Here is a 57,058-nt window from a genome sequence, read left to right on the forward strand (position 1 = left end):
CAGCAGGTTCCCGCGGCGCAGGGCGGCGAGGACGATGTCGCCCTCCGGGTTCCGGGACCGGTCGAGGAACATCTCGCCGGGCGCGGGGCCCCAGTGCTCCTCGACCCGCTCGCGCAGCTCGGCCGGGAGTTCGGCGTACCAGCGCTTGTAGTCGGCGGCCGGGATGCGGACCGGGTTCTTCGCCAGCTGCTCCTCGGTGAGCCAGTCCTGGTCGTGGCCGCCGGCCTCGATGAGGGCGTGGATCAGCTCGTCGCCGTCGCCGGAGACCAGGCCGGGGAGGTCGGCCTCGGGCCCGAAGTCGTACCCCTCCTCGATCAGCCGGCGCAGCAGGGCGACGGCGGAGGCGGGGGTGGCGAGGCCGACGGCGTTGCCGATGCGGGAGTGCTTGGTCGGGTACGCGGAGAGGACCAGCGCCAGCCGCTTCTCCGGGTTCGGGATGTGCCGGAGGCGGGCGTGGCGGACGGCGATGCCGGCGACGCGGGCGGCGCGCTCGGCGTCGGCGACGTACGCGGGCAGGCCGTCGGCGTCGATCTCCTTGAAGGAGAACGGGACGGTGATGAGCCGGCCGTCGAACTCGGGGACGGCGACCTGGCTGGCCGCGTCCAGCGGCGACAGGCCCTCGTCGTTCTCCTCCCAGTTCGCCCGCGAGCCGGTCAGGCACAGCGCCTGGAGGACGGGCACGTCGAGCGCGGCGAGCGCGCCCGCGTCCCAGGCCTCCTCGTCGCCGCCGGCCTGCGCGGCGGCCGGCTTGGTGCCGCCGGCGGCGAGGACGGTGGTGACGATCGCGTCGGCCCCGCGGAGCTCGGCGAGCAGCTCCTCCTCGGGGGCCCGCAGCGAGGCCACGTACAGCGGGAGCGCGCGGGCCCCGGCGTCCTCGATCGCGTCGCAGAGGGCGCCGACGAAGGCGGTGTTCCCGCTCATGTGGTGGGCGCGGTAGTAGAGCACGGCGACCGTCGGGCCCTCGGTGACGCGGGCGGTGCGCTCCAGCGGGCCCCAGGTGGGGGCGGCGGCCGGGGCCTCGAAGCCGTGACCGGTGAGGAGGACGGTGTCGGAGAGGAAGCGGGCCAGCTGCTCCAGGTTGGCGGGGCCGCCGTGCGCGAGGTAGGCGTGCGCCTCGGTGGCGACGCCGACCGGCACCGTGGAGGCGGCCATCAGCTGGGCGTCGGGGGCCTGTTCGCCGCTGAGGACGACGACCGGCTTCCCGGTGGCGAGGATCGCGTCGAGCCCCTCCTCCCAGGAGCGGACGCCGCCGAGGAGGCGGACGACGACGAGCTCGGCGCCGTCGAGGAGGCCCGGGAGGTCGCCGAGCGGCAGGCGGGAGGGGTTGGCGAAGCGGTACTCCACCGGCCCTCCGGCCGCGCGGGCGCTGAGCAGGTCGGTGTCGGAGTGCGACAGCAGCAGGAGCATGGCGAGGCTCAGGCCTTCCTCGGGGTTGTCCGCGCCCCGGGTGGTCGTGGGTCGGCGGGGAGTTCCTGACTCACCCGTACCGACGGCCGGTACGGGCTCACAGTGGCGGGACCGCGCCGGATTCTCACCGGGCTTCCTCCCCGGGGCCCTGGGACCCCATGCCGATCTGCATAGTAAGGCGTGGCGTCGGCGGGCCGGAGGGGACCGGAGAGTCGGCCGGATCACACTCGGTGGCCGTCCGGTTCCCCGTGGGTATGCTCGCCGCCATGCCGCCGACCCCGCCCCCCTCGCCCGAACCGGGCGAAGCGCCGACGAGGGACCGTGACGACGCGTGCCCGGGGGCGCTCCGGCTGCACGCCGCCGCCGACGGGCTCCTCGCCCGACTCCGTCTGCCCGCCGGGCGATTGACGTCACGTCAGGTCATGGTCCTGGCCGACGCGGCGGAGTCGCTGGGCGACGGCAGCCTCTCCGTCACCTCGCGCGGCAACGCCGAGCTGCGCGGCCTGCGCGACGGCTGCGGCGCCGGTCTCGCCGCGCTCCTCGCCGACGCGGGCCTGCTGCCCTCCCCCACCCACGAGCGGGTCCGCAACATCGTGGCCTCCCCGGCCGCCGGACTCGACGGACTCGGCCACGGCGACGTGCAGTTGTGGGCCCGCGCCCTGGACGCCGCGCTCTGCGCGGAGCCCCGCGCGGCGGCCCTCTCCGGCCGCTTCCTCTTCGCCCTCGACGACGGCCGCGGCGACGTCGCGGGGCTCGGCGGCGATGTGACCTTGATCGCAGCACCGGACGGCGCCGCGTTCCTGACGGCGGGCACGGAGACCTTCCGCCTGCCGGCGCCCGCGCCCAAAGCGGCCGGCGCCGCCGCGGCCGGTACCGAACCGGCCACCGGTCCCGCGCCCGGTGCCGGAACGGCCACCGGCGCCACCGCCGACGCCGGCGCCCCCGCCGAAACCGCCGCCCGCGCCGCCCTGACCTGCGCCCTCGCCTTCCTGGACGCCGCCGAGGCCGCCGGGACCGGGGCCTGGCGGCCGCGCGAGCTCCCGGCCGGACAGCTCCCGGAGTGGGCCGGCGCCCTGGCCCGCGCGGCGATCACCGCGGAGCCCGTACCCTCCTTCTCTCCTCCCCCGGCGGCGCTCCCGCCCGCACCCGGTCCGCTCGGCGACCACGCCCTGCACGTCCTCGCCCCCCTCGGCCGGCTGACCGCCGGGCAGCTGCGGGCGCTCGGCGCGGGCGCGGACGAGGTGCGGCTCACCCCGTGGCGCGGGGTCGTCGTGGCGGGCCCGTCCCCGGACCTGCTCCCCGCCCTCGCCGCGCACGGCCTGGTCACCGGCCCGGCCGACCCCCGCACCGGCGTCACCGCCTGCACCGGCACGTCCGGCTGCGCCAAGTCCCTCGCCGACGTGCGGGCGGACGCGGCGCGCGCGCCCGGCGGGCCGCTGCCCGTGCACTACTCCGGCTGCGCGCGCCGCTGCGGGCATCCGCACGGCACCCGGATCGAGGTCACCGCCCTCGGCCCCGACACCTATCTGCTGGACGGCGTCCCCGTCCCCCGTACCGCCCTGGCCGAAGCCGTCGCGGCGGCCCGTACGACACCGATGGAGAGCTGAGGATGTACGAGTACGAGAAGGACGGCGCCGAGATCTACCGCCGCTCCTTCGCCACGATCCGCGCCGAGGCCGACCTCGGCGGGCTGCCCGACGACCTCGCCACGGTCGTCGTCCGCATGATCCACGCCTGCGGCATGACGGACCTCGTCCGGGACGTCGCGTACTCCCCCGGGGTCGTCGCGAGCGCCCGCGCCGCGCTCCGGGCGGGCGCCCCCATCCTCTGCGACGCGCAGATGGTCGCCTCCGGCGTCACCCGCAAGCGGCTGCCCGCCGACAACGAGGTGCTGTGCGCGCTCTCCGACCCGGCCGTGCCCGCGCTCGCCGCCGAGCTCGGCACCACCCGCTCGGCCGCCGCCCTCGAACTGTGGCGGGACCGCCTCGAAGGCTCCGTCGTCGCCATCGGCAACGCCCCCACCGCGCTCTTCCACCTCCTGGAGATGATCGCGAACGGCGCGCCGAAGCCGGCCGCCGTCCTCGGCATCCCCGTCGGCTTCATCGGCGCCGCCGAGTCCAAGGACGCCCTCGCCGCCAACGAGCTCGGCCTCGACCACCTGGTGGTCCGCGGCCGGCGCGGCGGCAGCGCCATCACCGCCGCCGCCCTCAACGCCCTCGCGCACGAACCGGAGATCCAGCAGTGACCGTTGTGAAGGGCAAGCTGTACGGGGTCGGCCTCGGCCCCGGCGACCCGGAGCTGCTCACCCTCGCCGCCGTGAAGGCGATCGCCGAGGCCGATGTCATCGCCTACCACTCGGCCCGCCACGGCCGCTCGATAGCCCGCTCCATCGCCGCCGGCCACCTGCGCGAGGACCACATCGAGGAGCGGCTCATGTACCCGCTCACCGTGGAGACCACCGACCACCCCGGCGGCTACCGGGGCGCGCTCGACGACTTCTACGAGGAGGCCGCGGACCGGCTCGCCGCCCACCTCGACGCGGGCCGCACGGTCGCCGTCCTCGCCGAGGGCGACCCGCTGTTCTACGGCTCCTACCAGCACATGCACAAGCGGCTCGCGGACCGGTACGACACCACCGTCATCCCCGGCGTCACCTCCGTCAGCGCCGCCGCCGCCCGGCTCGGCGAGCCGCTGTGCGAGGCCGAGGAGGTCCTCACGATCATCCCCGGCACCCTGCCGGAGGACGAGCTGGCGGCCCGCCTCGCGGGCACCGACTCCGCGGTCGTCATGAAGCTCGGCCGCACCTTCCCCACCGTGCGCCGCGCCCTGGAGCGGGCCGGCCGCCTGGAGGACGCGCGCTACGTGGAGCGGGCGTTCATGGCGGGCGAGCGGACGGAGCCGCTGGCGGACGTGGACCCGTCGACGGTCCCGTACTTCTCGGTCGCCGTGCTGCCCTCCCGCATCGACCGGGAGAACCCCGTCCGGGAGACGGGCGAGGTCACGGTCGTCGGCACCGGTCCGGCCGGCGCCCCCTGGCTGACCCCCGAGTCGCGCGGCGCGCTCGTCAACGCCGACGTGCTCGTCGGCTACACCACCTACCTGGACCGGGTGCCGGTCCTGCGCCCCGGCCAGATCCGGCACGGCTCCGACAACAAGGTCGAGTCGGAGCGCGCCGAGTTCGCCCTCGACCTGGCCCGCCGCGGCCACCGGGTCGCGGTCGTCTCCGGCGGCGACCCCGGTGTCTTCGCCATGGCGACGGCCGTCCTGGAGGTCGCCTGCGAGCCGGCCTACGCGGACGTGCCCGTCCGGGTCCTCCCCGGCGTGACCGCCGCCAACGCCGCCGCCGCGGCGGCCGGCGCCCCCCTGGGCCACGACTACGCCACGATCTCCCTCTCCGACCGACTCAAGCCGTGGGACGTCATCGCGGCCCGCCTCCGCGCCGCCGCCGAGGCCGACCTGGTCCTGGCCCTCTACAACCCCGGCTCCAGGTCCCGCACCCACCAGGTGGCCGCCGCCCGCGACCTCCTCCTGGAACTCCGCTCCCCCGACACCCCCGTCGTCGTCGCCCGCGACGTCGGCGGCCCGGAGCAGTCCGTCCGCGTCCTCACCCTGAAGACCCTGGACCCGTCCGAGGTCGACATGCGCACCCTGCTCCTGATCGGCTCCTCGCAGACCCGCGCGGCCGAACGCGGCGACGGCCGCACGATCGCGTGGACCCCGAGGCGGTACGGCTGACGGACGGTTCGGCTGACGGACGGTACGGCTGACGGGAGGCGCCGCTACTCGCGGGTGAAGGTGCCGAGTCCTTCGCGGTCGAGGTACTCGACGGTGAAGGACTTCCCGTCCCCGGCGAAGGCGACGCCGGTGCGGCCGACGGCGTTCTCGCCGCGCGTCTCGAAGCTGAAGACGTCGCCGTCGTAGTGGGCGAGGCGGTACTCCTGCGGCTCCGGGCCGAGGCGGAGGGTCAGGGTGCCGTCGTCGGCGGCCACGACCTCGGCCCGCCCGTAGTAGTCGCTGCGGTACGTGCCCGTGTACATGTCGGCGTCCTTCGCGGGGGCCGCGCTCGCGGGCGGGTCGGCGAAGTCGGTGTCCGACCGGCCCTCCTCCGCCTGCTGCTGGTAGACCGCGTCGACCAGCGGGATCCAGTCCCGGCTGACCTTTCCGGTCTCCGCGAGGTCGAAGAAGTCGAGGGCGACGGCGTCGGCGACGCCGACCGGGGAGCCGTTGGTGAGGACGACGATGCCGAGCTCCTCGCCGGGCAGCATCGTCACGTTGGTGTGCGCGCCCTGGGCGAAGGCGCCGGTGTGGGAGAGGCGCAGCCGGCCGGCGTCGTCGTAACTCACGTTCCAGCCCAGGCCGTAGAAGCCGGTGCGGGCGGCGGGGGCGCGGGGCGGGGAGGAGACGGCCTCCGGCCAGTGGGTGCGCTCCAGGGCCTCGGCGTCGATGATCCGCTTGCCGTCGAGCTCGCCGTTCGCGAGCTGGAGGCGGAGCCAGACGGACATGTCGCGGGCGGTGGAGCTGACGCCGCCGGCCGGGGACTGGGCGTCGGGGTCGCGGACGAACTCCGGCTTCCACTCGCCGCCCGTCTTCACGTGGCCCCAGGCCCGGTCGGCCGCCTTCTCGAAGTCCTCGAAGCGGGAGCTGGTCGCGTCCATGCCGGCCGGCTCGTAGAGGACGTTCTCGGCGAGCTCCTCCCACGACACCTCCTTCTCGGTGGCGACGGCCTGCGCGGCCGCCGTCAGACCGAAGTTGGTGTAGGCGTAGCTCGCGCGGAACGGCGTCAGCGGCTCGTACCGCAGGTGGGACAGGATGTACTCGCGGTCGTAGCCGAGGTCTTCGAGCAGGTCGCCGGCGTGGTCGGGCAGGCCGCTGCGGTGCGCGAACAGGTCGGCGACGGTGACGTGTCCGGTCACCCAGGGGTCCTTCAGCGCGAACCGCGGCAGGTGCGGGTCGACCGGCTGCGACCAGCCGTCGACGCCGACGGCGCCGGAGACGACGGTCGAGGCGATCGGCTTGGAGACGGACGCCAGCTGGAAGACGGTGTCGGCGTCGACGGCGGCGCTCTCGCCCGCCTTCCGCACCCCGTAGCCCTTCAGGTGCAGCACCTTCCCGTCGTGGACGACGGCGACGGCGACGCCCGGCACGCCGGTGCGTTCCATCGCGGACTCGACCACCCCGTCGAGGCGGTCGACGGCCCGCCGGACGTCCGCCTCGTCCAGTTCGGGAGGAGGCTGCGCCGGGGGAGGGGTGGGCGCTGGGGTCGGCGTGGGGGACGGGGCGAGCCCGGTGACGCCGAGCAGCGTCACGAGCCCCGTCGCGACAAGCCAGCGAACGGTAGCCACCCCTCCATTGAACGCCGGGCGGGCATGTCTGTCGCGGCGACCGGGCGCCGGGCCGGGGCGTCCGTCGCGCGCCGGGCGGACGTCAGCCCTGACCCCGCACCCACTCCGCCGCCCGCTCCGGGTCCGCCGCCGTCGGTACGCCCTCCGGGACCGGCGGCCGGCGGACGACGACGACCGGGACGCCCGCCTCGCGGGCGGCGGTGAGCTTGGGGGCGGTGGCGGCGCCGCCGGAGTCCTTCGTGACGAGCACGTCGATCCGGTGACGGGCCATCAACTCCCTTTCCCCGTCCAGGGTGAACGGCCCCCGGTCGAGCAGGACCTCGGTCCGTGCGGGCATCGGCGCGTCGGGCGCGTCCACGGACCGCACGAGGAACCACTCGGGGCGGTCGGCGAAGGCGGCGAGCCCCATCCGGCCGGTGGTCAGGAACACCCTCCGGAAGCCGTCGAGAGCGCGGGCCGCCTCCTCCAGGGACGCCACGTCGTGCCAGTCGTCGCCGTCCCCCGGGACCCACCCGGGGCGGCGCAGCGCCAGCAGGGGAACATGGGCGGTGGCGGCCGCCCGGGCCGCGTTGAAGCTGATCCGCTCGGCGAAGGGATGGGTGGCGTCGATGACCGCGTCCACGGCGTGCTCCCGCACCCATTCCGCCAGCCCCTCGGCGCCGCCGAAGCCGCCGATCCGCACCTCGCCGGCCGGCAGCCGGGGCGCCGCGACCCGCCCGGCGAGGGAGCTGGTCACCCGCGTCCCCCGGCCGTCCAGCAGCCCGGCCAGGACGCGGGCCTCGGTCGTCCCTCCGAGAATGAGTACGTGCATAGGAGCCTCTTCGTGAGTACCGGCGGCGGGCGCGAGGCCCAACTCAAGCACACCGGTCTGCGGCCCGGCTGGACGACCGGCGCGTGCGCGACGGCCGCGACGACCGCCGCGTACACGGCGCTGCTCACCGGCGACTTCCCGGACCCGGTGACGATCACCCTGCCGAAGGGCCAGACGCCGTCCTTCGCGCTCACGGCGGAGTCGCTGACGGCGGACGCGGCGATGGCGGCGGTGGTGAAGGACGCGGGCGACGACCCGGACGTCACGCACGGCGCGGTGGTCCGCTCGACGGTACGGCTCCTGCCGCCGGGCTCCGGCGTCGTCTTCCGGGCGGGCGAGGGCGTCGGCACGGTCACCCTGCCGGGCCTGCCGCTGGAGGTCGGCGAACCGGCGATCAACCCGGTGCCGCGCCGGCTGATGCGGGAGCACGTGGCGGAGGTGGCGGCGGCGCACGGCGCCCCCGGGGACGTCGAGATCACGATCTCGATCGACGACGGCGCCGAGATCGCCCGCTCCACCTGGAACCCGCGCATCGGCATCCTCGGCGGCCTGTCGGTCCTCGGCACCACCGGCGTCGTCGTCCCGTACTCGTGCTCGGCCTGGATCGACTCCATCCGCCGGGGCGTCGACGTGGCCCGCGCGGGCGGCCTCACGCACGTCGCCGGCTGTACGGGCTCCACCTCGGAGCGCACGGTGACGGAGCTGTACGACCTGCCGGAGATCGCCCTCCTCGACATGGGCGACTTCGCCGGCGCCGTCCTGAAGTACGTCCGCCGGCACCCCGTCGACCGCCTCACGGTCTGCGGCGGCTTCGCGAAGCTTTCCAAGCTGGCCGCCGGCCATCTGGACCTCCACTCGGCCCGCTCCCAGGTCGACAAGGGCTTCCTGGCGGACCTGGCCCGCGCGGCCGGCGCGTCCGAGGCCCTGGCGGCGGAGGTCGCCGACGCCAACACGGGCCTGGCCGCCCTCCGCCTCTGCGAGGCGGCCGGCGTCCCCCTCGGCGACCGCGTCGCCGCCCGCGCCCGCGACGAGGCCCTCGCGGTCCTCCGCGGCGCCCCGGTCGCCGTCGACGTGATCTGCATCGACCGCGCGGGCGCCGTGGTGGGCCGCTCGGAGGTGGCGGGGCCGGGCACGCGGTAGCCGGGCCGGGCACGCCGAGGATCCGGGGACGGCTGCCGACGGCTCGTCCCGCCGGGTCAGAGGGGGTCGTCGTCCTCCGGGGCCGTGCCTTCGAGGAGGCGTTCGCCGATGTCGTCGGCCCAGCGCTGGGCCCAGCCGCGGAGTTCCCGGATCCGCTCCTCGTCGAGGCCGTGGGCGGCGAACTCCTCGTCGTCGATCCACTCCGCCCCGGCCAGCTTCGCCTGGAGTTCTTCGAGGTCGAAGCCGTCGCGAGCGTGCTGCCTGCCGAGTTCCTCCAGTTCCTCGGGGCTCCAGCCGCGTTCGGCCGCGGCGTGGACGTCGATCAGGTCGCGGGCCATGCCCCGGTCGGCGAGCGCGCGCACCTTGGTGCCGACGACGTCGCGCAGGGAGAGGAGGAGGCCGAACTCGCGGCGTTCGGGCGGGCCGCACAGCACTTCCTTGAGGACGTCCACCTCGCACGCCTCGCCGGTGCCGGCGTCGGTGACGATCAGGCGGGCGGAGAGCGGGTCGGTCTCCACCGTCCGCACCCGCCACCCCCGCGCCTCCAGTTCGGACCGCAGGTGGGCGACGATCTCCGCCATCGGCCGGGGGTTCTCGGTGGCGACGTCGAGGTCCTGGCTCAGCCGGTCCACCAGCCCGTGCGCCTGGACGGCGTAGCCGCCGGTCAGGACGAGCGGGTACTCGGTGCCCGCGCGCAGGACGTCGTCGAGGAGGCGGCGGTGGAGCCCGGTGAGTTTCATCCGGAGGGGGTCAGCTCGCGGAAGGCGCTCTCCCAGATGACGCGCAGGTCCTTGCTGACGAGGGTGCGCAGGACGGGCCACATCTCGACGAGCAGGTCGCGGTTGAGGTGGCGGACGAGGTCGTCGTGGCCGCCTTCGGCGAGGACGGTGCGGTAGCAGCTCATCCGCAGCCGGGGCCGGTCGAGGTCGTACTCGGTCAGCCCCGACCACGCCAGGTGCAGGGGGAGCCGGACCCGTCCCCCGCCGGGGCCCCGGAGGGCGGACAGGTCGGTGGGGAGCCGCCGTGCGTACCGTTCGCGCCGTACCTCGGAGACGGTCGCCGTCTCGTGTGCCATGCCGCCGATTATCCCCCTCCCCGGGCGTCCCGGGGGAAACTTCCGCCGCGCGGACCGGATGCGGCGCGGGGTGCCCGCCCCTACGCTGGCCACGACGCAACCCCGCGAGAGAGGGAGTCCGATGGCGAAGCGCGGCAACAAGAAGCGGGCCCGCAAGAAGAAGAAGGCGAACCACGGCAAGCGGCCCAACGCCTGAGCCGTGGCGGTGACGGAGGCCGGGCCGGTACGGGTCCGGCCTCCGGGTGTGTCAGCGGGTGTGTCAGCAGGTGTGGCGGTCGCGGGCCGGGTCGTAGAGGTGGCTGTCGCGGAACTCCGAGGCGGCGAGCGTGCGGCCGACGAGGATGACGGCCGTCTTGGTGATGCCGGCCTCCTTCACCTGGCCCGCGATGGACTCCAGGGTGCCGCGCAGGACGAGCTCGTCGGGGCGGCTGGCCATGGCGACGACGGCGGCCGGGCAGTCGGCGCCGTAGTGGGGGATCAGCTCGGAGACGATCCGGTCGGCGTAGCGGGCGCCGAGGTGGAGGACGAGCAGGGCGCCGCTGCGGCCGAGGGTGGCGAGGTCCTCGCCCTCCGGCATGGGGGTGGCCTGCTGGGCGATGCGGGTGAGGATGACCGTCTGGCCGACCGTGGGGACGGTCAGCTCCCGCTTGAGGGCGGCCGCGGCGGCGGCGAAGGCCGGGACGCCGGGCACGACCTCGTAGGGGATGCCGGCCGCGTCGAGCCGGCGCATCTGCTCGGCCATGGCGGAGAAGACGGACGGGTCGCCGGAGTGCAGCCGGGCCACGTCCTGGCCGGCCTCGTGGGCGGCGGTGATCTCGGCGACGATCTCGTCGAGGTGCATCTTCGCCGTGTCGACGAGCTTCGCGCCGGGCGGGCACTCGGCGAGCAGTTCGGCGGGGACGAGGGAGCCGGCGTAGAGGCAGACCCCGCAGGCCGCGAGGGTGCGGGCGCCGCGCACGGTGATGAGGTCGGCGGCGCCGGGGCCCGCGCCGATGAAGTAGACGGTCATGCCTCTGGAGAACCCTTCGTTACGGACCATTGCGTGACGGGCATCGCGGTGCGCCAGCCGGTGAAACCGCCGACGGGCACGGCGGCGGAGACCGCGAGCCGGACGAGTTCGCCGCCGTGGCGGCGGTGGCGGTCGGCGAGCAGCGCCTCGGATTCGAGCGTCACGGTGTTGGCGACGAGCCGGCCGCCGGCGGGGAGCGCGTCCCAGCAGGCGTCGAGCAGGCCGGGGACGGTGAGCCCGCCGCCGATGAAGACGGCGTGCGGGGCGGGCAGGCCGGCGAGCGCGGCGGGCGCCGGGCCGGTGACCACGCGGAGGGCGGGTACGCCGAGGGCGGCGGCGTTGCGGGTGATGCGGGCGGCCCGTTCGGGCGCGCGCTCGACGGCGATCGCCCGGCAGTCGCGGTGGGTCCGCATCCACTCGATGCCGATGGAGCCGGAGCCGCCGCCGACGTCCCAGAGGAGTTCGCCGGGGGCGGGCGCGAGCGCGGCGAGCGTGGCGGCGCGGACGTACCGCTTGGTGAGCTGCCCGTCGTGCTCGTACGCCTCGTCGGGCAGGCCGGGGGCGGCGCCGAGGCGCAGGGTGCCGGGGTCGCGGACGCAGTCGAGGGCGAGGACGTGGAGGGCGCCGGTGCGGGCGTGCGGCCAGTCGGCGGCGGTGGCGTCGAGGAGCCGTTCGGCGGGGCCGCCGAGCTGTTCGAGGACACGGATCCGGGTGCCGCCCCAGCCGGCCTCGCGGAGCAGCGCCGCGACCCGTGCCGGGGTCTCGGGGCCCTCGCCGAGGAGGAGGAGCCGGCGCCCGGGGTGGAGCGCGGCGCGTAGGGCGTCGAGGGGCCGCGCGACGAGCGAGAGCGTCTCGACGGCCTCCAGCGGCCAGCCGAGCCGGGCGCAGGCGTAGGAGACGGAGGACGGGTGGGGGTGGATGTCGAGGTCCCGGTCGCCGGCGGTCTCGGCGAGGGTGCGGGCGATGCCGTGGAAGGAGGGGTCGCCGCTGGCGAGGACGGCGATGGCGCGGCCCTCGTGGGCGGCGAGCAGTCCGGGGACGGCGGGGCGGAGCGGGGAGGGCCAGGGGATCCGCTCGCCGGGGCAGTCGGCGGCGGGGAGGAGGTCGAGCTGGCGGGGCCCGCCGATGAGCACCTCGGCGGCGCGCAGGGGGCGGCGGGAGCTCTCGGGGAGTCCGTCCCAGCCGTCCGCGCCGATTCCGACGACCGATATCGCACCGTTCACGTCGGCGACTCTACGGGAGGGGTGCGGGCGGGCGGCACGTGGCGGCCCTCACGTACCCCCGTGCCCCCGGGCGGGGGCGGGCCTCACTTCTGGGCGTTCTGCCCCACGTAGAAGAGGAGCCAGACGAAGCCGGCGAAGGCGTGGGTGGCGAAGACGTAGACGAAGACGCGGAGCATCACGCCCCGCTCCTTCCAGCTCTCGTCGTCGCGCGTCTTCTCGGTCATGCCGTCCAGGGTACGGGCCGTGGAATAGGACGGAGGGTGGCACCGTTGGACGAGATGATTTAAGCTTCAACTACTAATTCGGAACGCGAGAGGTGACCACGATGCAGTTCGGGATCTTCACCGTCGGCGACGTGACGACCGACCCCACCACCGGCCGCACCCCCACCGAGCACGAGCGCATCAAGAACACGGTCGCCATCGCGCTCAAGGCCGAGGAGGTCGGGCTCGACGTCTTCGCGACCGGCGAGCACCACAACCCGCCGTTCGTCCCGTCCTCCCCCACCACCCTCCTCGGGCACATCGCGGCCCGCACGGAGAACCTGATCCTCTCCACGTCCACGACGCTCATCACCACCAACGACCCGGTGAAGATCGCCGAGGACTACGCGACCCTCCAGCACCTCGCCGACGGCCGCGTGGACCTGATGATGGGCCGCGGCAACACCGGCCCGGTCTACCCGTGGTTCGGGCAGGACATCCGCCAGGGCATCCCGCTCGCCATCGAGAACTACGCGCTCCTCCACAAGCTGTGGAGGGAGGACGTGGTCGACTGGGAGGGCAAGTTCCGCAGCGCGCTCCAGGGCTTCACGTCCACCCCGCGCCCGCTCGACGGCGTCCCGCCGTTCGTCTGGCACGGCTCCATCCGCTCCCCGGAGATCGCCGAGCAGGCGGCGTACTACGGCGACGGCTTCTTCGCCAACCACATCTTCTGGCCCAAGCAGCACACCGAGAAGATGGTCCGCCTCTACCGGCAGCGGTACGCGCACTACGGCCACGGCACCGAGGAGCAGGCGATCGTCGGCCTCGGCGGCCAGGTCTTCATGCGGAAGAACTCGCAGGACGCGGTACGGGAGTTCCGCCCGTACTTCGACAACGCGCCGGTCTACGGCCACGGACCCTCCCTGGAGGAGTTCAGCAGCCAGACCCCGCTGACCGTCGGCTCCCCGCAGGAGGTCGTCGAGCGCACCCTCTCCTTCCGCGAGTACGTCGGCGACTACCAGCGCCAGCTCTTCCTCGTCGACCACGCCGGACTGCCGCTGAAGACGGTCCTGGAACAGCTCGACATCCTCGGCGAGGAGGTCGTCCCCGTCCTCCGCAAGGAGTTCGCGAACCTCCGCCCGGCCGGCGTCCCGGCCACCGCCCCGCTCCACCCCGCCGTCCTCGCCGCCCAGGAGGTCTGACGCCATGCAGACGCTGAAGCTCGTCGCCGTCTCCGCCGGCCTGAGCAGCCCCTCCTCCACCCGGCTCCTCGCCGACCGCCTCGTCCAGGCCGCCCGCTACCGGCTCGCCGAGCAGGAGTACGCCGTCGAGGCCGAGGTGATCGAACTCCGCGACCTGGCGCTGGACATCGCGAAGAACCTCGTGACGGGCTTCCCGTCGGAGGCGCTCCGGGAAGCCCTCTCCAAGGTGACCGGCGCGGACGGCGTCATCGCGGTCACCCCCGTCTTCACCGCCTCCTACAGCGGCCTGTTCAAGTCCTTCTTCGACCTGCTCGACCCGGCGGCCCTCACCGGTACGCCGGTCCTCCTCGGCGCGACCGGCGGCACCGCCCGGCACAGCCTGGTCCTCGACCACGCGCTCCGGCCCCTCTTCGCCTACCTGCGCGCCCGGATCTCCTCCACCGCCGTCTACGCGGCCTCCGAGGACTGGGGCACGGGCGGCGACGCGTACACCGAGGGGCTGCCGCACCGGATCACCCGGGCGGGCGAGGAGTTCGCGGACCTGGTGGCGACGGCGGCGGCCGCCCGCCCCGCGGCCGGCGAGGAGTTCGTCCCCTTCGAGAAGCAGCTGGCGGACCTGAGGCTCGACTGACCGGTTTGTTACGTTGGTGAGAGTTCGACACTTGTGGACTCTCCCGACGACGAACGGAGGTCGGCGATGGCCGGCGGCAGGATCGTGGTGGGCGTGGACGGCTCGGGCCCGTCCCTGAAGGCGCTGAAGTGGGCGGCCGCGCAGGCCGCCCTCACCGGGGACACGCTCCACGCGGTGATCAGCTGGGAGTACCCGGCGTCCTGGGCGACGCTGATGCCGGGCGTACCGCCGGAGTTCGACCCCGAGCGGCTCGCCAAGCAGATCCTCGACCAGTCCCTCGCGGAGGCGCTCGCGCCGGAGCAGGCGGCGGCGACGACCCGCACGGTCGTCTCCGGCAACCCGGCGCAGGCGCTGATCGACCAGGCGGCGGGGGCGGAGCTGCTGGTCGTGGGGGACCGCGGCCACAGCGGCTTCAAGGCCGCGGTCCTGGGCTCCGTCTCCACCAACGTCACCCAGCACGCCCCCTGCCCGGTCGTCGTGGTCCGGGGCACCTGACCCCCGCCGCGCGTGCCGCCGCCGCTCCGTCACGGGGCGGCGGGCACGGCCGCCCGACAGGCGGGGCGGGGCCGGGCGGTGGAGGATGCCTCTCATGGAGATCAGACTCGAACTGGTCGGGGTGCCCGTCACCGACATCGACCGTGCCAAGGCCTTCTACGAGCGCGTCGGCTTCCACCCGGACCACGACGTCACCGTCAGCGAGGACATCCGCTTCGTGCAGATGACCCCACCCGGCTCGGCCTGCTCGATCGCCTTCGGGAAGGGCATCACCGGGATGGCCCCGGGCTCCCTCGACAACCTGCAGGTCGTCGTCGACGACATCGAGCGCGCCCACGCCGACCTCACCGCGCGCGGCGTCGACGCCGGCGAGATCGACGACCAGCCGTGGGGTTCGTTCGTGTACTTCACGGACCCGGACGGCAACCGCTGGGCGGTCCAGCAGAAGACGCCCCGCGGCCGATAGGCCTCACTTGCGGTTGTAGAGCCGCATCGTCACCGCGCCGAACACCGCGACGAAGAGCGCCGACCACCCCAGCGACCAGGCGATGTCCGCCGCCGGCCAGTTCCCGGCCATCAACTCCCGTACGGCCGTCGCCAGGTGCGTCACCGGGCTGTTGTTCACGAAGGCCTGGAGCCAGCCCGGCATGGTCTTCGGGTCGACGAAGACGTTGGAGAGGAAGGTCAGCGGGAAGATCACCATCATGCTGACGCCCATGACGGACTTCTCGCTGCGCAGCAGCAGTCCGAACATGGTCCAGATCCACGAGAAGGCGAACGAGAAGACCAGCAGCAGCGCCACCCCGAGCAGCACGCCCATCACCCCGCCGCCGGGCCGGTAGCCGATGACGAGGCCGACGCTCAGCATCACGGCGGAGGCGATCAGATAGCGCACGACGTCGCCGAGGAGATAGCCGACCATCGGCGCCGGCCGCCAGATCGGCAGGGTGCGGAAGCGGTCGAAGACGCCCTTCTCGATGTCCGTGTTGACCGAGACGCCGGTGTACATCGTGATCATCACGACCGACATCACGAGGATGCCGGGCAGCAGGAACTGGATGTACGCCGAGGCGGACCCGGCGAGCGCGCCCCCGAAGAGGTACGTGTACATCAGCACCATCATGATCGGGAACGCCGTCACGTCGAACAGCTGCTCCGGCACGTGCTTGATCTTCAGCATGGCCCGCCAGCCGAAGGTGAGCGACGCGGAGAGCGCCCCGGGCCGGGCGGGCCGGTCCTTCGCGAGGAGCAGGGCGGCGAGTTCGTCGGCGCGGGGCGCCGCGAACTCCACCCCCTGACCGGTCTGCGTGGTCGTGTCGGTGCTCATGCGGCCGGCCCCTTCCGGTCGGTGAGGGCGAGGAACACCTCGTCGAGGCTGGGCTGCCCCAGGGCGAAGTTGTCCACGGTGATCCCGGCGCGGGCCAGCTCGGCGAGGGCGCGCGCGGCCTGTTCGGCGGCGCCGAGGTCGGTGCCGTGGCCGTTGACGGTGGCGGTGAGGGCGACCGGGTCGGGATCGAGCTGGACGGCGGCGTTCAGGGCGGTGGTGAGGACCCGCTCGGCCCGGGCCCGCTGCTCCGCGTCCCGGAGCCGCACGTGGACGGAGCCCGAGCCCACCGAGGCCTTCAGCTCGCCCTTCGTGCCCTCCGCGATCACCTTGCCGTGGTCGATGACGGCGATCCGGGAGGCGAGCTGGTCGGCCTCGTCGAGGTACTGGGTGGTGAGCAGGACGGTCGTGCCCTGGTCGACGACGGCCCGCACGATGTCCCAGACCTGGTTGCGGCTGCGCGGGTCGAGGCCGGTGGTCGGTTCGTCGAGGAAGAACAGGTCCGGGGTGTTGAGGATGGACGCGGCGATGTCGATGCGGCGCCGCATGCCGCCCGAGTAGTTCTTGACCTGCCGGTCGGCGGCCTCGGCGAGGCCGAAGGCGTCGAGCAGCTGGGCGGCGCGGTCGCGGGCGGCGGGGCGGCCGTGGCCCAGGAGGCGGGCGAGGAGGACGAGGTTCTCGGTGCCGGTGAGGTCCTCGTCGACGGAGGCGTACTGGCCGGTGAGGCTGACCCGGCCGCGGACGGTGTCGGCCTCGGCGACGACGTCGTGCCCGAACACGCGGGCGTGCCCGGCGTCCGGGCGGAGCAGCGTGGCGAGCATCTTCACGGCGGTGGTCTTCCCGGCGCCGTTGGGCCCGAGCAGGCCGTACACGGTCCCGGCCGGGACGCGCAGGTCGACGCCGTCGACGGCCCGGTTGGTCCCGAAGACCTTCACCAGGCCCTCGGTCTCGACGGCGAAGCCGTTCGTCGCGGCCATTCCGGTGCCTCCCTCTCCCGAGCCCACCCTCCAGTCTGCTGCGGGACGGGCGGGGGCGCAGTCCGGAGGAGGGAGGAGACGCCGGGCCGCCGGTCAGTACGGCGCGGGGTGACCGGTGGCGTCCTCGTGCGTGTAGAAGAGGTAGAACATGCCGGCGCCGACGGCGATGCCGACCGCGAGCCCGAGCCCGCTCGACGAGAGCACGCTCGCCCCGGAGAGGCTGTAGAGGAAGCCGGTGGCGCCGCCCGTGACCGCCGCCCACGCCACGGCGCGCGCCTCGCGCGGCAGGGCGCGCCCGTAGGTGCGCAGCGCCCACAGGGCGCCGCCGAGGGCGAGCGCGGAGACGATGCCGAGCCAGAGCTGGCCCCAGGTGAGCGCCCCGCCGTGCCGGGAGACGGTGGCGGCCCAGAGGCCGTAGAGGATGCCGATGACGGCGGGCATGACGGCGCCGTGCGTCTCCACGGAACGCCGTGCGGGTACCGCTGCGTGTGCGGCCATGGCAGGAGCTCCTTCGTGTCGCCCCCCTGCTGCTGCACCCTCCAGGGCACACCCGCCGTCGGCGCCCCGCAAGTCGGGTCAGTGCCCGGCGGCCCCGTCGCGGCCGGCGGGCCTGACCGCCACCGCGTCGATCTCGAAGAGCATTCCGGGCAGGGCGAGGGAGGCGACCCCGCTGAGGGTCTGCGCGGCGAGTTCGCGCCGCCCGGCGAGGTCGGCGCGGCCCATCGCGCCGGCCACCCGTTCGGAGCAGTCGGAAGGACTAAATGTTCGGATTGATCCCACTATGGGCCCATGAGCCAGAACAGCACACCCCCGCGACCGGACTCCGCCCCCCGACCGCCGAGGTCGAGCACCTCGGAGGCCTGGTCCTCCGGCGGAACGCTCTTCGCCGGTGTCCTCATGCTGGTCACCGGCATCATGGACGTCTTCCAGGGCATCGCCGGGATCGCCGAGGACGACGTCTACGCCCGCGTCGGCGACTACGTCTTCAAGTTCAACCTCACCACCTGGGGCTGGATCCACCTGATCCTCGGCATCATCGTCGCGATCGCCGGTTTCGGGATCCTCAAGGGCGCCGAGTGGGGCCGGGTCGCCGGTATCTCCCTGGCCTCCCTCAACCTCCTCGCCCAGTTCCTCTTCATCCCCTACCAGCCGTGGTGGGCGCTCTTCTCGATGGCCATCTCGGTCTTCGTGATCTGGGCCCTGGCCACGGACGACCAGTACGGCCGCGACGAGCGGTACTGACATGGGCGCGCGCGGACGGCCCCGGCGGTTCGGGGCGGCGCTCCTCGCCCTCGCCGCGACCGGCGCCGTCGCGGGCGCCACGACCGGCTGCGAGGCGGCCAAGGAGACCGCCGGGGACATCGTCTCCTCGGCGAGCTCCGCGGTCGCCTCGGCGGCGCAGCGGAAGATGGACGAGATCAAGGACGGGGCGAACGCCACCGCCGACGTGACCGCCGGCCCGACCTCCGTCGACGGCGACCGCACGGTCGCCACCGTCACCGCCGCCAACCCGAAGGACACGACCGCCGACTACACGGTCCTGGTCACCTTCCGGGACGCCGGCGGGAACTTCCTCGACACCGTCGTCCTCACCGTCGACGGCGTCCCCGCCGGAGCCTCCAAGTCCGGTACGGCGCGCAGCAATCGGACCCTGACCGGCCCGACGACCGCGGAGATCGAACGGGCCCTGCGACACTGACGGAGTGGACCGAGCCCTCGCATCCGACGCCCACCCGACGCCCGTCGCGGGGACCCCCGCGCCCCCGCCGCCCGCTCCCCTCCGGCCCAGGCCCGGCACCCGCGCCGCCGCCTGGGCCGCCGGACTGCTCCTGGTCGTCCCCGCGGTCGTCGCCGGCTGCAAGGCGTACGGCACGGACGGCGTCACCCCCGTCCCGCAGCTCCTCTCCTTCCTCCCCTGGCTGACCGTCCCCGCCGCCCTGGGCGTGCTGTGCGCGGCGGCCGCCCGGCACCGGCCGCTGGCCTGGCTCTCGGTCCTCGTCCTCATGGTCACGGCCTGGACGACGCTCCCCCCGCTGCTCGTGTACTCCTACGGCACCCCGGTCGCGCGGATCCGCGTGATCGCCGCGAACGTCGAGTTCGGGCAGGCCACCGGCTCCCTCGTCGACCTCGCGCGCCGCGAGAGGCCCCAGCTCCTGTACGTCTCCGAGTGCGACCCCCGCTGCGTCCGCACCCTCACCGCCGCGCTCTCCCGGCAGCTGCCGCACCGGGTCTCCGTGGACGCCGAGGGCTCGAAGGGCTCGGTCATCCTCAGCGCCTACCCGCTGCGCGACCGGTCCGCCGTCCCCGCCACGATGGGGATGCCGGGCGCGACGGCGGAGATCGCCGGACGGGCCGTACGGCTCCAGCTCGCGCACCCGATGCCGCCGCTGCCGGACCAGGTCGGCCTCTGGAAGACGGAACTGGCCCGGCTGCGCGCGGAGATCACGTCCCGCCCGCCGGGCGAACCGCTCCTCCTCGCCGGCGACTTCAACGCCTCCCAGGACCACGCCGCCTACCGCGCCTTCCTCACCACCCGCGCCCTCCTCGACGCCGCCCACGTCACCGGCGCCTCCCGCACCCCGACCTGGCCGGCGGAGGGCCCGCTGCCGCCCTACGTCCAGATCGACCACGTCCTCTCGTCCCCCACCCTCACGCCCGTCGCCACCCGCTTCCTCCCCCTCCCCGGCAGCGACCACCGGGCCGTCCTCGCCGACCTCGACCTGCACGAAGGACGCTGATCGGCGACGCTGGGAGCATGGACAACGAGCAGATCCTCGACGACATCGGAGCGCTCGTGGAGGAGGAACGCGCCCTGCGCGGGCGCACCGGCGGCCTCCTCCCCGAGGAGCGCGAACGCCTCGCGGCCCTGGAGGTCCGCCTCGACCAGTGCTGGGACCTGCTCCGGCAGCGGCGCGCCAAGTCCGAGTTCGGCGAGGACCCCGACACCGCCGCCCTCCGCCCCGCCTCGGAAGTCGAGTCCTACCGCAACTGACGCGCGCGGCGGGGTGCGCGGCGCGCGCGTAACTTGAGGGGCATGGGTTCTGGGACGGAGCGGACGGGGAGGACGGGGAGGATGGCGCCGCCGGCGTGGCTGACGGCCGGACTGCGGCCCGAGCCCGCGCCCGTCCCCTGGCCCGCCGCCGTCCGCGCGGCCCTCGCCCTCTCCCTGCCCCTCGCCGCCGGTCTCGCCCTCGACCGCCCCGCCGAGGGCGCCCTCGTCTCGATGGGCGCGCTCTCCGGCGTCATCGGGGACACCGCCGACGCCTACCGGATGCGCGTCTTCAACATCGCCGTCCCCCAGCTCTTCGGCGCCCTCGGCGTCACCCTCGGCACGCTCGTCTTCGGGCACGGCTGGCTCGCCGTCGCCACGCTCACCCTCGTCGCGCTCGTCTCCGGGATGATCTCCTCGATCGGCGCGGTCGCCTCCGCCTCCGGTCTCCTCCTGCTCCTCAACGCCGTCGTCGGCGCCGGCCTCCCCATGCCCGAGCCGTGGTGGAAGGCCCCCGTCCTCCTGGGCCTCGGCGGCCTCGTCGTCCTCGCGCTCACCCTGCTCGGCTGGCCGCTGCGCCGCGCCGCCCCGGAGCGGGCCGCCGTCGCGGCCACCTACCGGACGCTCGCCGACCTGTACGAGGCGGCGGGGACGGAGGCGTACCAGGAGAAGCGGCACGCGGTGACCGGCTCGCTGAACCAGTCGTACGACCTGATCCTGGCCCGCCGCACCCGCCAGCACGGCCGCACCTCCTCCCTGGCCCGGCTGCTCGCGCAGCTCAACGTGCTGATCCCGCTCCTGGAGGCCGCCCCCGCCGCCGACCTCCGCGCCCGGCTGCACGGCCCGCCGCCCCCGGCCGTCGCCGCGACGATCCGCGCGCTCGCCGACGCCGTGGAGAACGGCCGCGCCGAGCCCGCCGAACCGGACCTGCCGCCCTCGGACCGCCCCTCCGACAAGGCCGTCGCGCACGCGCTCCGGCACGCCGCGACCGTCGTCCACGCCGCCGAACCCAACCCCTACGACGTCGACGACCGCCTCGGCCGCCCCGCCTCCCTCGCCGTCCGCGTCCGCCGCGCCACCCGCACGATGCTGCTGTCCGCGCCCTCGTGGCGGTACGGGCTCCGCCTGGCGCTCTGCATCGGCCTCGCCCAGTCCTTCGTCTCGCTGATCGCGGTGCCCCGCTCGTACTGGGTCGCCCTCACCGTCACCTTCGTGATGAAGCCCGACTTCGGCTCGGTCTTCTCCCGGGCCGTGCTGCGCGCCGTCGGCACCTGCCTGGGCCTGGTCTCCGCCGCCCTCGTCCTCGCCGAGGTGCCCCGCGGCTGGTGGGACGTGCCGGTGATGGCGGTGCTCGCCGCGCTCATCCCGGTCTTCTCGGCGAAGGGATACGCCTTCCAGACCGCGGCCGTCACCCCCGTCATCCTGCTGCTCTCCGACGCCCTCAACCAGCAGGGCTTCGACCTCGTCCTGCCCCGCCTGTACGACTCCCTCATCGGCTGCGCCATCGCGCTGGTCGCCGGCTACCTGCTCTGGCCGGAGTCCTGGCACAGCCGGATCGGCGACCGGCTCGCCGACGCGGTCGCGGACTCCGCCGCGTACGTGGACCGCGCCTTCCCGCCCGGCCCCCCGCGCGCCGGTGCCGACGCCGGCCGGCTGCGGGCCCGCCGCAAGCTGTACCGGGACCTGTCGGCGGTCCGCTCCGAGTTCCAGCGGGCCCTCACCGAACCGCCGCCGACCGGCACCCGCGCCGCCGCCTGGTGGCCGCTGGCGATCGCCGTCGAGCGGATCGTGGACGCCACCACCGCCGCCCGCATCCGCGTCACGCACGGCGCCCCGCCGCCGGACCCGGCGGAGGTCGCCGAGGTGGCGCGCGAGCTGCGCGAACTCGCCGACGGGCTGCGGGCCACCGAGACCCTCGTCGCGGTCCGCGCCGAACTGCCCGGGGACGAGGACGGCGTCCTCGCGCCGCTCCGCCAGGAGGTCCGCGCGGCCCGCGCCATCGCCGGGCCCGAACTGCCCCCGGACGGGCCGTAAACCCTCCGCCGGGGGCGCGTCGAAGGACTTACCGGCGGTCACGGAACGGAACCTTCCTGCCACCGTTACCGGATTCCATCCGGGCGACTACGATGCGCTCGACCGCCCCGATGTGATCAGCGTCCGCAGGCTGCCCGCGCCCGCACGGGGCCCGTCACCCGGCCCGCCCGACACGCCAGTTCGCCCTGCCCGCCCTCCCCCTCCGCCTCCCCTCCGCCTCCCTTCCGCCGCTCCCCTCCCCCCTCCCGCTTCCCCCTCCGTCGTCCGGAACCCCCCACCCGCTCCCAGGACTCCGAGGACACCGTCATGCGCACGACCACGAGCAGAGGGCTCCAGCCCAACGTCCTCGGCACCTTCGACACCATCGTGATGGCCGTCGCCGGCAGCGCCCCCGCCTACTCGCTCGCCGCCACCACCGCCGTCCTCTTCGGCGCGGTCGGACTCGCGGGGCCGGCCGCGCTCCTCTACTGCGCGATACCGATGTTCGGCATCGTCCTCGCCTACGCCCGCCTCGGCCGGATCGACGTCAACGCGGGCGCCGGCTACTCCTGGGTGGGCCGCACCCTCCACCCGTTCCTGGGCTTCCTCTCCGGCTGGGCACTGGTCTTCGCCGCCACCGTCTTCATGGTCGCGGGCTCCCTGCCCGCCGGCTCGCTCACCCTCGCCCTCGTCGCCCCCTCCCTCGCCTCCTCCACCCCGCTGGCGGCGGCCGTCGGCGCCTGCTGGTTCCTGCTGATGCTCGGCGTCGTCCTCGGCGGCACCCGGCTCACCGTCCGCGCCCAACTCCTCATGTCGGGCGTCGAAATGGCCATCCTGCTCACCTTCGTCCTGGCCGCGGTGGCGCACCGGGGCCGGGCGGTCGCCTTCGACTGGTCGTGGTTCGGCCTCGGGCACTTCCACGGCCCGGAGGGCTTCGCCGCGGGCGCGCTGATCGCCGCGTTCTACTACTGGGGCTGGGACGTCACCAGCAACCTCAGCGAGGAGACCCGCGACAGCCGGCGGACCGCCGGGCTCGCCGCGCTGGTCGGCGTCGGCTTCGTCTTCCTCCTCTTCGTCGCCTTCACGGTCGCCGTGAACGTGCTGCTGCCCGCCGACCGGATCCTGGCCGCGGGACCGAACGTGCTCGCCGTCCTCGGCGAGGAGATCTGGCCCGGCGTCGGCGGGAAACTGCTGGTCGTCGCCGTGATCCTGTCCACGGTCGCCACCCTGGAGACCACCCTGCTCCAGGTGACCCGCTCACTCTTCGCGATGGGCCGCGACCGGACCCTGCCGGCCGCCCTCGGCCTCGTCCACCGCCGCTGGAACACGCCGTGGGTCGCGATCGCCGCCGTCGGCGCCGCCGCCCTCGTCCTCTTCGCCGGCGCGGCCGCCGCCGGCTCCGTCCAGCGGATCCTGCGGGACGCGGTCTCCGCGATCGGCCTCCAGATCGCCTTCTACTACGGCCTCGCCGGCATCGCCGCCGCCGTCGCCTACAAGTCGCTGCTGCTGCGCTCCGCGAAGAACCTGCTCCTCGGCGGGGTGTGGCCGCTGCTCGGCTCGGCGTTCATGCTGTGGGCCTTCGTCGAGTCCCTCGGCGAACTGTCCACCACCGCGCTCACCATCGGCCTCGGCGGCCTCGCCGCCGGGCTCGTCCCGATGGCCGTGTACTGGCGCCGCGGCAGCGACTACTACCGGCCCGCCCGCCTCGACGCGGGCCGCGCGCTCGCCGCCGCCGGCGAGGCCGCCCCCGCGTCCCCCGGCACCCGCGTCCGGGACAAGAGCTACGCCACGGACTTCTGACGACGACACCCGGTACTTCGTGAGGGAAGGAGGCCCCCATGGGCGTACGCCGACGCCCCCTCAGACGGTCCCGCGCGGAGCGGTTCACCCCCGACTTCGACCCGGACTTCGGTGACCGCGCGCTGACGGAGGCCCGTCACGACATCGTCATCGGCCGCTGGCAGGGCGTACGCGACCTGCTCGCCGCCACCGGCGACGACTGGGCCCGCCGCACCCACCGCGTCCGGCTGCTCTCGCACGCCGCCGCCGGCAGCTCCACCGTCGAGACCTGGCGGGCCGCCGAACCGCACAGCGCGGACGCGGCGGTGCTGCGGGCGGCGACCGAGGTGGTCCGGGTCTTCGACACGGCCATCGCCGCGGGCCGGGGCGCCGCCGTCGACCGGACCAGGATCGACGCGGCCGTGGACGCCTGCCGGAGCGCCGCGGAGGCGGCGCCCGCCGACCCGATGCCGTGGGTGTCGCTGCTCTCGGTGGCGCGGCTGTACGAGGGCGGCGTCCCCCGCCGCGAACTCCGCTACTGGTTCGACGAGCTGCGCCGCCGCGACCCGTACAGCATCGAGGGCCACGTCCAGGTCCTGCGCTACCTCTCGGCGCGCTGGCACGGCACCCACGGCTCGATGTACGACTTCGCCCGCGACGCCGCCGGAGTGGCACCCCCCGGCTCGGCGCTGCCCGTCCTGGTGCAGGTGGCGCGGGTGGAGGAGTACCGCTACATCGCGGACGGGGCGCTGGGGCGCGGCCCGGTGCGCGGCTTCGACCAGCACTGGAAGCACGAGCTCGCGGTGACCGAGCTGCGGCGCACCCACGACCGCTGGATCGGCGGCCGGGACGCGGCCCTGCCGATCGCGCCGGAGGAGGTCGGCGACCTCAACTTCCTGGCGCACGCCGCCTGCTACGCCGGGCAGGTGGAGCTGGCGCGGGAGCTGATGGGCCTGCTCGGCGCGCGGGCGGCGTGGGTCCCGTGGGCGTACACGGGCGACCCGGAGGAACAGTTCGTCCGCTTCCGGGAGGGCCTGGGGGTCGGCTGACCGCCCGGGCCCTCCCGTACCGCCACCGGATCAGACGCCGATGTCGCGGCCGTCGGTGCGCCACACGGCGACGACCGACGGACGGACGATCCTGCCGGGCCCGTCGGGCCAGACGGAGGCCGGGTTCTCGACGGAGGCCCCGTCGAGCTCGCCCGGGTGCTGCACGGCCACCAGGACGCGGCGGTCCTGGATGATCGGGCCGCAGGTCTCGGCGCCGCGCGGCACCGTGAGGAACTGCTTCAGCTCACCGCGGCGGTCGCCCTGCACCGCGACGCCGAAGAGGCCGTCGTGGGAGCCGAGCTGGTTGCCGTCGGTGGAGATCCACAGGTTGCCGTGCGGGTCGAAGGCCACGTTGTCCGGGCAGGAGATCGGGGAGACCTTCTCCTTCGGGTAGCCCGCGAAGTAGGTGGCCGGGTCGTTCGGGTCGCCGGCGACGAGGAAGAGGCGCCAGGCGAAGCCGTCGGAGGCCGGGTCGTCCCAGTGCTCGGCGAGCTCCAGGATCTGCCCGTGCTTGTTGAGGTTGCGCGGGTTGGCCTCGTCGGCGCCCGGGTTGGTGCCCTTGCCGCGGTTGGAGTTGTTCGTCAGGGCGACGTACACGCGGCCGGAGCGCGGCGACGGCTCGACGTCCTCGGGGCGGTCCATCTTCGTGGCGCCGACCTTGTCACCGGCGAGGCGCGTGAAGACGAAGACCTCCTCGGCGGTCATGCCGGGCACGTGCGAGACCGCGCCGTCCTCGGTGGCCGTGGCCAGCGGGATCCAGGTGCCGGACCCGTCGAACTCGCCGTCGTTCGGGAGCTTGCCGGTGCCGTCGATCTCGGCGGCCGGGGAGTCGCCGGTCAGCTTGGCGACGTACAGCGTGCCCTCGTCGAGGAGCGTGAGGTTGTGGGCGCGGGCCTTGCGCGACCCGCCCTTCATCATCCGCTTCGAGGAGACGAACTTGTAGAAGTAGTCGAACCGCTCGTCGTCGCCCATGTAGACGACCGGACGCCCGTCGGCGGTCAGGCGCGGCTGCGCGGCCTCGTGCTTGAAGCGGCCGAGCGCGGTGCGCTTGCGCGGGGTGGACTCGGGGTCGTACGGGTCGAGTTCGACGACCCAGCCGAAGCGGTTGACCTCGTTCGGCTCCTGCGCGAGGTCGAAGCGCTTGTCGAACCGCTCCCACTTGCGCTCGGTGGCGCCGGTGCCCACGCCGTACCGCTTGTCCATGGCGGACGAGCCGTTGGCGAAGTACTGGTTGAAGTTCTCCTCGCCGTGGAGGGTGGTGCCCCACGGGGTGGTGCCGCCGGCGCAGTTGTTGAGCGTGCCGAGGACGACGCGGCCCTCGGGGTCGACCGAGGTCTTCACGAGCGCGGACCCGGCGGCGGGCCCGGTCAGCTCGAACTCGCTGGTCGTGTGCAGACGGCGGTTCAGGTAGTGCCGGGAGACGGGCGAGAGCTTGCCCGTACGGTGCTCCTCCTGCACGACGACGACGGAGAGGCCGTGCGCGGCCCAGGCGATCTCGACCTGCTCGCGGGTCGGGTTCTCGGAGTCGTACCCCCGGAACATCAGGACTTCGTCCGTGTACTCGTGGTTGGCGACGAGCACCTGACGCCCGTACTCGCCGCGCAGCGGCAGCAGCGAGAGGAAGTCGTTGTTGTAGCCGAACTGCCCGGCCTGCGCCGCGGCGGTCTGCTTCTCCGAGTCGAAGGCGGGCGCGCCGCGCAGGATCGGCTCGCCCCACCGGATGACGACGTTCTGGCCGTACCCGGCCGGCACGGTCACCGCGTCGGTGGTGTTGGGCGCGACGGGCGCGAAGCGGAGCCCGCGGGCGCCGTCGGCCTTGGGGGTGGGCCTCCCCCCGGGGTGCGCCTCGGCGGCGGGCGCGCCACCGAGCACGACGGCCCCGCCGGCGGCGGAGGCGACGGTCACGACGGCGGCGGCGCGGAGCGCGGAACGGCGCGACAGGACACCGGCTATGACGTCGCCGACGTACTCGTTGTCGCTGGTGTTGGGCACCTCGTGGAAGCAGGCGTCACCACACCGGAACCGGCAGGTGAGGGCGGAACGGCCGCCTCCGTGCGGGTTCGTACCGATCAGCGGCAGCAGTTTGCGCACTTGGTCCTCCTCCGGCGCAGCACTGCGCCGACATGGTGTCGGGAATCCGTTCGGCCGTGACGGTATGTGTGCACATCTGCACGCGGGCGGCGGTGGAATGAACGACGGATGAATGCGCGGCAACCGTGACCGACGGGGTCCCGAGAACCGGAGGACGCGGCCGCTAACCTTACGTGTCCGCCCTGGCCAGGGATGAAGGACGCATACCGCATCCAACTCATGCGAAAGGGTTCGCCCATGGGTATTCGGAGCTTGCTGCGCAAGGTATTCGGCCGCGACCGCGAAGATCCCGCGACCCCTTCCGTCCCTCCCCAGTCCCGCGAACCAGAGCCCCCGCAGGCGGTGGCGGAGACGCAACCGGAGGCGGAGACTCCCCAGGAGCCCTCCCCGGCCCCGGAGACGGCAGCCCGCAAGGCCGCCGACGACCTGGTGGCCGCCGCCTTCGACAACCCCCAGATCCCCAAGGCCCGCACGTCCTCCTCGGAACGCGACGCGGACGCGGACGCGGGTGCCCCGCAGGCGCAGGCGCAGGCGGAGACGGAGCCCGCCCCGCCGGCCGCCGCCGAGGCGGAGCCGGCGACGGACGCCGCCCCCGAGGCGCCCGCCGGACCGGCCACGACCGAGGCCGTACCGGAAGCAGACGCCACCCCGGCCACGACCGAGGCGGAGGCCGAGACGGAGACCGCCCCGTCGGCCGCCGCCGAGGCGGAGCCGACGGCCGAGGCCGAGGCCGGTGCCGAGCCGGCCGCCGCCGAGGCCACGCCGGAAGCGGACGCCACCCCGGCCACGACCGAGGCGGAGCCGGCGGCCGACGCGGCCGCCGAGGCCACCGCCACCGTGGAGCCCGCCCCGGACGCCGAGGCCACCGCCGAAACGCCCGAGACCGAGGCCGTACCGGAGCCGGACGCCACCCCGGCCACCACCGAGGCGGAGGCCGAGACGGAGACCGCCCCGTCGGCCGCCGCCGAGGCGGAGCCGACGGCCGAGGCCGAACCGGCCTCCGCAGAGGCCGCGCCGGAGGCGGACGCCACCCCGACGGCCGCCGACGCGGAGCCGACGGCCGAGGCCGAGGGCACCGCCACCGCCACCTCTGAGGCCACCCCGGACACCGAGGCCACCGCCGAAACGGCCGAGGCCGAGGCCGTACCGGAGGCGGACGCCGCCCCGGCCGCCGCCGAGGCGGAGCCGACGGCCGACGTCGAGCCCGAGGCCACGCTCGTCACGGAGCCGGAGCCGGAGCCGGAGCCGGAGGCCGAGGCGCAGCCCGTCGCGGCGGACGCGCAGCCCGGCGCCGACACGGACACCGACAGCGCCCCGCAGGGGCCCGCCGTCTCGCTCGCGCGGGTGAAGGCGGTCGGGACGCCGGGGCTGGTGGAGGCGTACAAGGCGGCCGGGGCCGTCCTGCGGAAGGAGGGGCTCGCGGGCGCGCGGGCGCAGGTGTACCTGGTCGTCGACCGGTCCGGGTCGATGCGCGGGTACTTCAAGGACGGGTCCGTGCAGCGCCTCGCCGAGCAGGCCGTCGCGCTCGCCGCGCACCTGGACGAGGACGCGACGGTCACGACCGTCTTCTTCTCGACCGACGTCGACGGGGTCGTCGACCTGACCCCCGCCGGCCTCACCCCCACCCGCGTGGAGGAGATCAACGCCGGTCTCGGCCGCCTCGGCCGGACGAACTACCACCGTGCCGTCGAGGAGGTCCTGGCCCACCACGAGAAGGCCGACCCGGCCCGCCCCGCGCTGGTGATCTTCCAGACGGACGGCGCCCCCGAGTCCCGTACCGCCGCGACGCAGGCGCTCGCGGAGGCCGCCGGCCGCCCCGTGCACTGGCGCTTCACGGCCTGGGGCGAGGAGGACGGCAAGGCCTTCGACTACCTGCGGAAGCTCACCGCCGACCGTACGGCGACCCACTTCGCGGGCCCGGCGCCGGCCGAGACCCCGCACCCGGAGTTCTACCGAGGCGCCCTCACCGGCCTCGTTCTCTGAACGCCCGGCTGAACCACCCGCTCCGCCCCCTGCTTATCGATGTGAGTCGATCTTCGTAGGCCCGTTAGGATTTCGACCATGGCGGCCACTGGATCCGAGAAGCAGGGGGCGAAGGCGTTCTACGTCACGACCCCCATCTACTACGTCAACGACGCTCCTCACCTGGGCCACGCCTACACGACCGTCGCAGGCGACGTGCTCACGCGCTGGCACCGTCAGCGCGGCGAGAAGGTGTGGTTCCTCACCGGCACGGACGAGCACGGTCAGAAGATCATGCGCACGGCCGAGGCGAACGACGTCACGCCCCAGGCCTGGTGCGACAAGCTCGTCGAGGAGGCGTGGAAGCCCCTCTGGGAGCACCTGAACATCGCGAACGACGACTTCATCCGCACCACGCAGAAGCGTCACACGGACCGCGTCCAGGAGTTCGTGCAGGACCTGTACGACAAGGGCGAGATCTACAAGGGCGGCTACGAGGGCCCGTACTGCGTCGGCTGTGAGGAGTTCAAGCTCCCGGGCGATCTCATCGAGGCGGAGGACGGCACCAAGCTCTGCCCCGTCCACAAGAAGCCGGTGGAGATCCTCAAGGAGGAGAACTACTTCTTCAAGCTGAGCGAGTACGGCCCGAAGCTGCTCGACTTCTACGAGGCGAACCCCGGCTTCATCCAGCCGGAGTCCGCCCGCAACGAGGTCCTGAACTTCGTCAAGCAGGGCCTGGAGGACCTCTCCATCTCGCGCTCGACCTTCGACTGGGGCATCCCGGTCCCGTGGGACAGCGAGCACGTGATCTACGTGTGGATCGACGCGCTGCTGAACTACGCGACGGCGGTCGGCTACAACGAGAACCCGGAGAAGTTCGACGAGACCTTCCCGGCGAACGTCCACCTCATCGGCAAGGACATCCTCCGCTTCCACGCGGTGATCTGGCCGGCGATGCTGATGGCGCAGGGCCTCCCCGTCCCGGGCAAGGTCGCGGCCAACGGCTGGCTGATGGTCGGCGGCGAGAAGATGTCGAAGTCGAACCTGACCGGCATCAAGCCGCAGGACCTGACCTCGCACTTCGGCGTGGACGCGTACCGCTGGTACTTCCTCCGGGCCATCGCCTTCGGTCAGGACGGCTCGTTCTCGTGGGAGGACTTCTCCGCCCGCTACACCTCCGAGCTGGCCAACGACTACGGCAACCTCGCCTCCCGCGTGGCGGCGATGGTCGGCAAGTACTTCGGCGGCGAGCTGCCGGCCTCGACGGCCGACGGCGACGCCGAGAAGGCGATCCACGAGGGCCTGGCGAAGGCGGTCGCGACGGCCGACGCCAAGATCGGCGAGGAGCTGGACTTCCAGGCCGGCATCCTGGCGATCTTCGACTTCGTGAAGCAGGTCAACGGCTACATCACGGAGCAGGAGCCGTGGAAGGTCGCGAAGGACGAGTCCGAGGAGGGCAAGGCCCGTCTCGCGACGATCCTCTACACGGCCGCCGAGTCCCTCCGCGCCGTGGCCGTCCTCCTCAACCCGATCATGCCGGAGACCTCGCAGGCCCTCTGGGACTCGCTCGGCGCCGAGGCCTCCCTGGGCGCCCTGGGCGCCCAGTCGGTCGACTCCGCCGCCACCTGGGGCCGGCTGCCGGCCGGCGCGACGGTGACGAAGGGCGCGGTCCTCTTCCCGCGCCTGGAGGAGCCGAAGAAGGACTGACGTCCACACGTGACGCGACGCGCGAAGGCCGCCGCCCCTGGGTCTCCCAGGGCCGGCGGCCTTCGCCGTACCGGGGCCGCTCGGCCGGTCGGTCCTAGCTGTACGGCGGGTTCAGCGTGAAGACGACCCGCTTGCCCGGTCCGGAGTAGTTCGCCCGCTCGTTGATCCCCCACAGCCGGTGCACGGCCGGGGACCAGGAGAGGTTCTGGGTGAGCGGCGGCGCCTTGGTGAGGACGTGCGGCGCCTCGCCGGGCTTGGCCCGGTGGATGCAGTACGGGTCGTCGGAGGTGGGGGCGGCCGCGTACTCGGGGCAGATGCCGCTGAAGTAGTAGTACGTGCCGTCGGTCGCCGCGCCCTGCACCTTCCAGACGGGGACGCGGTACGCGGCGCTCGCCGTCACGGCGCCGGTGTGGTTGTCGGCGCCGTCCGTGTCGAGGAGCGCGTCGGTGGCGTTGAGCGGCCAGCGGACGACGGGACGGCCGCCGGTCGCCCCGACCTCGGAGGTGATCAGGCCGTCGGTGCCCGTGCGGTCGAGGCTGAGCGAGGTCAGGCACGGCGCGGTGTCCGTGCAGGGGGCGCCGTAGGCCGCGTTGGAGTACATGCCGATCATCGGCAGCGCCCAGTCGTGGTCGCCGGAGTACGCCGTGCCGTCGACGAGACCGACCCTGGTGGCGTCGCGGGTGGTCTTCCACAGGTGGCGCAGGTCGTAGACCTGGATCTGGTGCCCGGTGGAGACGAAGAGCTTGTTGCCGTACCAGGAGACGCCGTCGGCGTGGCCCCCCGGGTGCGGGAGGGCGGGGCTGTTCTTGTCGCCCACGGCCCGGTAGCCGGCGGTGTCACCGGAGCCGTACGGGTCCACGAGCAGGATGCGGTGGTAGACCGGGGCGACGTTCGGGCTGCTGTTGTTGACGACGGTGATGCGGGCCTGGGAGTCGTCCGCGTTGTGCCAGGAGGCGATGTAGAGGTACTTGCCGTCCCAGGTGCCGGCGGGCTGGGCGTCGTGGGAGCCGGTGAAGCCCTGCGGCGTCCACGTGCTGGAGATGTCGTCTTCCTTGTTCCAGCAGAAGCCGCCGATGCTGTAGGCGGTGTTGAGGTTGCTGGTGTGGCAGAGCCCGGAGATGCCGGTGACACCGCCGGTGACGCCCGGGTCGAAGAGCGGGGAGAGCGCGGTCCGGCCGGGGAAGTCGGTGACCTTCCCGGAGGTCTCCAGGGCGTCGATGGCGGCCCAGCGTTCGGTGAAGCCGCTCGCGGTGAGCCGCATCTGCGTGGCGTCCATGGGCGCGACCGGGGACGCGGCGGCGGCCTGCGGGGCCGCCGTCAGGGTGAGGCCGAGGAGGCCGAGCGCCGCCACCGTCGCGGCGGCGGCGCGCGAGCGCCATCGGCGGATCGTCGTACTGCTGGTTCTCGTCACCGGGGGAGGCTACGCGAGGGCCAGCGCGGCCACGGCGGGGGCCATGTAGACCAGCGGGAACGGCACGTGCCCGTAGGCCCGCGCCCGCACCACGGTGACCACGGCCCCCGCGAAGTACAGCACGAGCCCGACCGCGGCGAGCGTCCCGATCACCGGCACCCAGAAGCCGACGACGAGCCCCGCCGCCCCGGCGAGCTTGAGCACCCCGAGCACGTTCCAGACGGACTCCGGCACCCCGTACGCGGCGAGCGGCTCGACGACGAACTTCGCCCGGGCCAGCATGGCGACCCCCGAGAACCCCGCCATGAAGGCGGCGACGGCGGTGACGACGGTGGCGGTGAGAGACATGGCAACTCCTCCGGCTACGGGCCCCGGAAGGGGCCGTACACCGGGATGACGAAGCCCGCCCCGTCGGTGTGACGGGGCGGGCGGATGTCGTCAGGGGATCCGGCGAGCCGGCCTCAGAAGAGCAGCTCCCCGTCCGGGTAGTCGTAGCCGACCTTGACGGCCGGCGCGTAGGACCCGGCGCCGTTGCCCTTGTACAGGTACAGGTCGTTGACGCCGTCCCGCCCGATCAGGTCGGCCTTGCCGTCGCCGTCGATGTCGCCGGGGGCGGCGAGAGCGGTGTACCGCTCCCAGTCGACACCGATCTGGACGCGGGGGGCGTAGGACCCCGCACCGTCGCCCTTGTAGAACCACAGGTCGCCGACGGGAGTACGCCCGATCAGGTCGGCCTTCTGGTCACCGTCGAAGTCACCGGGAGCGAGCAGGACGTCGAACATCCCCCAGCCGGTGCCGATGCTCTTGCGGGTTCCGTAGCCGTCGGCTCCGTTGCCGGGGTACAGCCAGAGGACACCGGTGCTCTTCTCCCGGGCGATCAGATCGGCCTTGCCGTCGCCGTCGAAGTCACCGGGCGCGAGCAGGACGTCCATGCCCTGCCAACCGCCGGTGCCGGCCAGTACGCGGGTGGATCCGGAGTACGCGCCGGTGACCGGTCCTGCCGGGTAGCGCCACAGCTTCCCGTCGGTGTCACTGGCGACGAGGGTGGCGCCGTCCCGGGTGATCTTGCTCATCGACCCCCAGCCGACGCCGACCTTGCAGGGCGCGGCGAGCCCGCCGGCGCGGCCGTCGTAGCGGTACAGCGCACCGCTCGCGTCGCGGCGGAAGAGACTGTCGGTGGCACCGGCCGGACCGCAGTCGGCCCAGCTGGCGGCGCCACGGAGCGTGTCGTGGTCGGTGGCCTGCGGGTCCCGGGGCGAGACGCTGGCCTTGACGTCCTTGAAGTGGGCGGAGGAGACGAAGATGTAGTCGATCTTCCGGCGGAAGTCGCCGAAGGTGGGCTCGCCACTGCGGCAGCGGGTCGCGCCCGTGACCAGGCAGTCGGTGGGGTAGTTCTCGGTGCTGAAGAATTCCTTGTCGGTCTCGTCGACCTCCAGGAACGTGCCCTTCCCGCCGACGGCCGGCTCGTAGAAGGTGGCGGCCATGGTGGTCGGGGGCGTGCCGTTGAAGTCGCCGCCGAGGATGACCGGGGTGCCCTCCGCCTGCCAGACGGCGGCCTGCGCGGCCAGCTTCGCGGCCTCCTTGTTGCGGTACTCGTCGGTCGTACCGCTCCAGTTGAGGTGGACGGAGCAGGCCCAGGTGGCACGCCACTGGGTGTAGCTCTTGACGCAGGGCGACTCGACCCACTCCCCGTCGAAGGTCGCGTCCGCCAGCCTGAGGTTCACTCCTTCGACGACGGTGCCCTTGACGAAGACCGCCATGCCGTAGTGGCCTTCGGTGCCGCTCCTGACGACGCTCTCGTTGTCACCGTCCGGCTTCGTGCAGATTCCCGCCGTCGGGCCGAAGTCCTTGGTGGTCACGTAACGCCCGGTGAAGCCCCTGGCAGCGAGCTTCGCCTTGAGGGTGTCGTACTGGTACTCGCAGACCTCCTGCAGGAAGATCTGCTCCGCGTTCCAGCCGGTGGCGGTGCCCGCGGCGGCGGCCTCGGTCTCCTTGAGGACGGCCTCGTACTTGGCCTTGTTGGTGAAGCCGGCATTCCACTTGCACATCGCGCCACTGCCACACATGTTGTAGGTGACGAAGCGGATCGGGGGCGCGCTGCCGGGGTCCACGGTGTCGGCCTGCGCGGCCGGCGAACCGAGGACGAGGGTGGCGGCGAGGCTGCCGAGGAGGGCCCCGACGCTGCCGAGCGCCATACGTAGTCTCAAGAACGACTCCTGGTGAGACGGGCAGCGGCCACAGCCGGGCACCGGTCTGCGGGAGGGCCGCCCTCGCGGAAAGGACCGCGTAACGGTAGGCGTTGCCGATCGCGGCCCCGGCAGCGGGGGGGGCGATACGACGGCTCGACGGCGGCGGGCTCCGACGCGAGCGGGCGCGCTCCCGAAGGAGCGCGCCCGTCGGCGACTCAGCCGTCGGTCCCGGTGTGGGTGGCCTCGGGATCGACCCCCATCGTGAGCGTGGCCACGACCCCGCCCGCGATCCGCCCCTTCTTGTACTTGAGGCTGAGCAACCCGCCCTCGGCACCGTTGCCCGGGTAGATCGTGTCCTGGTCGAGGGTGGTCCGCTCGGTGGTGCCGGCGGAGTACGGCGCCACCGCCGCCGCGTCGAGCACGGCCGCCTCGTCGAAGAACAACTGCCCGGTGTGGCAGGTGTTCCCGCCCTCGTACCCGGAGGAGGTCATCGTCCCGCCCACGTGCACCTTGGTGTGGATGTGCACGCACCGCCCCCGGTACCACCCGGGGAAGACCGTCGTGAACTCGACGACCCCGTTGCTGCCGGTGAGCTGCGTCCCGCGCAGGTACCGCGAGTCGTCGGTCGGCTCCTCGTGACCGCCTCCGCCACCGCCACCGCCACCGCCGGGGGCTCCGGTGGGCGGGGTCCCGGTGGGCGGCGCGCCCGTCGGCGGCTCACCGCTCGGAGGCGTACCGCCGCCCCCGCCACCGCCGCCGGTGCTGAGGCTCTCGTACCCGGAGTAGATCCCCAGCGCGTCGCAGTGCCAGACGTCGACGGCGACGCCCTTCAGCGGCTTGCAGCTCTCCGCGTCGATCACCTTGAGGCGGAGGGTGAGGGGGATCCCCTCCTTGCCCTCGGTGATGTCCTTCCGGATCTTGTCCGCGTCGATGTAGTACGGCCCCTCGGTCGTCTCGGAGGTGAGCCGGTAACACCCCTCGGCGACGGCGCCGTCCGTCCCGCCGGCCGAGGCGGTACCGACCACCCCGCCACCGATCCCCGCCGCGACGACGGCCCCGCCCCCCAGGACGAGCACCCGCCGCCGCGAAAGGTCACGCCTGTGCTTCTGCTCTTCGCTCATGGCCGAGGACCCTAGGGACCGGCCCTGTCAGGACCGTGAGCGCTAGCTGTGCGTCCCTGTGAACCCGACGAACCCGCGCCAGGCCTCCGGCGAGAGCACGAGCTGGGGCCCGGCCGCGACCTTGGAGTCACGGACGTGGACGGAGGCGGGGGTGGTGGCGACCTCGACGCAGGATTCGCCGTCCGTCCCTCCGCTGTAGCTGCTCTTGCGCCAGGCGACCTCGACGCACGAATCGCCTTCGCTGCTGCTGCTGTAGGAGCTCTTGAACCAGACCAGATCAGAGACATCCCCTGGCGAGGTGCTGCGCGTCATGTCTCTCCTAGCAGTTGCTCGATGACGGCGGCGGACTCACCGGGAGTGAGGGCCTGCGTCCGAATGATCCCGTAGCGCAGCTCCAGAATACGGAGCTGCCGAAGGTCGGTCACGGGCCGTCCGCCCGCAACCGCCGACGAACGGCCGACCCCCGTCCCGTCCTCGAACTTCAACACCTCGATGCCTCCCGCGAGGCCCGCGTGCTCCTCGCGGGCCATGGGCATGACCTGAAGCTCGACGTGCCGCCACCGCGCCACCTCCAGGAGGTGTTCGAGCTGGCGCCGGAGCACCGCCCGCCCTCCCAAGGGGCGCCGGAGCGTCCACTCCTCCAGGACGAAACTCAGCTCGGGCGCCGGATCGCGGTCGAACACCGACTTACGAGCGACCCGCGCCGCCATGTAGCGCTCCACCTCGTCCTGCGTGTACGCCGGACGTCGCATCATCAATAGTCCCCGCGCGTACTCGGGCGTCTGCAACAAGCCGTGCACGTTCAACGGCTCGTACAACTGCATCTCCACCGCCCTGTCCTCCAGCTTCGCCAGCTCGCGGACCTTCTTCGGGTACCGGACCTTCGCCACGTCGTCCTTCATCGCCGACAACAGCCCATCGGCCCGCAGGACCTCGTCCGCCTTGTCCAGGTACTCGGGGCGAGGGATCCGCTTCCCGCCCTCGATCTTGTAAACGAGGTCCTCTCCGTAACCGAGAGCCAACCCGAAATCCGCCGCGCTCATACCCACCGCCTCGCGGCGCAACCGCAGTTGGCGACCCACCGTGGCGACGACGGCGACGCCCCACTCGTCGTCCGGGTCGACTTCCCAACCGCTTTCCTCAGCCGCCATCCCGCACCCCTCCGCGTGTCCTCTGTGGCCGCGTTCCCCTACCCGCCACGGGGTCCCCGACAGACCGGACAGCAGCGGACAAGCCCCGGACAGTCACCCTACGTATCGGCAGTGTCACTGTTCACGGTAGCCGCGAACGACCACCCTCGGTGACGTGAACGAACAGAACGGGACCCCCCAACTCGCCGCGCCCGACAACCACTTCGACATCCGGCTCTCGCCGACCACGCGCGGCGCGCGGCTCGCCCGCCTCCTGGCGGTCGAGTGGCTGCGCCCCCGACGGGACATCCCGTACGCCGCCACCGAGGCGGCCGCGCAGATCGTCGCCGAGCTGACGGCGAACGCGGCGACGCACGGCCGGGTCGCCGGCCGCGACTTCCGCCTCGCATTGGTCGCGCACCCCGGGGTACTACGGATCGAGGTCAGCGACACCCGAGGCGACGACCTCCCCGAACCCCACACGGGCCGGGGCCTGTTGCTGGTCGAGGCGCTGGCGGACCGCTGGGGCGTCGCGCCGGGACCCGTACCCCGCGAGACGGTGTGGGCGGAGCTCGACCACTCTGCCGACGGGTGACGCCTCCACCCCCTCCGACCTGCACCGATGCCCATGCCACCGGAGCCCACTCACCCGGGATCCGGTGGCGGGGACGCCGCGCGGGTGGGCGGCAAACCACCCAAGGACGGAAAGACAAGGAACGGGGGAAAGAACTCCCCCCACCCACCCCTACCGCCGCGTGGGAGCGCGGTCACTCACCCGAGTGAATATGCCAACTCGACGCGGTTTGAGCCAGGTTGCGTGCCCTACGCTCAGCGAAGAACCCACCCGCACGCAGAAATGCGTCGGCCCCCGCCGGGATTGCCGTCCCAGTGCGAGGGCCTACCAAACAGGAAGCACCACCTTCCCGATGGATACCCTCCACCGTAGTCGCCAGGCACCCGCCGCGTCTCGCCCCCACGCCAAGAACCACTCTTCCCGGGGTACTTCGCGCGGAGTGGTCCACGAGACCGCCCGCCACACCCGCGACTTCACCGTCATCAGCAACCGCCTCCTCCAGCACCCGGACATCGGCGGCGTCGCGATCGCGGTCGGCTGCCACATGATGTCCGTCGCCGAAGGCACCTCCGTCACCATCAGGTGCCTCGCCGACCGCCTCGGCTTCAGCCGCCAGAAGGTCGCGGACGCCCTCCACGCCCTGGAGAAGCACGGCTACCTGCGCCGCACGGTGATCCGCACGGCAGGGGGCCGCCTGATCACCGAGACGGTCATCCGCCACAACCCCGACACCCCCACACCCCGCCGCCCCAAGCCCCGGCGGCCGGCCACCCCACCCCCGGCACCGGCAAAGGCCCCACCACCACCCCAGAACCCGGCCCCGGCCCCGAAGCCGACCCCCCACCCCCTCCCACCCGTCCCCCGCCCCGCCTTCCCGGCGAAGGAACTCCTCCGCGCCGCCCTCGGCGTCCTCATCGACCTGCGCGCCACCGACCCCCGCCTGTACGTCTCCGAGGCCGACGCCGAGCACCTGGCCCCCGGCGTGGCGGCCTGGCTGGAACGCGGCGCCCCGCCGGAGGTCGTCCACCACGCCCTGACCAACGACCTCCCCGAACCCCTCCGCCGCCCCGCCGCCCTCCTGGCCCACCGCCTGACCGCCCGCCTCCCCCCGGCGCCCCCACTGACCGCCCCACCCGCCCCGCCACCGTCCCCCGCACCCCTCCAGCACTGCGAAGCCTGCGACACGTGCTTCCGGGCCCCGCCCGAAGCCCCCTGCCCCACCTGCGGAAGCCCGGACACCACCCCCGCCGCTTACCGGCCACCTCGTTGCTGACGAAAACGATGACGTGACAGCATGCCGGGGTGAGCGACAACGGGGAGAAGGCGAAGGAGCCTCAGCAGCGTTCCAGAATCGCCGACTTGACAGACTCTGCACCACCGGAATCGACACAGAACTCCATCCCGGACCCGGAGCCGGTCGACCCGACAGCGGCGGCACGGCGAGAGTTTGCCCGTTTGCTCGGCGAATTCCGGCGGACGGCGGTCCTGGTACCGCTCGACGAGCACGGGAGCCTCTGGACGGCCGGCTTCAACGGCGTCCGGTGGATCTGCGCGTTCTCGGACGAGGAGGCGCTCGCCCGGTTCGCCGAGGCGCACGGGGACGCCGGCCGGGAGTGGACGTACCGGACCGTCCTGGGCGCGCGGCTGCTCGACGGGATGGTCCCGATGCTCCCCGGCCCGGCCGGGGTGGCGCTGGACGCGGGGAGCGCCGACGGGATGGTGTTCCCGCCGGTCGTGGGGATCGTCCCGGACGAGGTGGCGGTCGATCTGGACGGCACAGGGGAGACGGGGGAGCAGTGAGCGGGAACGAGCCTGATCTGGCCGCGCCGCCGGAGGCGCTGGCGGCGATCGCGAAGGGCATCGACCTGGCCCATGCGGAGCTGAAGGAGCTCGGCATGATCGGGTCGGCGACGATGGGGCGGGGGTTCTCCGACCTCGCCCTGACCGGACTGGAGTTGGGGCACCCGGGGCTCGCCTCCGCGCTGGAGACGTTCTGCGAACGGTGGGAGTGGGGAGTCCGCGGTCTGACCCTGCGGGGGAACGCCTTCGCGCAGGGCGTCGGTCTGTCGGCGGGTTCGTTCGCCGAGCAGGATCGATACGTCAAGGACACGATCAAGATCGGTGTGAACTCCCTCAACGGCAACCCGCATCTGTCCGAGGACGAGGTCAAGCAGATGCGCTGGGACACCATCCGGGACCAGGCGCCGTGGGACGACGCGGACTGGAGCGGCGAGTCCTTCAGCGCCGCCCACGAAGAGGTCAAGCAGAACTGGGGGAACACCCTTTACGACGGCCTGGACGGGCAGTTGGACCGGGCGCAGGACCTCGGCCTCATCGACGAACCACTCCGGGAGTACGTGGACGAGCGGGCGCGGCAGGACTTCGCCCCCGACCAGGCGACGATCGACCAGGCCGACGAGTCCGCGCCGGGGGAGAGCCGCTGATGGTCGACATACGGGGGTGGGGCGACAAGCTCGCCGACGGCTGGGACCGTACGCTCGACAAGGGCGGCGAACTGCTCGGCGAAGGCGTCGACTACGTCACCGACAAGGCCGGGCAGGCGCTCGACAAGGTCGGTGCGGAGGACTGGGCGGACGCGGTCGAGGACTGGGGCGACGAGACCGCCTCGTCGCTCGGCGCGCAGGTCGGCGAGCAGCAGCTCGGCCAGACCGAGGAAGCCGAGGAGCTGATCCACGGCAAGCCGGCCGAGATCGCCGCGACGGTGAAGAACCTGCGGGACTTCCGGAAGGCGTTCGACCTGGTCGGCGGCGGGATGAGGAAGCTGGACGCGGCGCAGTGGAAGGGCGAGGCGGCCGACGCGTTCCGGGCGAAGTTCCAGACCCTCCCGACCGACTGGCTGCACGCGGCGGACGCCATGGAGCAGGCGGCGAAGGCACTGGAGACGTACTCCCGGGCGGTCGTCACCGCGCAGGGCAAGGCGCGTGAGGCGATCGCCCTCTACAAGGAGGGCGACCAGGACTCCAAGAAGGCCGTCGACGGCTACAACCAGAGGGTCGACGCGTACAACGCGGCCCGCGAGGGGGACAGCCCGCTGCCCCGCCCCGAGCCGTTCACCGACCCCGGCAAGGCCAAGCGGCAGCAGGCCCGGGACCTGCTGAACGACGCCCGGAAGGCCCGTAACGAGGCCGGGGAGACGGCGGCCGGCGCGGTCCGTGCCGCCCTCGCCCACGCACCGCAGGAACCGAAGGGCCTGGAGAGGGTCAAGCTGGACCTCCTCGACCTCGGCGCGGGCACGGGCGTCGAGCTCACGCATGTCGGCGGCGGCATCGTGAAGGGCTCGGCGGGCCTGATCAACTTCGTCCGCTCGCTCAATCCCGTCGACCCGTACAACCTGACCCACCCGGCGGAGTACTACAAGGGCGTCAACATGACGCTCGCCGGGCTCGTCTCCCTGGGGGCCAACCCCGACCGGGCCCTGAAGAACGCCTGGGAGGGCTTCAAGGAAGACCCGTCGGAGGGTGTCGGCCGCCTGATACCGGAGCTGCTCGGCACCAAGGGCACCGGCCTCGCCCGCGGCGGCCTGCGCGCCGGACTCGACGGCAAGGGCACACCGGACGGCAAGCCCGGCAGCAGCCGTACGGACGCGGAGAAGGACCCCGACAGTGCCGGCAAGCGGTGCGGCGAGACCGTCTGCAAGCAGGACCCGATCGACATCGCCACGGGCCGCATGCTGCTGCCCCAGACGGACATCGCCCTCCCGGGCACCCTCCCCCTCCTCTTCCGCCGCACCTTCGACTCCTCCCGCCGCTCCGGCCGGTGGTTCGGCCCGACGTGGTCGAGCACCGTGGACCAGCGCCTGGAGATCGACGCCGAGGGGGTCGTCTTCAGCTGCGACGAGGGCAGCCTTCTCGCCTACCCCCACCCGGCGCCCGGGCTGCCGGTCCTGCCCGCGCACGGCCGTCAGTGGCCGCTCGACCGGGTCGGGGACGGCTACACGATCACGGATCCCGGCAGCGGCAGGGTCTGGCACTTCACCGACCACGGCGACGAGCTCGCGCTCCTGACCCAGCTCGACGACCGCAACGGCAACCGGATCTCCTTCGAGTACGACGACGAGTCGGGCGCCCCGACCTCGATCGTCCACCACGGCGGCTACCACCTGAAGCTGGCCACCGCCGACGGGCGGGTCACCGCCCTGCACCTGGCCGGCGCGGCACCGGACGGCTCCGACCAGGAGATCCTCCGCTACGACTACACGGACGGCCACCTCACCGCGGTCACGAACTCCTCCGGCCGTCCGCTGCGCTTCGACTGCGACGAGCACGGCCGGATCACCGCGTGGACGGACACCAACGGCAGCCGTTTCGACTACGTCTACGACGACCAGGACCGCTGCACGTACCAGTCGGGCGCGAACGGCCACCTGGAGACGTCCTTCACCTGGGACGACATCGACCCGGCGACGGGACTCCGCACGACCACCCTCACGACCGGCAGCGGCCGCACCGAGCGCCACCTGATCGACGACCGCTCCCAGGTCGTCGCGGAGATCGACCCCCTCGGCGCGGTCACCCGCTTCACGTACGACCGCCACCACCGCCTCCTGTCACGCACGGACCCCCTCGGCCACACCAGCCGCACGGAGTACGACCGCGAGGGCCGCCCCGTCCTGGCGGAACGCCCGGACGGCCGACGGACCCGGGTCGAGTACGACCCCGCCGGCATGCCGACGCGCATCACCGCGACCGACGGCACCGTCACCCACCAGACCTTCGACGCACGCGGCAACCGCACGTCCGTGACCGCCCCCTCGGGCGCCCGCACGGAGTTCGCGTACGACGCGTCGGGCCGCCTGACGGCGGTGACGGACCCGCTGGGCGCCGCCACCCGCCTGGTCCTGGACGCCCGCGGCCTCCCGGTCGAGGTCACCGACCCGCTGGGCGCGACGACCCGCTACGAGCACGACGCCTTCGGCCGCACGGTCCGGATCACCGATCCCCTCGGCGCGGTGACCCGCCTGGAGTGGACGGTCGAGGGCCACCCGTCCCGCCGCATCGCCCCCGACGGCACGACGGAGTCGTGGACGTACGACGGCGAGGGCAACCGCCTCACCCACACCGACGCGCTCGGCGCCACGACCCACTTCACGTACACCGACTTCGACCTCCTGACCTCCCGCACGACCCCGGACGGCGTCCGCCACGACTTCACCCACGACACGGACCTCCGCCTGACCCGGGTGACGAACCCCCAGGGCCTGACCTGGGAGTACGCGTACGACGCGGCGGGACGGCAGGTCTCGGAGACGGACTTCGACGGCCGGACGCTGCACTACGGCTACGACGCGGCGGGCCGCCTGTCCGCCCGGGTGAACGGCCTGGGCGAAACGATCCGCTTCGAGCGCGACGCGCTGGGCCGGACCGTCCGCAAGGAGGTCGAGGGCGTCGGGACGACGACCTACGCGTACGACGTCTTCGACCAGCTGGCCGAGGCGGTGAGCCCGGACGCCCGCCTGGAACGCCTCCGCGACCGCCACGGCCGCCTCAAGTCCGAGACGGTGAACGGCCGGACGACGACGTACACCTACGACGACCTCGGACGGAGGGCGAGCCGGACGACCCCGTCGGGCGCGACGAGCGAGTGGACGTACGACGCGGCGGGCCGCCGGACGAGACTCACGGCCTCCGGCCGGGAACTGTCCTTCTCCTACGACGCCCTGGGTCGAGAAGTGACCCGCACGATCGGCGACTTCACCGCTCTGACGTCGGCATACGACGAGCTGAGCCGCCTGAAGACCCAGGAGGTCACCTCCCGTTCCGACCTCCTCCAGCGCCGCTCATACGCCTACCGTCCCGACGGCGCCCTGACCGCCGTCACGGACGCCCTCTCAGGCACCCGCCACTTCGACCTGGACGGCGCGGGCCGGGTCACGGCGGTACGCGCGGACCGCTGGACGGAGCGGTACGCCTACGACGAGGCCGGCAACCAGACGGAAGCGGACTGGCCGACCGGGCACCCGTCCCACGCGGCGACGGGCCCGCGCGCGTACGAAGGCAACCGCCTCACGCAGGCCGGCGCGGTCCGCTACGAACACGACGCCCAAGGCCGCCTCACCCTCCGCCGGAAGACCCGCCTGTCCAGGAAGCCGGACACTTGGCGCTACGAGTGGGACCCGGAAGACCGCCTGAGGTCCGTGACGACCCCGGACGGCACGGTCTGGCGCTACGGGTACGACCCCCTGGGCCGCCGCGTCTACAAACAATCAACCCTGGAGACAGTCCACTTCACCTGGGACGGCACGACGCTCTGCGAGCAGACGACCGAGAACGTCGTCCTCACCTGGGACCACGCGGGCCTCCGCCCCCTCTCCCAGACGGAACGCCGCACGGACACCGACGACGACCGCTTCTTCGCCATCGTCACGGACCTCATCGGCACCCCGACGGAACTCGTCTCCGAGTCCGGCGAGTTGGCCTGGCACACCCGCGCCACCCTCTGGGGCACGACGACCTGGAACAAGTCCGCCACCACCTACACCCCCCTCCGCTTCCCGGGCCAGTACTACGACCCCGAATCCGGCCTCCACTACAACTACTTCCGCTACTACGACCCGGAATCGGCCCGCTATCTTTCAGCCGATCCACTCGGCCTCATTCCCGCCCCAAATCCGGATGCCTACGTCCATAATCCGCACACTTGGAGCGACCCTCTCGGCCTGGCTCCGTGCACCCCGGACGGTTTCACCGACTTGGGGAGCGATCGATATCAGTCCCCCGAGGGACTTATCTACGGACCCGGGTCTGCGCATGACCACCGAATAACCCACGTCATGGAGCATGCTGCCCCTGATCCATCCAAGACGCAGCACAGCGTTTTCATTTCGAGCGATCAGGCGGATATCCTGGCGCTCATCGACGAGGGCTGGGCGAAACGCGGTGCGCCCGACCCCAACGACCCCGCCAGGTACGTCGTCCCTATGGGAAGAGACGTCGGAACTGCGGGTGAGCAGAACCTGAGAATCGTCGTCGTACCGGGAACTACGAAAGTCATCACCGCCTTCCCCCAACAGTAGAGGAGCTATGAGTGATTTGGTGCCCTAGGTGTGATCAGGGTTGGGTGGTCAGGTGTCGCGTCATCGGCACCGCTGGCATTTTCAGGATTTGCGAAGAGTGCGACACGGTATGGGATGGCAGGGAACCTTCAAACGATCCACCTTTCGTCATCCTCGATCAATACATGGAGCAATTCAACAAGGCACCACTCTGGTCGAATCTCGAACGCCTGGAAAGAGGCTCAAACACCTGACCAGTCCAGGCGTTCCGCGAGTTGCGACGCGGTTTTCCAGCGACCGGCTGGTCTCGTGTTGGACTGCGAAGAGCAGCTGATCCATGCGTAGTCGCCACATGAGAGTGAAACAGGATCCCAAGCAAACAACGGAGACTGGATGCCTGCGCAGAACGAGGAAGACCGCTGGGCCACAGGGAACATCGTCGCCCAGATGATCCCGGTGGGTGATCGGCTGGAGCTCGTGCCGTTGGAGGTCGGGCATGCCGAGGAGATGGCCGACGTGCTGGGAGACCCGGCCCTCCATGCGTTCATCGGGGGCGAGCCCGAGAGCCTGGAGGAGTTGCGGGCACGGTACGCGCGGTGGGAGGGCGGCTCGCCGGATCCCCGCACCGTCTGGTGCAACTGGGTGATCCGCGCCCGTGAGGAGGGGCGGCTCGTCGGGACCGTGCAGGCGACCGTCAGCGGGGGCCGTGCCGAGGTCGCCTGGGTCGTGGGGAGCCCGTGGCAGGGGCGGGGGTACGCCACCGAGGCCGCCCGTGCGCTCGTCGGGTGGCTGCGGGAGCAGGGGGTTCGTACCGTCGTCGCGCACGTGCATCCCGAGCACGCCGCCTCCGCCGCCGTCGCCCGCGCCGCCGGGCTCGTACCGACCGGGGAGACGCACGACGGCGAGGTGCGGTGGGAGTCCGTCGGACCGGCCGCCGGGTACGGGGCCGGTTCCGACGTGCTCGGCGAGGTGCTGCGATGTGTCGGGGGTGACTGGGAGGGGCTCGCGGCGGTCCGTCGGGACGCCTGGTTCGACCTCGACGTGTCCGGGAAGGACGAGGACGGGCTGGGGGAGCTGTTGAGCTCCTGGTTCGCCGAGCGGGAACGGCTGTTCGTCGTCCGGCCCGCCGAGGGTTTCGGGAGCGTCCTGACCGGGGCGCAGCTTCGGGGGACGATCGGGGAGCTCTGGCGTCCGGCTGCGGACGATCTCGTGGTCCTCGCCCCCGGGGCGCGGCTGTTGCTCGTACTGGATCACGAGGAGCGGTTGACCGTCACCCGGCTATGACGAAGGGCCCGGGATCCGCGGGCAGCGGATTCCGGGCCCTTCGAGGACTGCTTAGCGGGACGCGTCCGGGTGGACCGACTCGGTCACCGGGCGGTCGTCGACGAGCTTCTTCTCGACCGGCTTGCGGAGCTGGATGTTCAGCTCGCGCAGGCGGGTCTCGTCCAGCTCGGTGGGGGCGCCCATCATGAGGTCCTGGGCGTTGCCGTTGAGCGGGAAGGCGATGGTCTCGCGGATGTTGGGCTCGTCGGCGAGGAGCATCACGATGCGGTCGACGCCGGGGGCGATGCCGCCGTGCGGCGGGGCGCCGTACTGGAAGGCGCGGAGCATGCCGGCGAACTCGGACTCGACGGTCTCGCGGCTGTAGCCGGCGATCTCGAAGGCCTTGAACATGATGTCGGGCTCGTGGTTCCGGATGGCGCCGGAGGAGAGCTCGATGCCGTTGCAGACGATGTCGTACTGCCAGCCGAGGATGTCCAGCGGGTCCTTCGTCTCCAGGGCCTCAAGGCCGCCCTGGGGCATGGAGAAGGGGTTGTGCGAGAAGTCGATCTTGCCGGTCTCCTCGTCCTTCTCGTACATCGGGAAGTCGACGATCCACGCGAAGCGGAAGACGTTCTCCTCGAACTGGCCGGCGCGCTTGGCGGCCTCGACCCGGACCGGGCCCATGATCTTGGAGACCTCGTCGAACTCGCCGGCGCCGAAGAAGATCGCGTGGCCGGGGACGAGGCCGAGGCGCTCGGTGAGGACCTTGACGTTCTCCTCGGTGAGGAACTTGGCGATGGGGCCGGTCAGGGCGTTGCCCTCGCCGACGCGGACCCAGGCCAGACCCTTCGCGCCGAGGGAGACCGCGAAGTCGCCGAGGCCGTCGAAGAACTTGCGGGGCTGGTCGCCGGTGTCCGGGACGGCGAGCGCGCGGACGTGCTTGCCGGCGAACGCCTTGAACTCCGACGCCTCGAACACGTCGGAGATGTCGACGAGTTCGAGCGAGGTGCGCAGGTCGGGCTTGTCGTTGCCGTACTTCAGCATCGACTCGCGGAACGGGATCCGCGGGAACGGGGAGGTGACGTGGCGGCCGCCGCCGAACTCCTCGAAGAGCTCGGTCATGAGCTTCTCGATCGGCTGGAAGACGTCCTCCTGCTCGACGAAGCTCATCTCGACGTCGAGCTGGTAGAACTCGCCGGGCGAGCGGTCGGCGCGGGCGTCCTCGTCGCGGAAGCAGGGCGCGATCTGGAAGTAGCGGTCGAAGCCCGAGATCATGAACAGCTGCTTGAACTGCTGCGGGGCCTGCGGGAGCGCGTAGAACTTGCCCGGGTTGAGGCGGGACGGGACGACGAAGTCACGGGCGCCCTCGGGGGAGGTCGCGGTGAGGATCGGGGTCGCCATCTCGTTGAAGCCGAGGGCCACCATCTTGGAGCGGATGGCGGCGATGACGGCGGAGCGCAGCATGATGTTGCGGTGCATGCGCTCGCGGCGCAGGTCGAGGAAGCGGTACTCCAGGCGCCGCTCCTCGTTGACGCCGTCGTCGGCGTTGATGGTGAAGGGGATCTGCTTGGCGGCGCCGAGGACCTCGACCGCGCCGACCTCGACCTCGACCTCGCCGGTGGGCAGCTCGGCGTTGACGTTCTCCGCGCCGCGCGAGACGACCGTGCCGTCGACGCGGACGACGGACTCCTTCGTCAGCTTGTCGAGGGCCTCGTAGGCGTCGGTGCCGGGGCGGGCGACGAGCTGCGTGATGCCGTAGTGGTCGCGCAGATCGATGAAGAGGATGCCGCCCAGGTCGCGCCGATTGTGCAGCCAGCCGCTCAGCCGGACGTCGGTGCCGACGTCAGAGGCGCGGAGCTCGCCGCAGGTGTGGGACCTGTACCGATGCATCGTCGTTCATCCAGTCTTCGGGATCGGTGGAGAGAAACCTCGGCCCCGGGCAGTGCCAGGGCCTTCCCAAGCCTACCGGGACACCCAAGATCGCGATTCGAATACTCTCGGTGGCGACACGCAGTCCGGTATTCATAAAGTGGGGCAATGCGCACCGAGGACGTCCTGGCCGCGATCGCCACGGGCCTGTGGCGCTGGGACAACGCTTCCGGGATCGTCTCGCTCGACGCCGAGGCCGCCCGGCTGCTCGGGCTGCCCGCCGAGCCGGTGCGGCTCAGCGAGGCGGCGGTGCGCTCGCGTTTCCATCCGGTGGACTGGAACGAGATCGACGGGGTCGTCAGCCTCGCGGTGGCCGAGGGGACGCTCGCCGAGGCCCGGCTGCGGATCATGGACGGTCAGGGCCGGGTGATCAGGACCGTGCGCAGCCGGTCCAAGCCGCTGATCGAGGGGAGCGACTACCAGCTGGTCGGGACGCTCCAGGAGGTGGCGGAGCCGCAGCCGGGGACGGCCGGGCCGCACACGCCGATCACCGGGGACTGGCGGCGGTCGCGGGAGGCGTTCCTGCTTGACGCGGGGCGGGCGCTGGCGGAGGCGCGGTCCACGGCCGAGGTGCTGCGGGTGGCGGCCTCGCTGTCGATGCCGGGTTTCTCGCCGGACGGGCTCGCGGTCTTCGGGATGTCGGGCGAGCGGCTGACGGTGATCGGGCACCACGGACAGCAGGACGGCGACGAGGGCCCCTTCACGTCGATGTCGCTGGACACGGACTATCCGGCGGCGGAGGTGGTGCGGACCGGGCGGGCGCTGTACCTGCCGTCCCCGGAGGAGTACCGGCGCCGCTTCCCGACGACGTGGCCGCTGGCGGAGCCCTTCGAGCGGCAGTCGTGGGCGTTCGTGCCGCTGGTGGTGGCGGGGCGGACCATGGGCGCCTGGATGGCGGCCTTCAAGCACCCGGTGACGTTCACGCCGGACGAGCGGTCGGTGCTGACCACGGTGGCGCGGATGCTGGCGCAGGCGTTGGCCAGGGCCGGGGTGGCGGAGTCGGAGCGCGAGCTGTCGCTCGGTCTCCAGCGGACGATGATGCCGGTGCTCGGGCCGGGGATCCCGGGGATCCAGGTGGCGGCGCGGTACGTGCCCACCGGCGGCGGTCTCCAGGTCGGCGGCGACTGGTACGACATGATCCGGCTGCCCGGCGGCACGGCGGGCGGCACGGGCGGCGGCGCGGGCCGGATCGCGCTCGTCATCGGGGACGTCCAGGGGCACGACGTGCGGGCGGCGGCGCTGATGGGGCAGCTGCGGATCGCGCTGCGGGCGTACGCCTCCGAGGGCCACCGGCCGGACGCGGTGCTGTCGCGGGCCTCGCGGTTCCTGTACGGGGTGAACGACGGGTACGACGGGTACGACGGCGACGGCAGGCCCGGGACCGGGGCTCCGGGCGGCGGGCCGCGCTTCGCGACCTGCCTGTACCTGGAGGTCGACCTGGAGACGGGGACGGTGGACATCGCCCGGGCGGGCCACCCGGACCCGGCGGTCCGCATGGTCGACGGAACGGTTCTGCTGAGGCCGACGGCCGGCGGGCTCCCGCTCGGCATCGACGCCGACACCGACTACCCCACGACCCGGCTCACCCTCGACCCCGGCGAGACCCTGATGATCTGCACCGACGGCCTCCTGGAGACCGGCGGGCACGACCTCGACAGCGGCTGGGAGCGGGTCAAGCGCCTCCTTGAGGCGCACCGGGGCGACGACCTGGAGGAGCTGGCCGACACCCTCGTGGAGGCCGTCCACGGGCCCGGCTCCCACCACACCACCGGCCCGCTCGCGGACCGGCGCGAGGACGACATCGCCGTCCTGCTGCTCTCCCGCCGGCCGGCGACGGCGGTACGGGAGACCCCGCGCCGCACGCTGATGACGATCGCCCAGGCCGAGCCGGAGCGCATCGCGGAGGCGCGCGAGCAGGTGCGGCAGCTGCTGCACGACTGGACGGACGAGGACCAGCTGGACTCGGCCGTCCTGATGGTCTCGGAGATGGTCACGAACGTCCTCGTCCACACGGACGGCGACGCGCTCCTCACCGCGGAGGTCGCCTGCGGCGACAAGGGCCGCCGGCTGCGGGTCGAGGTCTCCGACGCCAGCGACGAACTGCCGCACAAACGGCACCCGGGCGAGATGGCGTCCAGCGGCCGCGGCCTGGTCCTGATGGAGATGCTGGCCGACGCGTGGGGCGTCGCACCGCGCGGCGAGGGCAAGACGATCTGGTTCGAGCTGACGGAGCCGACGGGGTCGGAGGGCTGCTGCGCGTAGGACCCGGGCGTCCCCCTCCGGCGCGCGGGGTTCCCCCGTACGGCGGAGACTGGTGTCGTACGGCCGCCGGGGGGACCACGGAGTACGCCATGGACACCCACAAGGTCGGCAGTGACACCACCGTCCTGGCCGACAGCCTGGAAGTGCCGGGGATCGGACACATCCCCGTCAACGCCTACGTACTGACCGCCGCCGAACCCGTCGTCGTCGACACCGGGCTCTCGCTCGAAGACCGGGACTTCCTCGCCGCGCTCACGGGGGTGATCGACCCCGCCGACGTGCGCTGGATCTGGCTCTCCCACCCGGACCGCGACCACACCGGCGGCATCTTCGACCTGCTGGAGGCCGCCCCGCACGCGCGCGTGGTGACCACCTTCCTCGGCTTCGGCATCATGACGACCGAGCGGCCGCTGCCGATGGACCGGGTGTACTTCCTCAACCCGGGGCAGTCCCTGGACGTCGGCGACCGCGCCCTGCACGCCTTCCGGCCGCCGCTCTTCGACAGTCCGGCGACCGTCGGCTTCTACGACGACCGCACCCGGATCGCCTTCAGCTCGGACTGCTTCGGCGGACCGATGCCGACGGCGGAGCTCGCCGAGAGCGGGCACGCGAGCGACCTGAAGCCGGAGGAGCTGCGGGCCGCGCAGCTGCTGTGGGCGACGCTCGACAGCCCGTGGGTGCACCTGGTGGACCCGGAGAAGTACCGGGCGACCCTGGCGCCGCTGCGGGAGGTGAACCCGGAGATCGTGCTGTGCACGCATCTGCCGCCCGCCGTGCGGATGACGGACCGGATGCTGGAGACCCTGGCGGCCGCGCCGGACTCCGACCCCTTCGTCGGCCCCGACCAGGCGGCCCTTGAGGCGATGCTGAAGTCCTTCGAGCCGGGCGCGGCGGCCGTCTGAGCCCTGGTGATCGTGCTCGTGGGCGTCGCCTAGGGGGTCACGCGGTGCCGGGGTCCGGGCGCGGGGTGCCGTAGCGGACGCGGAGTTCGCCGAGGATGCCGGTGGCGGCGGCCGTCAGGGGGACGGCGAGGAGCATGCCGAGGACGCCGGCGACGGAGGCGCCGGCGGTGATCGCGAGCATGACGGCGGCCGGGTGCATCTGGACGGTGCGGCTCTGCACCATCGGCTGGAGGACGTTGCCCTCGATGACCTGGACGGCGAGGACCACGCCGAGGACCCACAGGGCGATGACGAAGCCGCGGTCGGCGAGGGCGACGAGGACGGCGACCGCGCCGGAGAGGAAGGCGCCGAGGTACGGGATGTAGGCGGTGACGAAGACGAGCGCGGCGAGTCCGACGGCGCCGGGCACGTCGAGGACGAGCAGGCCGATGCCGATGAGGACGGCGTCGACGAGCGCGACGAGGGTGGTGCCGCGCATGAAGCCCTCGACGGCCTCGAAGGCGCGGCGGGCCATCGCCTCGGCGGTGTCGCCGGTGGCGGCGGGGACGAGGGAGCGCAGGGAGCCGGCGGCCCGGTCGGAGTCGCGGAGGAAGAAGAAGATCAGGAGGAGGGCGAGGACGGCGGTGGCGAGCATCTGCCCGACGACGCTGAGCCCGGAGATCACCCCGGAGGCGGCGGTCCCGCCGAACTTCTCCAGGAGGTCCTTGGCGTTCTCGGCGAGGTCCGCGAGCGAGGTCCCGGCGGCCCCGAAGTGCTCGGCGATGTCGAGGGCGGCCTGCCGCAGCGAGGCGAGGATCTGGTCCCCGGTCTCGATCAGCGCGGCGACGACGATGTACGTGGCTCCGCCGACGACGACGAGGACGGCGAGGACGGTGATCGCGGCGGCGAGGGACTTGTTCACCTTCATGCGCAGCAGCCGCCGGTAGAGCGGTCCGAGCAGCGCCGTCCCGAGGATGGCGAGCAGCACCGGGGTCACGGCGGCTTTGAAGACCACGCAGAGCCAGATGAAGACGGCGGCGACCCCGGCGACGAGCAGCGCCACGGCGCACCAGGCGGCGAGCTTGCGGGCGGGCTCGGGGAGAAGGGGCGCTGGGCTGGTCTGCACCCGTCCATAAGATCACACGATCACACGTGAAACGCGGACATGACGGGCCGTCCGGGCGACGACCCGTCATGCGCGTGGCGCTCTTCCTACTCGCCCATGCCGTGGACGGCCGGGATGGTGCCGAGCCGGCCCGCCTGGAAGTCCTCGAAGGCCTGGCGGAGTTCGGCCTGGGTGTTCATCACGAAGGGGCCGTAGTGGGCCATGGGCTCGCGGATGGGCCGGCCGCCGAGGAGGACGACCTCCAGGTCCGGGGTGTGCGAGTCCTGCTTCTCGTCGGCGCGGACGGTCAGCGAGCCTCCCTGCCCGAAGACGGCGGTCTGGCCGAGGTGGATCGGGCGGTGCTCGGCGCCGACGGTGCCGCGGCCGGCCATGACGTACGCGAGGCCGTTGAAGTCCTCGCGCCAGGGCAGGGTGATCTCGGCGCCGGGGCGCAGGGTGGCGTGGATCATCGTGATCGGGGTGTGGGTGATGCCGGGGCCCTGGTGGCCGTCGAGCTCGCCGGCGATGACGCGGAGCAGCGCGCCGCCGTCGGGGGAGGTGAGGAGCTGGACCTGGCCGCCGCGGATGTCCTGGTAGCGGGGGGTCATCATCTTGTCGCTCGCGGGCAGGTTCACCCACAGCTGGAGGCCGTGGAAGAGGCCGCCGGAGACGACCAGGGACTCCGGCGGGGCCTCGATGTGGAGGAGGCCGGAGCCGGCGGTCATCCACTGGGTGTCGCCGTTGGTGATGGTGCCGCCGCCGCCGTTGGAGTCCTGGTGGTCGAAGGTGCCGTCGACGATGTAGGTGACGGTCTCGAAGCCGCGGTGGGGGTGCCAGGGGGTGCCCTTGGGCTCGCCCGGCGCGTACTCCACCTCGCCCATCTGGTCCATCATGATGAACGGGTCGAGGTACTGGTAGTTGATCCCCGCGAAGGCCCTGCGGACCGGGAAGCCCTCGCCCTCGAAGCCCTGCGGGGCCGTGGTGACGGCGAGCACGGGGCGCGGGGCGGCGTCGGCCGGGGCGACGACGCGCGGCAGGGTGAGCGGGTTCTCGACAGTCACGGCGGGCATGGCGGGACCTCCTTCGTACGGCCTGAGGGCACGGTGGGCGGGTGGCCCGACGGCCTTCGCGGCCTGTCCTCGTACCCTCACTTTAGTTGAATGCTGAACTTCCTGCCACCCGGAACGCGGAACGCCCGGGAGGAATTCCTCCCGGGCGTTCCCGCATACGTCATACGTCCAGACTGGGTCAGCCGTACATCCGCCGCATCGCGAAGTCGACCATCTGCTCCACGGCCTTCGCGTCGAAGACCATCCGGTGGTCGCCCTCCATGTCGAGCACGAAGCCGTAGCCGGTCGGGAGGAGGTCGATCACCTCGGCGCCGGTGATCACGAAGTACTTCGACTCCTTGCCCGCGTACCGCCGCAGCTCCTTCAGCGTGGTGAACATCGGGATCACCGGCTGCTGGGTGTTGTGCAGGGCGAGGAAGCCGGGGTTGTCGCCGCGCGGGCAGTAGACCTTCGAGCTCGCGAAGATCTGCTGGAAGTCCTCGGCGGACATGGTGCCGGTGGTGAAGGCGCGTACGGCGTCGGCGAGGGAGGGCGGCGAGGGCTCGGGATAGAGCGGGGCCTGCTGCTGGCCGTACCCGCCGGGAACGCCGCCCTGCATGCCGTTCGGCATCCCGCCCTGCATGCCCCCGGGCATCCCGTACTGCTGCTGCGCACCCGGATTCTGCTCGTAGCCGTACATGGGCCCTGAGCCTACTGCGTCACAGATCGGCCGCTGGGGGTTGCTCTTATTACCGGTGGGTAGCATCATCGTAGAGAAGAGTGCGCTACCCGTGAGTAGGAAGCGGGTGGCCCTCGGTACGAGGAATCCCTCCCCGATCTTTACGGAGCCGTCGCCATGGGGCACTACAAGTCGAATCTCCGCGACATCGAGTTCAACCTCTTCGAGGTGCTCGGCCGCGACAAGGTGTACGGCACCGGTCCGTTCGAGGAGATGGACGTCGACACCGCCAAGAGCATCCTCGACGAGATCCGCCGCCTCGCCGAGAACGAGCTGGCCGAGTCCTTCGCCGACGCCGACCGCAACCCGCCGGTCTTCGACCCGGAGACCAACACCGCCCCGGTCCCGGCCACCTTCAAGGCCTCGTACAACGCCTTCATGGAGTCCGAGTACTGGCGCCTCGGCATCCCCGAGGAGATCGGCGGCACCGTCTCCCCGCGCTCCCTGATCTGGGCCTACGCGGAGCTGCTGCTCGGCTCCAACCCGGCCATCTGGATGTACTCCTCCGGCCCGGCCTTCGCCGGCATCCTCTACAACGAGGGCAACGAGGCGCAGAAGAAGGTCGCCCAGATCGCCGTCGAGCGCCGCTGGGGCTCCACGATGGTCCTCACCGAGCCCGACGCGGGCTCCGACGTCGGCGCCGGCCGCACCAAGGCCGTCCAGCAGGAGGACGGCTCCTGGCACATCGAGGGCGTCAAGCGCTTCATCACCAGCGGTGAGCACGACATGGAGGAGAACATCCTCCACTACGTCCTCGCCCGCCCCGAGGGCGCCGGCCCCGGCACCAAGGGCCTGAGCCTCTTCCTCGTCCCGAAGTACGAGTTCGACTGGGAGACCGGCGAGCTCGGCGCCCGCAACGGCGCCTACGCGACCAACGTCGAGCACAAGATGGGCCTCAAGGCCTCCAACACGTGCGAGATGACCTTCGGCGACAAGCACCCCGCCAAGGGCTGGCTCATCGGCGACAAGCACGACGGCATCCGCCAGATGTTCCTCATCATCGAGTTCGCCCGCATGATGGTCGGCACGAAGGCGATCTCCACCCTCTCCACGGGCTACCTCAACGCCCTGGAGTACGCCAAGGAGCGCGTCCAGGGCACCGACCTGGCCAACTTCATGGACAAGGCCGCGCCCAAGGTCACCATCACGCACCACCCTGACGTCCGCCGCTCGCTGATGACGCAGAAGGCGTACGCCGAGGGCATGCGCTCCCTCGTCCTCTACACGGCCACCGTGCAGGACGAGATCCAGCTCAAGGAGGCCGCGGGCGAGGACGCGAAGGCCCTCATCGGCCTGAACGACCTGCTCCTGCCGATCGTCAAGGGCTACGGCTCCGAGAAGGGCTACGAGCAGCTCGCGCAGTCGCTCCAGACCTTCGGCGGCTCCGGCTTCCTGCAGGAGTACCCGATCGAGCAGTACATCCGGGACGCCAAGATCGACACCCTCTACGAGGGCACCACCGCCATCCAGGGCCAGGACTTCTTCTTCCGGAAGATCGTCCGCGACCAGGGCGCCGCGCTGAACGCCCTCTCCGAGGAGATCAAGAAGTTCCTCGCGGTCGGCACCGGCGGCGACGAGCTGGCCGGCGCCCGCGACGCGCTCGCCAAGGCGGCCGTCGACCTGGAGGCGATCGTCGGCAGGATGATCACCGACCTCACCGCCACCGGCGAGGACGTCAAGAACATCTACAAGGTCGGCCTCAACACCACCCGCCTGCTCATGGTCTCCGGCGACGTCGTCGTCGGCTACCTGCTCCTCAAGGGCGCGGCCGTCGCCGCCGAGAAGCTCGCCGCCGGCGCCACGGGCAAGGACGTCACCTTCTACCAGGGCAAGATCGCCGCCGCGAAGTTCTTCGCCGCGAACGTCCTGCCGGGCGTCTCCACCGAGCGCCTCCTCGCCGACGGCGTCGACGGCGGCCTCATGGACCTGGACGAGGCCGCGTTCTAAGAACAACGCCCCGTCCTACTCGGAACGGCCCGTCCCCGGGGAGGGGGGCGGGCCGTTCCCCCCTTTTTTGGGGCTCGGTTCGCCTCCGGGGCGCTGCAGCCGGGCTCACGACGCCGGCCGTGCTCGGCCCGATCGTTCCTCACGGGCCTGCGCGCGGCCGGCGTCGTTCCCCCGGCGCGCCCCTTCGGCTCACTCGCCGGGTTCCGGGAGGTGGAGGTACGGGCTCCGCGGGCTCAAGGTGCCGGTGGGCCGGGCTTCGTGGGCTCACCACCGGGCCCCGGGCGTGGAGAGGGGTCCCCGTAAGGTGGGCGCATGAGCAGCGCAGCTTCCCGACCGGCGTCCGCACCCTTCGGGCCCGGACACACCGATGACCTGATGTCCTTCCTCGCGGCCTCGCCGTCGCCGTACCACGCGGTGGCCAACGCCGCGGACCGGCTGGAGAAGGCGGGCTTCCGCCGGGTCGAGGAGACCGCGGCGTGGGACGGGACGAGCGGCGGGAAGTTCGTCACGCGCGGCGGCGCGATCATCGCCTGGTACGTGCCCGAGGGCGCCGCCCCGCACACCCCGTACCGGATCGTCGGCGCGCACACCGACTCCCCCAACCTGCGCGTCAAGCCCCAGCCCGACATGGGCGCCCAGGGCTGGCGGCAGGTCGCCGTGGAGGTCTACGGCGGCACCCTCCTCAACACCTGGCTCGACCGCGACCTCGGCCTCGCCGGCCGCCTCACCCTCCGCGACGGCAGCCACCGCCTCGTCAACGTCGACCGGCCGCTGCTGCGCGTCCCGCAGCTCGCCATCCACCTCGACCGCTCCGCCAACGACGGCCTGAAGCTCGACCGGCAGCGCCACATGCAGCCCGTGTGGGGCACCGGCGAGGTCCGCGAGGGCGACCTCGTCGCGTTCGTCGCGGGCGAGGCCGGCGTGGACGCCGAGGACGTGGCCGGCTGGGACCTCATGGTCCACGCCGTCGACGCCCCCGCCTACCTCGGCCGGGACCGCGAACTCGTCGCCGGGCCGCGCATGGACAACCTGCTGTCCGTGCACGCCGCCGTCGCCGCGCTCGTCGAGGTCGCCGGGCGCGAGGACCTCCCGTACGTCCCGGTCCTCGCCGCCTTCGACCACGAGGAGAACGGCTCCGAGGCCGACACCGGCGCCCAGGGCCCCCTCCTCGGCACCGTCCTGGAGCGCTCCGTCTACGCCCGCGGCGGCGGCTACGAGGACCGGGCCCGCGCCTTCGCCGGCACGGTCTGCCTCTCCTCCGACACCGGCCACGCCGTCCACCCCAACTACGCGGAGCGGCACGACCCGACGCACCACCCGCGCGTCAACGGCGGCCCGATCCTCAAGGTCAACGTCAACCAGCGGTACGCCACCGACGGCACCGGCCGCGCCCTCTTCGCCGCCGCGTGCGAGAAGGCGGGCGTGCCGTGGCAGTCGTTCGTGTCCAACAACGACATGCCCTGCGGGACCACGATCGGCCCCATCACGGCCGCCCGCCACGGCATCACCACCGTCGACATCGGCGTGGCGATCCTCTCCATGCACAGCGCCCGCGAGCTCTGCGGCGCCGAGGACCCCTACCTCCTCGCCAACGCCCTGGTCGCCTTCCTGGAGGGCTGACCCCTCAGGCGTCCATGCCCGCGAGGATCAGCGGGAGGCGGCTCGCGCCGTCTCCCGTGATCCGCACCGGGACGCCCCAGTCCTGCTGGTGGACGTGGCAGGCCGGGTACTCGTTGGCCGGGTCGTCGTCGCAGGACGCGGCCATCGCCGAGACGTGCAGGACGCCCTCGGCGAGGTCCGGGTTCAGCACCAGGTCGCGGAAGAGGTCCGTGCCCGTGCCCTCGCCGGAGAGCAGCAGCTCCGGCGGGGTCGAGGAGACCAGCAGGCGGGTCGAGGGGCCGTACCGCTCGTCCAGCTTCTGGCCCGTCGGCGCCTGGAAGACGACGTCGAGCCGGAAGGCGCCGGGCGCCACGTCGGTGGCCTCGCGCTTCGTGCGGTGGGCGACCGCCTCCACCCG

Annotated in this window: 50 protein-coding genes, 2 pseudogenes and 1 riboswitch (2 of these 53 cut by a window edge); of the genes and pseudogenes, 28 read left to right on the top strand and 24 right to left on the bottom strand. The window is 72.7% G+C overall.

Annotation, left to right across the window (positions count from 1 at the left end):
- Positions 1–1,407 carry the 5' portion of a cobaltochelatase subunit CobN gene (gene cobN / locus ABZ621_RS10490; RefSeq protein ID WP_360602754.1) on the bottom strand. It extends 2,193 nt beyond the left edge of the window, so 1,407 of the gene's 3,600 nt are visible here — the first part of the coding sequence; the start codon lies at positions 1,405–1,407; its stop codon lies off the left edge, out of view.
- Between the two features lie 39 nt (positions 1,408–1,446).
- A riboswitch (cobalamin riboswitch) is annotated at positions 1,447–1,582 on the bottom strand.
- A 91-nt stretch (positions 1,583–1,673) separates the two neighbouring features.
- On the opposite strand from cobN, the gene ABZ621_RS10495 reads away from it, so the two are divergent.
- Genes ABZ621_RS10495 through ABZ621_RS10505 form a run of 3 tightly spaced genes read left to right on the top strand, consistent with a single transcriptional unit; the run spans position 1,674 to position 5,142 of the window.
- Positions 1,674–3,014 (top strand): cobalamin biosynthesis protein CobG, encoded by a 1,341-nt coding sequence (locus tag ABZ621_RS10495; protein WP_360602756.1) that lies wholly within the window; start codon positions 1,674–1,676, stop codon positions 3,012–3,014.
- Positions 3,015–3,016: 2 nt separating this feature from the next.
- The gene (locus ABZ621_RS10500) at positions 3,017–3,652 is read left to right on the top strand and encodes a precorrin-8X methylmutase (protein ID WP_360602758.1); all 636 of its coding nucleotides are present in this window, start codon (positions 3,017–3,019) and stop codon (positions 3,650–3,652) included.
- A gap of 5 nt (positions 3,653–3,657) precedes the next feature.
- A complete protein-coding gene (locus ABZ621_RS10505) occupies positions 3,658–5,142 on the top strand; it encodes a precorrin-2 C(20)-methyltransferase (protein ID WP_360603011.1) in 1,485 nt (494 codons plus the stop codon).
- Between the two features lie 44 nt (positions 5,143–5,186).
- Here ABZ621_RS10505 and ABZ621_RS10510 read toward each other — a convergent pair whose 3' ends face one another.
- Complete coding sequence (locus ABZ621_RS10510; protein WP_360602760.1) at positions 5,187–6,749, bottom strand: serine hydrolase; 1,563 nt, start codon at positions 6,747–6,749, stop codon at positions 5,187–5,189.
- An 82-nt stretch (positions 6,750–6,831) separates the two neighbouring features.
- On the bottom strand, positions 6,832–7,560 hold the full coding sequence (locus ABZ621_RS10515) for a cobalt-precorrin-6A reductase (RefSeq protein WP_360602762.1): 729 nt from the start codon (positions 7,558–7,560) through the stop codon (positions 6,832–6,834).
- Positions 7,561–7,572: 12 nt separating this feature from the next.
- On the opposite strand from ABZ621_RS10515, the gene ABZ621_RS10520 reads away from it, so the two are divergent.
- Positions 7,573–8,700, top strand: coding sequence for a cobalt-precorrin-5B (C(1))-methyltransferase (locus ABZ621_RS10520; protein WP_360602764.1), 1,128 nt, complete (start codon positions 7,573–7,575; stop codon positions 8,698–8,700).
- Between the two features lie 56 nt (positions 8,701–8,756).
- Here the strand turns inward: ABZ621_RS10520 and ABZ621_RS10525 are convergent, their stop codons facing one another.
- Together ABZ621_RS10525 and ABZ621_RS10530 are read right to left on the bottom strand one after the other, a co-directional pair.
- A complete protein-coding gene (locus ABZ621_RS10525; protein ID WP_360602766.1) occupies positions 8,757–9,440 on the bottom strand; it encodes a nucleotidyl transferase AbiEii/AbiGii toxin family protein in 684 nt (227 codons plus the stop codon).
- Positions 9,437–9,775: a transcriptional regulator gene (locus tag ABZ621_RS10530; RefSeq protein ID WP_360602768.1), complete on the bottom strand. Its 339-nt coding sequence runs from the start codon at positions 9,773–9,775 to the stop codon at positions 9,437–9,439. Before ABZ621_RS10530 ends, ABZ621_RS10525 begins: the two co-directional genes overlap by 4 nt.
- A gap of 70 nt (positions 9,776–9,845) precedes the next feature.
- Here ABZ621_RS10530 and ABZ621_RS10535 point away from each other — a divergent pair, with 70 nt between their 5' ends.
- A complete protein-coding gene (locus tag ABZ621_RS10535; protein ID WP_360602770.1) occupies positions 9,846–9,971 on the top strand; it encodes a hypothetical protein in 126 nt (41 codons plus the stop codon).
- Between the two features lie 63 nt (positions 9,972–10,034).
- Here ABZ621_RS10535 and cobM read toward each other — a convergent pair whose 3' ends face one another.
- The 3 genes from cobM to ABZ621_RS10550 form a co-directional block, all read right to left on the bottom strand.
- On the bottom strand, positions 10,035–10,784 hold the full coding sequence (gene cobM, locus ABZ621_RS10540) for a precorrin-4 C(11)-methyltransferase (RefSeq protein ID WP_360602772.1): 750 nt from the start codon (positions 10,782–10,784) through the stop codon (positions 10,035–10,037).
- Positions 10,781–12,007: a precorrin-6y C5,15-methyltransferase (decarboxylating) subunit CbiE gene (gene cbiE, locus ABZ621_RS10545; protein ID WP_360602774.1), complete on the bottom strand. Its 1,227-nt coding sequence runs from the start codon at positions 12,005–12,007 to the stop codon at positions 10,781–10,783. The genes cobM and cbiE overlap by 4 nt, the downstream gene beginning before the upstream one ends.
- 83 nt (positions 12,008–12,090) lie before the next feature.
- A complete protein-coding gene (locus tag ABZ621_RS10550) occupies positions 12,091–12,231 on the bottom strand; it encodes a DUF6126 family protein (protein ID WP_360602776.1) in 141 nt (46 codons plus the stop codon).
- A 101-nt stretch (positions 12,232–12,332) separates the two neighbouring features.
- Between ABZ621_RS10550 and ABZ621_RS10555 the strand changes: the two genes are divergently transcribed.
- The 4 genes from ABZ621_RS10555 (at position 12,333) to ABZ621_RS10570 (ending at position 15,004) form a co-directional block, all read left to right on the top strand.
- Positions 12,333–13,412, top strand: coding sequence for an LLM class flavin-dependent oxidoreductase (locus ABZ621_RS10555; protein ID WP_360602778.1), 1,080 nt, complete (start codon positions 12,333–12,335; stop codon positions 13,410–13,412).
- 4 nt (positions 13,413–13,416) lie between these two features.
- The gene (locus ABZ621_RS10560) at positions 13,417–14,043 is read left to right on the top strand and encodes an FMN reductase (RefSeq protein ID WP_360602780.1); all 627 of its coding nucleotides are present in this window, start codon (positions 13,417–13,419) and stop codon (positions 14,041–14,043) included.
- Between the two features lie 66 nt (positions 14,044–14,109).
- Positions 14,110–14,538, top strand: coding sequence for a universal stress protein (locus ABZ621_RS10565; protein WP_360602781.1), 429 nt, complete (start codon positions 14,110–14,112; stop codon positions 14,536–14,538).
- A 94-nt stretch (positions 14,539–14,632) separates the two neighbouring features.
- Positions 14,633–15,004: a VOC family protein gene (locus tag ABZ621_RS10570; RefSeq protein ID WP_360602783.1), complete on the top strand. Its 372-nt coding sequence runs from the start codon at positions 14,633–14,635 to the stop codon at positions 15,002–15,004.
- Between the two features lie 3 nt (positions 15,005–15,007).
- Here ABZ621_RS10570 and ABZ621_RS10575 read toward each other — a convergent pair whose 3' ends face one another.
- The 4 genes and pseudogenes from ABZ621_RS10575 to ABZ621_RS10590 form a co-directional block, all read right to left on the bottom strand.
- Complete coding sequence (locus ABZ621_RS10575) at positions 15,008–15,865, bottom strand: ABC transporter permease (RefSeq protein WP_360602785.1); 858 nt, start codon at positions 15,863–15,865, stop codon at positions 15,008–15,010.
- Positions 15,862–16,839, bottom strand: coding sequence for an ATP-binding cassette domain-containing protein (locus tag ABZ621_RS10580; RefSeq protein ID WP_360602787.1), 978 nt, complete (start codon positions 16,837–16,839; stop codon positions 15,862–15,864). The genes ABZ621_RS10575 and ABZ621_RS10580 overlap by 4 nt, the downstream gene beginning before the upstream one ends.
- Before the next feature lie 93 nt (positions 16,840–16,932).
- The gene (locus ABZ621_RS10585) at positions 16,933–17,337 is read right to left on the bottom strand and encodes a hypothetical protein (RefSeq protein ID WP_360602789.1); all 405 of its coding nucleotides are present in this window, start codon (positions 17,335–17,337) and stop codon (positions 16,933–16,935) included.
- Between the two features lie 78 nt (positions 17,338–17,415).
- Positions 17,416–17,529, bottom strand: a pseudogene (locus tag ABZ621_RS10590) (RidA family protein); the annotation flags it as partial.
- Positions 17,530–17,628: 99 nt separating this feature from the next.
- Between ABZ621_RS10590 and ABZ621_RS10595 the strand changes: the two are divergent.
- The 7 genes from ABZ621_RS10595 to ABZ621_RS10625 all read left to right on the top strand — a co-directional run bounded on the left by ABZ621_RS10595 (position 17,629) and on the right by ABZ621_RS10625 (position 24,669).
- Entirely contained in the window at positions 17,629–18,081 is a 453-nt protein-coding gene (locus ABZ621_RS10595; RefSeq protein WP_360602791.1) for a hypothetical protein, read from the top strand.
- Between the two features lies 1 nt (position 18,082).
- Positions 18,083–18,538 (top strand): hypothetical protein, encoded by a 456-nt coding sequence (locus tag ABZ621_RS10600; protein ID WP_360602793.1) that lies wholly within the window; start codon positions 18,083–18,085, stop codon positions 18,536–18,538.
- A gap of 4 nt (positions 18,539–18,542) precedes the next feature.
- Positions 18,543–19,577 carry an endonuclease/exonuclease/phosphatase family protein gene (locus ABZ621_RS10605; RefSeq protein WP_360602795.1) on the top strand — a complete coding sequence of 345 codons (1,035 nt, stop codon included), beginning with the start codon at positions 18,543–18,545 and terminating at the stop codon, positions 19,575–19,577.
- Positions 19,578–19,594: 17 nt separating this feature from the next.
- A complete protein-coding gene (locus tag ABZ621_RS10610; protein ID WP_360602797.1) occupies positions 19,595–19,831 on the top strand; it encodes a DUF2630 family protein in 237 nt (78 codons plus the stop codon).
- Between the two features lie 81 nt (positions 19,832–19,912).
- Positions 19,913–21,862: an FUSC family protein gene (locus ABZ621_RS10615; RefSeq protein ID WP_360602799.1), complete on the top strand. Its 1,950-nt coding sequence runs from the start codon at positions 19,913–19,915 to the stop codon at positions 21,860–21,862.
- Positions 21,863–22,168: 306 nt separating this feature from the next.
- Entirely contained in the window at positions 22,169–23,641 is a 1,473-nt protein-coding gene (locus ABZ621_RS10620) for an APC family permease (RefSeq protein WP_360602801.1), read from the top strand.
- Positions 23,642–23,679: 38 nt separating this feature from the next.
- Positions 23,680–24,669, top strand: a complete 990-nt coding sequence (locus tag ABZ621_RS10625) for a hypothetical protein (protein ID WP_360602803.1) — start codon at positions 23,680–23,682, stop codon at positions 24,667–24,669.
- Positions 24,670–24,699: 30 nt separating this feature from the next.
- Here the strand turns inward: ABZ621_RS10625 and ABZ621_RS10630 are convergent, their stop codons facing one another.
- Positions 24,700–26,760 (bottom strand): PhoX family protein, encoded by a 2,061-nt coding sequence (locus tag ABZ621_RS10630; RefSeq protein WP_360602805.1) that lies wholly within the window; start codon positions 26,758–26,760, stop codon positions 24,700–24,702.
- Positions 26,761–27,102: 342 nt separating this feature from the next.
- Here ABZ621_RS10630 and ABZ621_RS10635 point away from each other — a divergent pair, with 342 nt between their 5' ends.
- Both ABZ621_RS10635 and metG read left to right on the top strand, forming a co-directional pair.
- Positions 27,103–28,743, top strand: a complete 1,641-nt coding sequence (locus ABZ621_RS10635) for a VWA domain-containing protein (protein WP_360602807.1) — start codon at positions 27,103–27,105, stop codon at positions 28,741–28,743.
- A gap of 78 nt (positions 28,744–28,821) precedes the next feature.
- Positions 28,822–30,429, top strand: a complete 1,608-nt coding sequence (metG, locus tag ABZ621_RS10640; RefSeq protein WP_360602809.1) for a methionine--tRNA ligase — start codon at positions 28,822–28,824, stop codon at positions 30,427–30,429.
- Between the two features lie 94 nt (positions 30,430–30,523).
- Here the strand turns inward: metG and ABZ621_RS10645 are convergent, their stop codons facing one another.
- From ABZ621_RS10645 to ABZ621_RS10670, 6 genes are all read right to left on the bottom strand, one after another.
- On the bottom strand, positions 30,524–31,840 hold the full coding sequence (locus ABZ621_RS10645; RefSeq protein WP_360602811.1) for a hypothetical protein: 1,317 nt from the start codon (positions 31,838–31,840) through the stop codon (positions 30,524–30,526).
- Positions 31,841–31,849: 9 nt separating this feature from the next.
- Positions 31,850–32,188, bottom strand: a complete 339-nt coding sequence (locus tag ABZ621_RS10650) for a DoxX family protein (protein WP_360602812.1) — start codon at positions 32,186–32,188, stop codon at positions 31,850–31,852.
- Positions 32,189–32,301: 113 nt separating this feature from the next.
- Positions 32,302–34,047: an FG-GAP-like repeat-containing protein gene (locus ABZ621_RS10655; RefSeq protein WP_360602814.1), complete on the bottom strand. Its 1,746-nt coding sequence runs from the start codon at positions 34,045–34,047 to the stop codon at positions 32,302–32,304.
- A gap of 197 nt (positions 34,048–34,244) precedes the next feature.
- Positions 34,245–35,150, bottom strand: coding sequence for an intradiol ring-cleavage dioxygenase (locus ABZ621_RS10660; protein WP_360602816.1), 906 nt, complete (start codon positions 35,148–35,150; stop codon positions 34,245–34,247).
- 42 nt (positions 35,151–35,192) lie between these two features.
- Positions 35,193–35,462, bottom strand: coding sequence for a DUF397 domain-containing protein (locus tag ABZ621_RS10665; RefSeq protein ID WP_360602818.1), 270 nt, complete (start codon positions 35,460–35,462; stop codon positions 35,193–35,195).
- Complete coding sequence (locus tag ABZ621_RS10670) at positions 35,459–36,301, bottom strand: helix-turn-helix transcriptional regulator (RefSeq protein WP_360602820.1); 843 nt, start codon at positions 36,299–36,301, stop codon at positions 35,459–35,461. Before ABZ621_RS10670 ends, ABZ621_RS10665 begins: the two co-directional genes overlap by 4 nt.
- A 154-nt stretch (positions 36,302–36,455) precedes the next feature.
- Between ABZ621_RS10670 and ABZ621_RS10675 the strand changes: the two genes are divergently transcribed.
- From ABZ621_RS10675 to ABZ621_RS10700, 6 genes and pseudogenes are all read left to right on the top strand, one after another.
- Positions 36,456–36,875: an ATP-binding protein gene (locus ABZ621_RS10675; RefSeq protein WP_360602822.1), complete on the top strand. Its 420-nt coding sequence runs from the start codon at positions 36,456–36,458 to the stop codon at positions 36,873–36,875.
- A 418-nt stretch (positions 36,876–37,293) separates the two neighbouring features.
- Positions 37,294–38,127: a helix-turn-helix domain-containing protein gene (locus tag ABZ621_RS10680; RefSeq protein WP_360602824.1), complete on the top strand. Its 834-nt coding sequence runs from the start codon at positions 37,294–37,296 to the stop codon at positions 38,125–38,127.
- A 29-nt stretch (positions 38,128–38,156) separates the two neighbouring features.
- Entirely contained in the window at positions 38,157–38,654 is a 498-nt protein-coding gene (locus ABZ621_RS10685; RefSeq protein WP_360602826.1) for an SseB family protein, read from the top strand.
- Positions 38,651–39,298 (top strand): hypothetical protein, encoded by a 648-nt coding sequence (locus ABZ621_RS10690; RefSeq protein ID WP_360602828.1) that lies wholly within the window; start codon positions 38,651–38,653, stop codon positions 39,296–39,298. Before ABZ621_RS10685 ends, ABZ621_RS10690 begins: the two co-directional genes overlap by 4 nt.
- Positions 39,298–43,887 carry a putative T7SS-secreted protein gene (locus tag ABZ621_RS10695; RefSeq protein WP_360602830.1) on the top strand — a complete coding sequence of 1,530 codons (4,590 nt, stop codon included), beginning with the start codon at positions 39,298–39,300 and terminating at the stop codon, positions 43,885–43,887. Before ABZ621_RS10690 ends, ABZ621_RS10695 begins: the two co-directional genes overlap by 1 nt.
- Positions 43,888–44,313: 426 nt before the next feature.
- A pseudogene (locus ABZ621_RS10700) lies at positions 44,314–44,781 on the top strand (GNAT family N-acetyltransferase); the annotation flags it as partial.
- A gap of 420 nt (positions 44,782–45,201) precedes the next feature.
- Here ABZ621_RS10700 and aspS read toward each other — a convergent pair.
- On the bottom strand, positions 45,202–47,019 hold the full coding sequence (aspS, locus tag ABZ621_RS10705; protein ID WP_360602832.1) for an aspartate--tRNA ligase: 1,818 nt from the start codon (positions 47,017–47,019) through the stop codon (positions 45,202–45,204).
- A 147-nt stretch (positions 47,020–47,166) separates the two neighbouring features.
- On the opposite strand from aspS, the gene ABZ621_RS10710 reads away from it, so the two are divergent.
- Both ABZ621_RS10710 and ABZ621_RS10715 read left to right on the top strand, forming a co-directional pair.
- Positions 47,167–49,320: a SpoIIE family protein phosphatase gene (locus ABZ621_RS10710; RefSeq protein ID WP_360602834.1), complete on the top strand. Its 2,154-nt coding sequence runs from the start codon at positions 47,167–47,169 to the stop codon at positions 49,318–49,320.
- 89 nt (positions 49,321–49,409) lie between these two features.
- Positions 49,410–50,222 (top strand): MBL fold metallo-hydrolase, encoded by an 813-nt coding sequence (locus tag ABZ621_RS10715; protein WP_360602836.1) that lies wholly within the window; start codon positions 49,410–49,412, stop codon positions 50,220–50,222.
- A gap of 37 nt (positions 50,223–50,259) precedes the next feature.
- Here the strand turns inward: ABZ621_RS10715 and ABZ621_RS10720 are convergent, their stop codons facing one another.
- From ABZ621_RS10720 to ABZ621_RS10730, 3 genes are all read right to left on the bottom strand, one after another.
- Positions 50,260–51,327 (bottom strand): AI-2E family transporter, encoded by a 1,068-nt coding sequence (locus ABZ621_RS10720; RefSeq protein ID WP_360602838.1) that lies wholly within the window; start codon positions 51,325–51,327, stop codon positions 50,260–50,262.
- Between the two features lie 86 nt (positions 51,328–51,413).
- On the bottom strand, positions 51,414–52,376 hold the full coding sequence (locus ABZ621_RS10725; RefSeq protein ID WP_360602840.1) for a pirin family protein: 963 nt from the start codon (positions 52,374–52,376) through the stop codon (positions 51,414–51,416).
- Between the two features lie 178 nt (positions 52,377–52,554).
- On the bottom strand, positions 52,555–53,055 hold the full coding sequence (locus tag ABZ621_RS10730) for an SseB family protein (protein WP_360602842.1): 501 nt from the start codon (positions 53,053–53,055) through the stop codon (positions 52,555–52,557).
- 156 nt (positions 53,056–53,211) lie between these two features.
- Here ABZ621_RS10730 and ABZ621_RS10735 point away from each other — a divergent pair, with 156 nt between their 5' ends.
- Positions 53,212–55,041, top strand: coding sequence for an acyl-CoA dehydrogenase (locus ABZ621_RS10735; protein WP_360602844.1), 1,830 nt, complete (start codon positions 53,212–53,214; stop codon positions 55,039–55,041).
- Between the two features lie 312 nt (positions 55,042–55,353).
- A complete protein-coding gene (locus tag ABZ621_RS10740; protein WP_360602846.1) occupies positions 55,354–56,661 on the top strand; it encodes a M18 family aminopeptidase in 1,308 nt (435 codons plus the stop codon).
- A 4-nt stretch (positions 56,662–56,665) separates the two neighbouring features.
- Here the strand turns inward: ABZ621_RS10740 and ABZ621_RS10745 are convergent, their stop codons facing one another.
- Positions 56,666–57,058 carry the final stretch of an NHL domain-containing thioredoxin family protein gene (locus ABZ621_RS10745; protein WP_360602848.1) on the bottom strand. It continues 1,419 nt past the right edge of the window, so the window shows 393 of its 1,812 coding nt (coding positions 1,420–1,812); its start codon lies off the right edge, out of view; its stop codon occupies positions 56,666–56,668.

Origin of the sequence: Streptomyces sp. NPDC007863 (assembly GCF_040633895.1) — a bacterium.
GTDB lineage: Bacteria > Actinomycetota > Actinomycetes > Streptomycetales > Streptomycetaceae > Streptomyces.

Bases quoted from the DNA above. Each gene is read 5' to 3' on its own strand.
- ABZ621_RS10495 (WP_360602756.1), top strand. From the start codon at position 1,674: ATGCCGCCGACCCCGCCCCCCTCGCCCGAACCGGGCGAAGCGCCGACG.
- ABZ621_RS10500 (WP_360602758.1), top strand. From the start codon at position 3,017: ATGTACGAGTACGAGAAGGACGGCGCCGAGATCTACCGCCGCTCCTTC.
- ABZ621_RS10515 (WP_360602762.1), bottom strand. From the start codon at position 7,560: ATGCACGTACTCATTCTCGGAGGGACGACCGAGGCCCGCGTCCTGGCC.
- ABZ621_RS10525 (WP_360602766.1), bottom strand. From the start codon at position 9,440: ATGAAACTCACCGGGCTCCACCGCCGCCTCCTCGACGACGTCCTGCGC.
- ABZ621_RS10530 (WP_360602768.1), bottom strand. From the start codon at position 9,775: ATGGCACACGAGACGGCGACCGTCTCCGAGGTACGGCGCGAACGGTAC.
- cobM (WP_360602772.1), bottom strand. From the start codon at position 10,784: ATGACCGTCTACTTCATCGGCGCGGGCCCCGGCGCCGCCGACCTCATC.
- ABZ621_RS10550 (WP_360602776.1), bottom strand. From the start codon at position 12,231: ATGACCGAGAAGACGCGCGACGACGAGAGCTGGAAGGAGCGGGGCGTG.
- ABZ621_RS10555 (WP_360602778.1), top strand. From the start codon at position 12,333: ATGCAGTTCGGGATCTTCACCGTCGGCGACGTGACGACCGACCCCACC.
- ABZ621_RS10560 (WP_360602780.1), top strand. From the start codon at position 13,417: ATGCAGACGCTGAAGCTCGTCGCCGTCTCCGCCGGCCTGAGCAGCCCC.
- ABZ621_RS10565 (WP_360602781.1), top strand. From the start codon at position 14,110: ATGGCCGGCGGCAGGATCGTGGTGGGCGTGGACGGCTCGGGCCCGTCC.
- ABZ621_RS10570 (WP_360602783.1), top strand. From the start codon at position 14,633: ATGGAGATCAGACTCGAACTGGTCGGGGTGCCCGTCACCGACATCGAC.
- ABZ621_RS10575 (WP_360602785.1), bottom strand. From the start codon at position 15,865: ATGAGCACCGACACGACCACGCAGACCGGTCAGGGGGTGGAGTTCGCG.
- ABZ621_RS10580 (WP_360602787.1), bottom strand. From the start codon at position 16,839: ATGGCCGCGACGAACGGCTTCGCCGTCGAGACCGAGGGCCTGGTGAAG.
- ABZ621_RS10585 (WP_360602789.1), bottom strand. From the start codon at position 17,337: ATGGCCGCACACGCAGCGGTACCCGCACGGCGTTCCGTGGAGACGCAC.
- ABZ621_RS10595 (WP_360602791.1), top strand. From the start codon at position 17,629: ATGAGCCAGAACAGCACACCCCCGCGACCGGACTCCGCCCCCCGACCG.
- ABZ621_RS10600 (WP_360602793.1), top strand. From the start codon at position 18,083: ATGGGCGCGCGCGGACGGCCCCGGCGGTTCGGGGCGGCGCTCCTCGCC.
- ABZ621_RS10610 (WP_360602797.1), top strand. From the start codon at position 19,595: ATGGACAACGAGCAGATCCTCGACGACATCGGAGCGCTCGTGGAGGAG.
- ABZ621_RS10615 (WP_360602799.1), top strand. From the start codon at position 19,913: ATGGCGCCGCCGGCGTGGCTGACGGCCGGACTGCGGCCCGAGCCCGCG.
- ABZ621_RS10620 (WP_360602801.1), top strand. From the start codon at position 22,169: ATGCGCACGACCACGAGCAGAGGGCTCCAGCCCAACGTCCTCGGCACC.
- ABZ621_RS10625 (WP_360602803.1), top strand. From the start codon at position 23,680: ATGGGCGTACGCCGACGCCCCCTCAGACGGTCCCGCGCGGAGCGGTTC.
- metG (WP_360602809.1), top strand. From the start codon at position 28,822: ATGGCGGCCACTGGATCCGAGAAGCAGGGGGCGAAGGCGTTCTACGTC.
- ABZ621_RS10650 (WP_360602812.1), bottom strand. From the start codon at position 32,188: ATGTCTCTCACCGCCACCGTCGTCACCGCCGTCGCCGCCTTCATGGCG.
- ABZ621_RS10660 (WP_360602816.1), bottom strand. From the start codon at position 35,150: ATGAGCGAAGAGCAGAAGCACAGGCGTGACCTTTCGCGGCGGCGGGTG.
- ABZ621_RS10665 (WP_360602818.1), bottom strand. From the start codon at position 35,462: ATGACGCGCAGCACCTCGCCAGGGGATGTCTCTGATCTGGTCTGGTTC.
- ABZ621_RS10670 (WP_360602820.1), bottom strand. From the start codon at position 36,301: ATGGCGGCTGAGGAAAGCGGTTGGGAAGTCGACCCGGACGACGAGTGG.
- ABZ621_RS10695 (WP_360602830.1), top strand. From the start codon at position 39,298: ATGGTCGACATACGGGGGTGGGGCGACAAGCTCGCCGACGGCTGGGAC.
- aspS (WP_360602832.1), bottom strand. From the start codon at position 47,019: ATGCATCGGTACAGGTCCCACACCTGCGGCGAGCTCCGCGCCTCTGAC.
- ABZ621_RS10710 (WP_360602834.1), top strand. From the start codon at position 47,167: ATGCGCACCGAGGACGTCCTGGCCGCGATCGCCACGGGCCTGTGGCGC.
- ABZ621_RS10715 (WP_360602836.1), top strand. From the start codon at position 49,410: ATGGACACCCACAAGGTCGGCAGTGACACCACCGTCCTGGCCGACAGC.
- ABZ621_RS10725 (WP_360602840.1), bottom strand. From the start codon at position 52,376: ATGCCCGCCGTGACTGTCGAGAACCCGCTCACCCTGCCGCGCGTCGTC.
- ABZ621_RS10730 (WP_360602842.1), bottom strand. From the start codon at position 53,055: ATGTACGGCTACGAGCAGAATCCGGGTGCGCAGCAGCAGTACGGGATG.
- ABZ621_RS10735 (WP_360602844.1), top strand. From the start codon at position 53,212: ATGGGGCACTACAAGTCGAATCTCCGCGACATCGAGTTCAACCTCTTC.
- ABZ621_RS10740 (WP_360602846.1), top strand. From the start codon at position 55,354: ATGAGCAGCGCAGCTTCCCGACCGGCGTCCGCACCCTTCGGGCCCGGA.